We start from the raw sequence: 46,737 nt of genomic DNA on the forward strand, positions 1-46,737 counted from the left end.
GCCTTGTTCAATGGCAATTGATTTTAAAGATATGGTTTTGCCGTAAGTAGGAACATCAGTCTGCATCCAACCAAAATAAGGTTCTTGATTTACTCGGTTTGGATCTTCCCATAAATCCATTCGAAGACAGAAATTACCTTCGCTTATTGTGGTCCAAACATTAAAAGCCAAATCTTCATGGTAATCAATTATCGGAATTGTCAATCTTCCTCGATGAAAAAAATGTTCTTCATCTACATAACACCAACTTCCTCCAAATTCAACTCGTTTTTCTCTCTCTTCTGGCGGAATTGTAAAATAATAAGCAGGAAATTCGTTACCGAAACATAAAGGCATTTCGTCAAAAACTTCTCCGCAGCAAGAACATTTATAAGTATACATTTTTAGCATTTTAAAGAATCTACTTTCTGATTGTACTGAAAAACATTATCCCAAAGCTCATCAATTGTAATAAGCGCTTCGTTTAACGGAATCACGTTCCATTTTCCGTTTGTTTCTATTCCTAGTGCTATGCTTTTTAATTTCAACAAAGCATCGTTTACATCAAAATCCAAATCGGTATTTAGTTTGGTTTCAAACCAAGATTCTATTTGTTGGTCTAGTTCTTCGGCTGTTAAAGAATCTTCACTTTCGTGCAAAAATGTATAAGCAAGAATAGTTTCTTTTAAAGCTTCTTCTTCAGAAGAATTTAGTAAAGAATAAAAAGCACCGCTGTTATTTCCAATATTCTTAAAATACAAACTATCTGAAAGTGTTTTAGAATACCTGATTTTCTTGTTTATAAAATTATTGTATTGACGGAAACAATAAGCTCCCAAGATTCCCAACGCAATTAAACCTTGATTTAAGGAAGTTTTGCTGTTGAGTAAATCGATTGTTTCGCCTGTTTGATACGCTTCATACATATTGATTAAGACTGGAATTACTTTGGCACTTAATAACGAAAGTCCACCAAAAACACCCGGAACCCAAAGCAGCAATTTGTCCTTAAGAGACATTTTCGGAATTGCATTTGGAAAGATGGTTTCAAGATCGTTTTTAGGAACACGCTTAAAGATTTTCAAGGCAATAGAACCTGGATCAATTGGCATTTTTCCTAATTTGACTTTCTTTTCTTTTAGGTAATCTGCATCGCTGTAATTAAGATAAATCAGCACTCGGTCATAATATTCGATTTCGACTTCTTTGGTCCAGAAAAAGTATTTTTTGACCTTCTCTTTTGCTTTATGATGGCCACGCGCATAGAGTTCAAAATCTTTGAAAGCATTAAAATCGATCGCAAGATTTAATCCAATCAAATCAGATTCGTTAAAGGCGTCGTTTAAGGCTTTCTGATTAATTCTATAGTAATTGCCACGTTCGAGAACTTTCAGCAACGTTTCTTTAAAAACAGGAAAATTGCTTTTATTGATAAACTGTTCGCGTTCTTTTTCGCTTAAATCGGGATCGTAGAGCGCATAATGCTGTTTTAGGTTTCGGTTAAGATTAAAAGATTCGTAATGGTAATAGTGTTCGATAATTTCGAATAACTTCTTAAAATCACCAACCTTTTGCGAATCTTCAGCAAAGGCAGCAATTTGCTGTTCCAATAAAAATTCTTTGTTAAACGGAATATAATGTTCTCTAGTCATGCGGACTTAATTTCGTGGCTTTTACAGATTGCAAAAATAAGGCTTTTTTCTTAGGTGCAAAGGAGCAGAGGTGCAAAGGAACAGAGGTTTATAAGAGTGATGTTTTTTTAACGCAAAGTGCGCTAAGAATTTTTAATGCAAGAAGTAATAAAAGCTTAAAAGTTCGCAAAGCTAGACATAAACGAACTTTGCGAACTTTATGTTTGGAAAAAATAATTACCATCTAATATTCAAATATAGCCCGTGGTTTCAACTGCGGGGATGTCCAGAGATGAATTGGGATATAATTGTGTCCCCGTGGTTGAAACCACGGGCTATGTTGAAATAAAATTCGCAAAGCTTTGTGTCCTCACAAAAATCTCAAAAAAAAACTTAGTGAACTTTGCGTAACCCTTTGCGCTCTTTGCGGTTAATGTTTTTTAACGCAAAGAGCGTTAAGAATTTTTAATGCAGACTTAATAAAACCGCAAAGTTCGCAAAGCTTTGTGGTAGCATAGTTTTCCCGCAGATTTTGCAGATTAAGCAGATAAAACAAAATCTCTTAGATCTGCTAAATCTGCGAGAGAAAAACTTAGCGAACTTTGCATAACCCTTTGCGCTCTTTGCGGTTAATTTTTTTTTAACGCAAAGTACGCTAAGAATTTTTAATGCGAGACTTAATAAAACCGCAAAGTTCGCAAAGCTTTGTGGCAACATAGTTTTCCCGCAGATTTTGCAGATTAAGCAGATAAAACAAAATCTCTTAGATCTGCTAAATCTGCGAGAGAAAAACTTAGCGAACTTTGCGTAACCCTTTGCGTTCTTTGCGGTAAAAAAAAACATCACGTTTAAAAACAAAAAAAAGTGAAATTTCTAATCGGTACCAGCGATTTGAAATTCCACTTTCTGTTCCAAAAAAAAAGTGACAAAAAATTAAAAAGCTCTCTATTAGAAAACCTTGCCTAAACTAAAAATTATTCTAAACAATATTAGCACAAATTAATAGTATGACTATGGGTATTTATACCTGTTTTTTTTTGAAAGGTACAAAGGTGCAGAGGTTCAGAGGGGTAAAGTTTAGAGTTGCAAAGGTTATTTTGATGTCGATTTCTTTAATTCGATTACACCTTGAATGTATTTTATTAATTCTTCTTTGGTAACAGCAAAAGGAGCTTTTTCTGCCTCAAATTCCAAATACAAATTAGCAATGCTTTCGGCATCTAGATTTTGAGTGATGTAATGATGCTCTGCATATTGTATAAGATGATCTACAAAAAGTTCGCGTTGTTTTCCTTTTTCGATTGTTTCTAGATCGCCTTCTTTTATTTTTTCTATTACAGATTCTGGTAAATCTATGGTGAGGTACATGCAGTCAACAGAAACTTTAGAAAGCATTTCTTTGGGGACTCTTCCTGTTGCATCGCAATACGCGCATGGCGCGGGAACCCATTTTAATTGGCGGTTTAAACGGCGGATATCATCCCAATCAACAAATCTTTTTCCAAGACATCTCGGACATTTTGTATCTGATCTTCTAAAAAAATTAAAAATGTTCATTGGCTCGTAAGTAGCTTAGTGGTTTGGTTGGCGCGAATTTAAATAATTAAGTAAGAAAAGTTTCTTAGTTTGTCATTTTTTTTAAGAAAATAATTAACAAAATCGCGAATTTGGATAATCATCATAGTTTTAGAAACCCTGTAATTACTCGCGCTACGGGATTTTGGTCTTGTATTAGATTTAGTACAAAAAGAGAAGACCGATGCTTTTTTAGTTGTGCGAAAAACGATACTTTTGTTTGATAGAAAGGTGTTTTAATGAAATAAAAAACTTTAAAGAATTTTAAATATCTTTGAATTATGAGCACAGCAACAAAACCAAAACATATCGGCAGAAATATCAGCCGAATTAGAGAGCTTAGAGGTATGAAACAAGAAGCGCTTGCTATTTCTATTGGAGTAAGCCAGCAATCTGTTTCTAATATTGAGGGAAGTGAAACCATCGATGACGAAAAACTAAATAAAATTGCCGAAGTTTTAGGCGTTTCTGCAGAGACTATTAAGAATTTTAGTGATGAAGGAGTATTCAATTACTTTAATACTTTTAACGAACCTAATTTTGCAAATAGTAATGGTGCATTTGGTCAAAATAATAATTGTTCATTCAATCCAATCGATAAGTTGATTGAAGCTTATGATGAAAATAAGAAACTTTATGAGCGTTTATTAGAATCTGAAAAAGAGAAGATTTCTTATTTGGAAAAGTTGCTTAAAGAGAAATAGGATTTTATAAAATAGTATAAAAATGGAAAAAAGAGACTTTTGTGAGAAAGTCTCTTTTTTTTGTTTGTATTAGTTCGCATTTGTACTGCGAATTATCTATTTCTTAACCATTCAGATATAGGAATTACCTTGTTGTTCCCGTTTATTTCAGGATAAACAACGTAAGTTCCTGATGATCTATATGTCCCTTTAAAGGTTTGTGCATAATCTATTTGATAAATGTAAGGGTATATTTGTAAATATTCGCTACCGGAAAAACTAATGTGATCTTTTTCAATAGGTAAAATGGCTATATGTTCAATATATTTTTCAGCGTCACCTAAGCCCAATTCCCAATTACACCATTTTGAATTAATTGCCTCTTCAGTTGCTAATAGTATAAATTTATGATTTTCTTTAATTTTTTGCTTTATTCTTACTGCAGTTTGTCCAGAAGTTTTTTTAGGCATTCCCTCGTCTAACCAATCTACATATACATCTACACCGAAATTCTTTAATAAAGAAATAGCACCTTCTAATTTTTCTCCTTCGTCATGTTTGTGAGATAAAAATATTTTTGTTTTGTAAGTAGTACTTTCATTTTTGTAAGATTTTAAACTTTCACTTAAGTTTTGAAAAGTTTTTATAGATCGCCTTTGATTTCTAAGTTGTGATTCTGAAATAAAACTCATGTCTATCTTAAATTTTTGGTTATATTATAATTTTCTTTTTTGTCTCTAATCTCTATTGCCTTATCTAAATAGTATTTTATATTGTCAACAAAATCTTCCCATTTTATCGATTGGATATAGCTACTATCGCCATGATAAATTGTGCTTCCATCACTACATTTAGTTGTAATTGGATTTTTTTCATTTAAGATGTTGTTACTCAATATTTTAAAGAGGAAATCGCTATTTAATGAACGACAATTACAAGTAGAATTGTTAGTAATGTAATATTCATAACTACCCCATTCATCTGGTAATACAACAGCTAACATTCCATTGCAACAACTTGTTCTGCCATTTCGTGTTATTTCTTTGAGAGAATAAGAGATTTCCCAAGGCATCCACTGATTTTTTTCTGTTTCAAAAACATTTTTCATTCCCTTAGAAACAAGGACAATAGTAACTGTACTATCATAAATTTTATCTCTAAGCTTTGAAGCAATATGTTCATCTGAAAAGTTTGCTAAGCTCTCGCCATCATCTTCTCCTTTATAAATATTATCCCCCAATTCTAATTTTAGGGATAATTTATCAACATAATGACGAGCTTTAGTCTGAACCTTCATTTTTCTGCCAAAAAAATCTTCTTCATAAATATTTAAGTCTTTTACACTGGTATCAGCATATTTATACGAAACAAAAATTTTTCTTCCCATTATTTTATTATTTTTTTGATGATTGAAACTATGTTAATTGCAGCATTTTCTAAGTTGTCTTTTTCAATTTTAATTTTTTTTATATCATTAAATATCTCTTCAGATAAATGATATTTATCAAATTGATTAGATATTTCTTCAAAAATTTCTTTAGCGATATAGCCAGTATAGTGAATGGGGATAGGTATTAAACCTTTCGACATGGCTATTTCAAATTCTTTTTTAACGCCATCTGCATTTAGAATGTCATTATCAATTTGTTTATTTCCAAAGATTATAAGTATAATACCTGCTTGGGATATCATATTGTGCCGATATTCTTCCCGAAGCTGGTCTAATGTCTTTCCACCTGATTGGAATTGCGGAAAAGGTTTTAATAACAATTGATTTTCTGTATATTTTTTTGGATTTGAATAAATAGCATCGAGTGCACCATTTATTATTGCACTGCCTACGCCAAGACCAAAACCATTCACAACTCTTAAATTTGCTTTAATAATTTCTTTTGAAAGTAGATGTATGAAATTTTGCGCTTCAAGGGGAGTAAAATCTCCATATTCTTGAGCGCTTCCTGAAATAAATATGGAATGTGAATTATATCTTTTTTCAATTTCTTGTAGTATTGAAGTTAATTCATTATAGTTTTCAATAAAAATTGTTTGTACTTTATAGCGAGCAAGTTCTTTGATAAACAAATCTTGTTTTATTTTTTCATATTGAAATTTAACTTCATTATTGTTCCAATCGCTCAAAGATGTTCTCTTCATTATACAATAATGATCTTTGCTTCTATCACTATATCGATGCGTTAATCTACCAAAAACGTAATTTATATTTGGATCTGTAAAGCTAAATCCTATAAATAAAAATGATTTAGTGATTAATTCAGAATTTAGAATTGAAACGAATGGCTCATGAGTGTAATAATATTTTTCGTAATCTTCTTTTAATAAAATTGCTTTAGTTGGTTTATCTTTATCACCATGCATTTTGTATAATATACACGCCCTATTATCTTTATTAATAAATAAATCGTCTACTTCACTTTTTATATCAACTCTTTTTGAAATTTTGTCGTGAGCATCTTCAATTAAATCGTCATAGTTTGTTGTCCAAATTGTGTTAAAAGGTAATCTAGCAATTATGCGATGGTTTTCTGTCTCAATATCAGCATCTATAAATTCATTGACGATTTTTTCATCAATTCGATTTCTGTTATTATTTTTATTTTTATGAAATTGTGCAATAGAAATTAAATCTGGTTCATCGTCAATTTCCAAACCCAATTCTGTTGCTAAATCTCTCAATAAACCTTTCCAGTCAACAAAACCTGCAGATTTAGACATGCCAGCTCCAACAAATATAGTTGCTGTTCCCTGGCGTAATTTGCTAACATAATCATTTATAAAGCCATTTATTTCGGGAGTGTTAAAATTCATCATATTTTATTTTGGTTGTTAGTTAAGTGTTTGTCAAAAGCAAATTTGACTTTTTTTTGAGTTCAAATATTACGGAAATCCATAATTCAACAAATTTATTTTCAAACAATTATATCAATAAATTAAAACTCAACACCAAGTACTTCTACGTATTTTTTAAAACCCATAAAAAACAAAAAAGCCTACTTAAAAAAGTTGAGCTTTTTAAAAATTATCTAAATTGACAAATTATCTAATTGGCAACTTGTTTAGCAGAATCTGATATTTCCTTCCCACAGGAACAATATCTCCATTAGACATGGTAAGATTTTTGGCAGTTACAGCAGAAATTTTAGTTGTATTTACAATATAAGATCGATGCACTTGGAGAAAGTGTGCACAATCAATTTCGGCACTTATGCTCGCAAGCGAACCGTAAATGACGATTGGAGATTTTAGTTTGCAATTGTACAATTTCATGTAATTACCCAAACTTTCAATGTATAAAATATCAGAAAGAGGCGTTTCAATTACTTGTCCGTTAGAGCGGTAAGAAAGCACTTTTTGGTCTGTGGTGTTTTCCTTTTTTAGGTTATTTCCCGAATGATACGTTTTGGCTTTTTCTATTGCTTTTGAGAATTTATCAAACGAAATAGGTTTCATTAAATAATCTATCGCATCGTTTTGATAAGCCGAAAGCGCAAAGTCAGAATAAGCCGTTGTCACAATTGTAATGGGGCGTTTGGGTTGCAGTTCCATCAATTCAACACCCGAAATTACAGGCATATTAATGTCGAGAAAAATAATATCGTATTGGTTTTCGTTGAGCAGTTTTATGGCTTCCATACCATTAAAAGCGCTTCCAGAATGTTCCAGTTCGTCAAATTTTGAGATGTGCGAAATCAAGGCTTTATGCGCCGGCGACTCGTCATCGATTATTAGACAGCGGTAGGTAAGTGCCATATACTCAATTTTACGATAAAGATATCTTTTTCTTTTTTACAGCTCAAATCGTGTTTTAGACGATATACTTCTAGACGTCTTTTTAGGTTTTCAATTCCAATTCCTGTGCTCGAAAGACGTGATCCCGAATCAAGATAGTTGTTTTTTAAAGTAAAAACAACGCTTCGGCAATTTACCTTCAAATCAAGATTGATAAAAGGTTCTGCAGTTTCGGCAGAAAACTTCACTGCATTTTCTACCAAAGGCAGAAAGAACAAAGGCGGAATCTCGATTTGGTCGTGAACACCTTCAATTTTTTGCGTTACAGCAAGTCTTTCGTTTCTAAACGTATAATATTCAATGTATTTTTTGATAAAGGCAATTTCTTCCTGCATTAAAACAAAATCTTTCTTAGAAGCTTCTATCTGATAACGCAGCAAATCTGAGAGATTCAGTATTCGATCTGGAACTTTTTCTGGTTCTAATAAAGCTTCTCCGTAAAGGTTATTCATAGCATTCAATAAAAAATGCGGATTCAATTGCTGTTTTAAAAACGAAAGTTCCGATTTGAAATTCATAATATCTTTATCTGCCTGACTCATTTTTTTGCTAATCACGATATGCAGGAAATAAAAAAAACAGCCGTTTATAATAAGCGATACAATCTGAAGCGTTTTTAGATTTCCTAATTGGACAAGCGGAAGGAACCAATTCATGAAGAAATAAAAACAAGTCCAATAAGCCGCAAGAAGCGTGAAAAAGATTTTAAACCTTTTATGAAATAAAAAAGGTTTGATGATGCAGATATTAAAAATCGTAATCCAGACAATGCACGGAAAATATCCCATGGCAATTTTACTGAGAATATAAGACCAACTATGTCCGTCGAGTCTTACTTCGTCATAAATACAGGCCAAAATAACTAAATAAACAAGCGTATTTACGATTAGGTTTCGTAGAAAAAAGTTCTGGTAGATTTTTGCAATTGTCATAGCGGCAAAAATAATACAATCATATAGTTTGTAGGTATTTATAAAGAAAAATTTATACCAACGCCATTCGTATAAATCATACGCCATTGGTATAAAATTGCTGTTAAAATAAGCACTTCTGCTTTATTTTTGAATTCGAATTTCTATACTCTTTTTAATAAAAATAAAAATGTACCAGTTTAAAGATTTAAAAGATGCCGATATGGTCGTGGAGATTTTTAAAACAAATGTTCAGAAAGAATCTGATCGGGATTATGTCATGACGGTTATGCAAAATCAGTTTCCAGATTATAAAATCAATTTTGATCTGGAAGATTGTGATAAAATTTTAAGGATTGAAGGTGTTGATTTGGAATACGATAATGTTGTAAATCATGTTTCTAGTTTAGGCTATACTTGCATAAGATTGGAATAATGTTTAAAAAAAATATATAAATCAGGTAAAAATACGCAGCTGTATTTTCTTTTTTTGTAAGTATTTTGTGTAATATTTTAATTTAAAATTAAACGCAGAAATGTTCGGTTTTATACTTTCAATTTTCCTTTTTCTTTTAGAACAGTTAACTTAATTACACTGTTTAACTTCTACAATAATTACAGCTTTTTCATTACGAAAAGGTTTGTGCTTTTTTGCATATTATTTTTCTAATTTTGTGCCATGAAAAAAGCGTTCCAACTCTTCGATTTTAGCCAGAAAGTCAATTACAAAAACGAAATTTTAGCAGGTTTGACTGTAGCAATGACTATGATTCCAGAATCGTTGTCGTTTGCTATTTTGGCTGGATTTCCGCCATTAGTTGGTCTGTATGCAGCTTTTATTGCCGGATTGGTTACGGCTATTTTTGGTGGAAGGCCTGGAATGATTTCGGGCGGAGCAGGAGCAACGGTAATTGTTTTGATCGCCTTGATGAAATCGCACGGAATAGAATATGTTTTTGCCGCTGTAGCTCTTGGTGGCATCGTTCAGATCTGTATTGGACTTTTTAAACTTGGGAAATTTATTAGATTAGTTCCGCAACCCGTAATGTTTGGTTTTGTAAACGGTTTGGCAGTTGTCATTTTTATGTCGCAGTTGGAACAGTTTAAAACGGTTATCAATGGACAGGTTTCTTGGCTTCAAGGAACGCCACTTTATATAATGTTGGGTTTGGTAGCTTTGACTATTGCGATTGTTTTGGTTTTTCCTAAAATAACAAAAACAGTTCCTGCATCTTTAGTAGCTATTATGGTTGTTTTTGCTTTGGTAATTATTTTTAATATCGAAACCAAAACAGTAGAAGATATCGCTTCGGTTCAAGGCGGATTTCCTCCGTTTCATATTCCGAATATTCCGTTTTCTTTAGAAACTTTAAAAGTGATATTTCCGTATTCGGTAATTGTTGCGGCTGTTGGTTTGACTGAAGGTTTGCTTACGCTGAATTTAGTTGATGAAATTACAGGAACTCGTGGAAACAGCAATAGAGAATGTATCGCACAAGGAAGCTCGAACATTTTAAACGGTTTTTTCTACGGAATGGGTGGCTGTCCGATGATTGCTCAAACGCTAATAAATCTTGGTGCAGGATCTAGAGCCAGACTTTCGGGAATTATTGCGGCTTTGACCATTTTAATTATCATACTTTTTGGAGCGCCTGTAATTGGTAAATTGCCAATGGCAGCTTTGGTAGGGGTTATGATGATGGTAGCTATTACCACTTTTGAATGGGCAAGTTTCAGAATTATTAATAAAATGCCACGACATGATATTTTTGTTGGAATTCTAGTGGCTTTAATTACAATTGTGTTGCATAATCTGGCTTTGGCAGTTTTAATAGGTGTAATTATTTCGGCTTTGGTTTTTGCTTGGGAAAGTGCCAAAAGAATTCGCGCTAGACATTATATCGATGAAAACGGAGTAAAGCATTACGAAATTTTTGGGCCATTATTTTTTGGTTCAACAACTGTATTTTTAGAAAAATTTGATATTCAGAACGATCCTGAGCATATTATAATTGATTTTAAAGAAAGCCGTGTTTCTGATATGTCGGCAATTGAAGCTTTGAATAATATTACTAAAAAGTACAGTCTGCTTAATAAAACAGTAGAACTACAGCATTTAAGTGCTGATTGCAGACAATTGCTGAAAAATGCTGATGCGGTTATTAAGGTGAATATTATTGAAGATCCGACTTATAAAGTCGTGTCTTAAGAATGAGATAATGTGTCAATTTGATAATTAGATAATGATATTGACAACGTGTATCTGTAGAGACGCACTGCAGTGCGTCTACGCAAAGTATATAAAACACAAACCCGACAGGTTTTTAAAATCTGTCGGGTTTGTTATGTTTATAGGCTTGTCAGACTGAGCGGAGTCGAAGTCCACGTGCCAATTGGAGCGCCCTTCGACTCCGCTCAGGGTGACAATCATCATCAAATTATCTAATTATCAAATTGCCACATTTATCTAATTTTAGCGTAGCGCATCCTCAACATCGCTCAGCTTTCCATCAATTTCCCCCACTTGCAAGCCTAAAATATGAGCAATCAAAGGATAAACGGAAACATTCTGAAACGTTTTTACTTTTTTATTGACTTTAAATGCAGGACCTTTTGCATAAAAAATAGCATGCATATCTTTTTCTTCGTTATCATAACCATGCGTTCCGCCATTTATATGTGTGCTTTCTTTGCTTACTAAACTCCAACCTTTATTGGCTTCAATAACAAAATCATGTACGCGCGGATTCGTTCCATAATGCAATCTTTTTGGAACCTCAGTCGATTTCCAGAATTTAATATGAGGCACTTTTTTCAAAGCATTGGCAATAGAATCTTGATAGCCAGGTTTTGCCTGCAAACTCATAATTGGGTTAATTACGTCTTTATAACCTAACCATTCTGGTTTTAAATAATCTAACACGGCTATTTTTTTGTCGTTGCTGATAGTCGCCATTCCGTGGTCTGAAACGATAATCAAATTGATTTGTTTCCCAATAGGCAGCTGATCTAATTTTCTAGATATTTCTCCCATAATAGAATCCATTTTTATGACCATTTTTTCAGTTTTTGGCGAAAGCGGACCAAAATTATGACCTGTATGATCAGGTTCGTCAAAATATAAAGTCACTAAATGAGGGCGCTGTTTTTCTGGAAGCTGTAGCCATTTCATAACCGTGTCGATTCTCGCTCCGTATGGAACTTTGCCATCATAATTTTTGAAATAGCTCGGATTTCTTTTGTCAATATCAGAACCTGGCCAAAAGAAAGAGGCTGTTTTTACGCCTTGTTCTTCAGCTAAATTCCAAATCGGATTTCCACCATAAAATCTTGAATCATTTTTTGCATTACTTGATAAAGAAAAAGACTGATTCAAAGAGGCATCATAAAAAACATTATTGATAATTCCGTGATGATCCGGATAAAGCCCTGTAACGATCGAATAGTGATTCGGGAAAGTTTTGCTTGGATAAGATGGTTTCATGGATTTGGCATGAACGCCTTCTTTTTCAATTTGTTTCAGATTCGGAAGATCATACATTTTGCCATAATCCCAACGAAATCCATCCATAGAAATTAAAACAACGTAATTGTCTTTGCTATTTTGGGCTTGTAAAAAGAATGAAAGTGAAAGAAAAACTAAAGATAGGAGTGAGGTAAAATGCTTTTTCATTTTTAATGTTATTGTGAAGTTGCAAAGGTATTGATAACAGATTTTTTAAAGAAAAAGAGAATGTTAAATAAAAAAAGGGTTGCCACTAATTGCACGAATTTCCACGAATTGTTTTTCTTTTTAGCCACAGATTACACAGATTAAAAGGATTTCTTTGTTAGGTACACTGAAATTTTTCACGCAGATTTTACAGATTTAAGCAGATTAATTTTTATAATCTAAAATCTGCATAAAATAAAAATCATTTTAATCTGTGTAATCTGTGGCAAATTAAAATATGCGCAAAAGATTGAAAAAACTAATTCGTGAAAATTAGTGCAATTAGTGGCAAACAAAAAAAAGCGCCAGATAAAAATCTAGCGCTTTTAATTTTTAAGAAGAGAACGAATTACATCATTCCTGGCATTCCGCCTCCCATTGGCATTCCGCCTCCGGCATTTTCTTCTTTAATATCAATTAATGCACATTCTGTAGTTAATATCATTCCAGAAACAGATGCAGCGTTTTCAAGAGCTACACGAGTTACTTTTTTAGGATCGATAATTCCAGCAGTTAGCATGTCTACATATTCGTCAGTTTTTGCGTTGTATCCAAAATCACCTTTTCCTTCAGAAACTTTAGCCACAACAACAGAGCCTTCAAGACCAGCGTTTTCAACGATAGTTCTTAATGGAGCTTCAACAGCGCGAGAAACGATTTGGATTCCAGTAGCCTCATCAGCGTTGTCAGCTTTTAAGTCAGCTAAAGCAAGTTTTGCTCTTAATAAAGCTACACCACCACCAGCAACGATTCCTTCTTCAACAGCAGCACGAGTTGCGTGTAAAGCGTCATCAACTCTGTCTTTTTTCTCTTTCATTTCAACTTCAGAAGCAGCACCAACATAAAGAACAGCAACACCTCCAGCTAATTTAGCCAAACGTTCTTGCAATTTTTCTTTATCGTAATCAGATGTAGTAGTTTCCATCTGACCTTTAATTTGGTTCACACGGTTTTTGATGATATCAGCTTCACCAGCACCGCTTACGATAGTTGTATTGTCTTTATCGATAGAAACTCTTTTTGCGTTTCCTAACATTTCGATAGTTGTATTTTCAAGAGTATAACCTCTTTCTTCAGAAATTACAGTTCCACCAGTTAAGATTGCGATATCTTCTAACATTGCTTTTCTTCTGTCTCCAAAACCTGGAGCTTTTACAGCAGCAATTTTAAGAGCACCTCTTAATTTGTTTACTACTAATGTAGAAAGAGCTTCTCCGTCAACATCTTCAGCAATAATCAATAAAGGTTTTCCTGATTGAGCAACTGGCTCCAAAACTGGAAGTAATTCTTTTAAAGAAGATACTTTTTTGTCGTATAATAAAATGTATGGAGAGTCTAGTTCCACTTCCATTTTCTCTGGGTTTGTTACAAAGTAAGGAGAAAGGTATCCTCTGTCAAACTGCATTCCTTCAACAACGTCAACGAAAGTATCAGTTCCTTTAGCTTCTTCAACAGTGATCACACCTTCTTTTCCAACTTTAGCGAAAGCTGTAGCGATTAATTCACCAATAACTTCATCATTGTTTGCAGAGATAGAAGCAATTTGCTGAATTTTATCAGAATCGCTTCCAACCACTTTAGCTTGTTTTGCTAAGTCAGCAACGATAGTTTCAACAGCTTTGTCGATACCACGTTTTAAATCCATTGGATTTGCTCCCGCAGCAACGTTTTTAAGACCTTCTTTTACGATAGCCTGAGCTAAAACTGTAGCAGTTGTAGTTCCGTCTCCAGCTAAATCATTGGTTTTAGAAGCAACTTCTTTCACCATTTGCGCACCCATATTTTCTAGTGCGTCTTTTAATTCGATTTCTTTTGCAACAGAAACACCATCTTTAGTAACAGTTGGTCCACCAAATGATTTTCCGATAATTACGTTACGACCTTTTGGTCCAAGAGTTACTTTTACAGCATTTGCTAATGCATCAACACCACGTTTTAAACCGTCACGTGCTTCAATATCAAATTTTATATCTTTTGCCATTTTAATTTTTTGTTTAAAGTTTGATTTGTTTCAAGTTAAATGAATTTCTTAATACTTCTTACTTAATACAATATTTTTTAGATGATCGCTAAGATGTCATCTTCGCGCATGATTAGATAATCAGTGCCTTCTAGTTTCAACTCGGTTCCTGCATATTTACCATAAAGAACAGTATCTCCAACTTTTACAGTCATTGTGTGATCTTTAGTTCCGTTTCCTACTGCAACTACAGTTCCTTTTTGTGGTTTCTCTTTGGCAGTATCTGGAATAAAAATACCTGAGGCAGTTTTAGTTTCAGCTGCAACAGGCTCAATAAGTACGCGGTCTGAAAGCGGTTTAATGTTTAAAGCCATGATTTTATATTATTATAAGTTATACGATTTTTTTCTGTTCTATAAACTTTCAGAAATTGTGCCATGCTAGAAAAACTGACATTATTTCTTAAAAAAAATGCCAGCTTTGACAGGCTGGCATTAGATTTTATATAGAGCTTCTATTATTTAGCTGGTGCTGGAGTTGCAGGAGCTGGTGTAGTTCCTTGCGCTGGAGCTGCTGGTGCGTTTGCAGGAGCTTCAGTTTTATCAATGATTTTAGATTCTGTATCGCTTAAAGATCCAGAGAAGCTTAAGCTAGAAAGTAAAATTAGCACAATTAAAACAGTAGCCAAAGTCCAAGTACTTTTATCTAAAAAGTCAGTTGTTTTTTGTACTCCACCTAACATTTGAGTTCCGCTGATAGTAGAGGACAATCCGCCTCCTTTAGGGTTTTGTACCATGATAACTACGATCAATAGAAAACAAACTATTGTGATTAAAACTAAAAAAATTGAAAATGTGCTCATTACTTAATTATTGTTATTGTTATTTTGTTGTAAAATCTTTATATCCGATATGCGGTCTGCAAAGAAAGTAATTTTTTCTGGATATTTCAAAATTAATATTTCATATGCTTGAATTGCTTTTGTATATTTCTTTTGTTCCAGATAAACTCTAGCCAAAGTCTCGGTCATTAGGTATGAATTGTCTTCTGGAGGGCTTTCAATTTGAACAATTGGAGCATTGTTTCCAGGTTTTATAGGAGAAATTTTTGGATTGTTTTCTATAAATTTATCGATAATTTCAGCCTTTTTCTGTCTTTCTTCTTCTAATCTTGCTTTCTCTTCAGCTTCTTTTTCCGCTCTTTCTTCTGGAGATAATTCGTTTGAACGGTCAATTGGTTCTGTACGAGATAATTGAAGCCATTCCTGAAATGAATGTTTTTCGCTAAGAGAAAAATCCAAAGGTTTGCCTATTTCTAAATGTTCCGCAGCTGTTTTTGCAGGTTCATTAGGCTCTTCTTCGATTATTTCTTCAATCGGCTCGTCGTTCTCTTCTTGAATTTCCTCCTCGTCTTTATCCTCAGATTGCAAAACTTCTAGAATCTCTTCTTTTGGTTCTTGAAGTGTTTTCGTTTCAGCTTCTTTTATTGATGAAAGAATAGATCGTTCAATAGAATTCATTTTAAATTCCGGAATGATCATTTCTTCGATAACGCTGTCATCTTCATCTTCTTCAACCGAATTTAAAACTGGCTCTTCTGCGATAGGTTCTGCTTTTATTTCTTCAACTTTTACAGATTGTTCAGCATTTACAGCTTCTGCTTCTTTAATTGAACTTAAAATAGAGTTTTCAATACGCTCATTTTTAGGTTCTTCAACCGCAATTATAGATTCAGATTCAGTTACAGAAGGCATTTCAGCAACTTTTATAGAACTTAAAATAGAATTTTCAACACGGTCAATTTTAGGTTCTTCCGTTATTATTGCTTCTTCTTCTGTTTCTTTTACTAAAATTTCAGTTTCTTCTTCTTTTTCAATATTTGAGATTGAATCTGTAGCATCAATTTTATTTTCTGTTTCGATTACCGGTTTTTCAAAACTAACTGAATGCGCTTCTTTAATAGCAAGGAAAATAGACGGATCTATTTCTGGAAGTTTTTTAGGCTCTTCTACTATTATTGGTTTCTCAAAAGTAACAGAATGTGCTTCTTTTATTGCCAAGAAAATAGAAGGGTCAATTTCAGGAACTTTTTTAGGTTCTTCAATAATTACAGGCTCTTCAGCTTTTATTGGTTCCTGCGTTTTTATTGGTTCTTCGATTTTTGTAACCGAGGGAGTTTCAATTGAAGAAATAGGTGCTTCTTTAATCGTTTCCGAGACAAACTGTTCTTCAATATCTGTTTTTATTTCGATAGCTTTCTGGATCTGTTCAGGTGAAATGATTTCACTGTCAAAAACAGTAATTTCAAGAAGATCTCTCAATTTTTGCTCGTAGAAATCATTCTGAATAGAAGTGAAAGCTTCCGAAGTAATAAAATCAAATAAAACAGAACGATCAGCAGTATGTGCCGCTGTTACTTTTAAAGCATAATTATACTTAAAACTGTTTTGATTGTAAAGTCCCTTTAATCGCAATGCGCGTGCACTTTGAAAATACGGAAATTCATTCAAAACACTGCCTAATGCATCCGCTTGCTTTTCTGTAATAGCATCGGGTTTGTTCATTAAGTAGGTATAATCGCTAACGTTCATTTATCTTTTGTTTAATCGTGTAATTGTTTAACCGTTTATTCGTTTTTGTTTGTTTTATCGATTAAACGATTAAACAAACAAGCAAAACTACCATTTTGCCAATGATTCATTAAAAATGTCCTGCGTAATTCTTTCAAAAATCGTCGTGATAGCTGAATTTAAAACTGATCCTGTCGGTAAGTCTCTTCCAGGGAAATCATAATAGAATTCGAAAGATTTCTCAAAATCATCTGTTTCTTTCTTTTTATTCATAAATCGTACATTGACACGAATAGATAAACGGTTTTGCGCTGCCTGCTGGTCTGCTGTTGCAGTCATCGGAGTGATTCGGTAATCTGTAATTTCTCCTTCATAAACCAAATCACCGCCATTACTTACAAGGTTTAAATTGGTTTGATTCATAATCAAATCCTGCAAAGCCAAAGTGAAAGTTCTATCGATTCCAGGTTCAATTAAATCGGCATTATTATGAAAGAAGTTAACTTGAAACGTTTTGGCATCGATTTTTCCTGTTCCCGTAAAATTATAAACAGAACAGCCACTCAACATAAAAAGGCTTAATAATGCGAAAAGAGAATATATTTTTTTCATAATGTGTATTAGTCAAATTCCAATATTTTGAAATTCCAAATTCCAAATTTCGTCAAATATAGTAATTTGGGATTTGGGATTTAAAAATTGAGATTTATTATAGGTCGAATTGCTTGATTTTGCGATATAAAGTTCTTTCAGAAATACCCAGTTCGTCTGCCGCAGCTTTACGTTTTCCTTTATTTTTTTCTAATGATTTTTTGATCATTTCGATTTCTTTTTGTTCCAAACGCAAAATTTCTTCTTCTTCGATCGTTTCGGCAAACAAGTAATTGTCATCCTGCATTTGATAATTATCTTCACGAACAGCAGGTGTTGTCATAACAGCGGTCCTTGGTTCTTCTTCAAAATCAATTTCGCTATCGTTTTGCTGGTTACCGTATATTTTCTGAATCAGATTCGGATTAATATCCTGTACTTTAGAAGTGCCATTTTTCATCAACTCTAAAGTCAGTTTTTTCAAATCGTTCAAATCACTTCTCATATCAAAAAGCACTTTGTACAATATATCTCTTTCGGTGCTAAAGTCACTTTCTTTTTTGCTGTCACTAATAACTGAAGGCAAATTACTTCCTTCAGCTGGCAAGTAAGATTGTAAAGTAGCAAGACTGATATCACGATTGGTTTCTAAAACAGAAATCTGCTCAGCCACATTTCGAAGCTGACGAATATTTCCGCTCCATCTGAATTTTTGCAAAAGCTGAACAGCATCGTCATCTAGTCTTAAAGGCGGCATTTTGTATTTATGAGCAAAATCGGCCACAAACTTTCTGAACAACAAATGAATGTCTTCGTTTCTTTCGCGTAAAGGTGGTAAAGTAATTTCGACTGTACTTAAACGATAGTACAAGTCTTCACGGAATTTTCCTTTTTCGATTGCATTGAATAAATTCACATTTGTCGCAGCAACGATACGAACATTTGTTTTCTGAACCTGAGACGAACCTACTTTTATAAATTCACCATTTTCCAAAACACGAAGCAATCTTACTTGAGTGGTTAGTGGTAATTCTCCAACTTCATCTAAGAAGATTGTTCCGCCATCGGCTACTTCAAAATAACCTTCACGAGTGCTTGTAGCACCGGTAAAAGCTCCTTTTTCGTGACCGAAAAGTTCACTGTCAATTGTTCCTTCCGGAATTGCACCGCAGTTTACGGCAATATATTTACCATGCTTTCTGTGCGAAAGCGAATGTATAATTCTAGGAATATTTTCTTTACCAACACCACTTTCCCCAGTTACCATAACCGAAATATCAGTTGGAGCAACCTGAATGGCTTTTTCGATAGCACGATTTAATTTTGGGTCATTTCCAATAATCTCAAATCGCTGTTTTATTGCTTGAACTGTTTCCATTTGATTTTTGTTTCAAGTTTTTACACTTTGGCTTATATTTTTTCTTTTGCCACAGATTAAAGTGATTAACACAGATTTCCTAAATTATAAAATATATCTTTTATATTGAAGAGATTTTGTTTGAAAATTTACAAGCAAGCCTACTTCTGAATCTGATAGTTTTATGTAATTTAAAATCTGGGCGATATGTTCACTTGAAAATTCTTTAATTGCTTTTACTTCTAAAATTACGTCTTCATTAATTACAAAATCAGAATAAAATTTATGAGCTAAGACTTTTCCTTTGTATTCAATTGAATATTCCTTTTCTCTTTCAAAAGGAATATTATTTTCTTTAAATTCTACTTCTAAAGCATCTTTGTAAACCACTTCTAATAAACCTGGACCTAGATTTCGGTGCACTTCCATGCAAATCCCAATAATCTTGTAAGTTTCTTTTTCTTTATAATGTTGCATCAATATTTTATTTTACCACAAATCTAAAACAAATAAAGTAAGAAAAATAATTCAAAAAAAATCATTTTAATCCTTTTAATCTGTGGCAAAAAAAAATTAATTCATACTACTAAGCCCAACAGCTTCGCCTTTCAAAGTTCCGCTGGTACAGCTTGTGATTTTTACGTTTACGAAATCTCCAATTTTGTAATTTTCTTTTGGGAAAACTACTGTAATGCTTTGAGAATTTCTTCCTGAAAATTCGTCTTTCGATTTTTTAGAAACTTTTTCAACTAAAACTTCTACTGTTTTTCCAACAAACTCTTCGCTTCTAAACCAAGCGTGTTTTTGCTGTAAATCGACAATTTCTTGCAATCTTCTGGCTTTGGTCTCTTCTTCAACATCATCCTTCATTTTTCTTCCAGCCAAAGTTCCAGGACGTTCAGAATACGAATACATATAACCGAAATTATATTTTACATATTCCATTAAACTCAAAGTATCTTGATGGTCTTCTTCAGTTTCTGTTGGGAAACCGGCAATCATATCCTGCGAAATCGAAGCATCTGGAACAATGGCTCTAATTTTATCAATCAACGCCATGTATTCTTCGCGAGAATGCAAACGATTCATTTCTTTTAGAATTCTGTTACTTCCAGACTGAACTGGCAAGTGAATGTGTTTACAGATATTTGGGTATTTTGCAATAACATGCAAAATGCTTTCGTGCATATCCTGCGGATTTGAAGTCGAAAATCGAATACGCATTTTAGGGAAGCCAGCGGCAACCATTTCTAATAATTGATCGAAATCTACTGCAGTTGCTTTTTGCATTTCAGAAGCATTTATAAAATCTTTTTTCAATCCGCCGCCGTACCAAAGATAACTGTCAACGTTTTGTCCTAAAAGTGTAACTTCTTTATAGCCATTATTCCACAGATCCTGAATTTCGTTCATAATACTTTGCGGTTCACGACTTCTTTCGCGACCACGTGTAAAAGGCACAACGCAGAAAGTGCACATATTATCGCAACCGCGAGTAATCGAAACCAAAGCAGTGATTCCGTTGCTCATTAAACGAACAGGCGAAATATCTCCGTAAGTTTCTTCTTTTGATAAAATTACATTAATGGCGTCACGGCCTTCTTCAACTTCAGCCAATAAATTCGGAAGATCTTTGTAAGCATCAGGACCAACAACAAGATCAACTATTTTCTCTTCTTCCAAAAACTGACTTTTCAAACGCTCTGCCATACAGCCCAAAACACCCACTTTCATTTTCGGATTCGTACGTTTTACAGCATTGTATTTTTCTAGACGTTTACGAATAGTCTGTTCGGCTTTGTCGCGAATAGAACAAGTATTCACCAAAACCAAATCGGCTTCTTCAAGAACTGAAGTTGTATTATATCCTCCGTCAGACAAAATGGAAGCTACGACTTCACTGTCCGAAAAATTCATCGCACAGCCGTAACTCTCTATAAAAAGTTTTTTAGTATTCTCAGGTTTATTTTCCAAAACAAGACTTTCGCCCTGTTTGCTTTCTTCAATAATCTTTTCCATTGTAAAAATTCAAAGTGCAAAGATAGCGTAATTGAAACGAATATGACAAGATGTCAGATAAAGAATTAACAATGTTTTGAGAAATGTTCAGAGCCAGTGTTTTTGTGTGCTTTTAATGATAATTTGAAGCTTTTTCCAGCTTTCCACTCCATCCGATAGCTATCGGGACATAAAAAAAACAAAGTTTCTAATGTTATAAAAAGAGCTTCCGTTGGTCGCTTTTTTAAAACAAGAAACGTTTGCTTTTTTTACTCCGGGCTTTTCATTACAATCTGGGCTAGGAAATTCGATTTCAAAAGAAAACTTAACTAAAGTAAGTTGTAAATTGAATTTTAGATTTTAAGAAATGTTTTTTACAATTTAAAATTTTAGCTCTGAAATCTAAAATTAAAAGGGATTTCTTGGTTAAAAATCACTAAAAGTTATACCTATATATATTATCGAGATTATTACAGATAAATCTGCAATTTTAAGTTTCATAATATCAAAATACCTCAAAAATGCATTCGTAAGGTTAATATTTAAAAAAAATAAATACTTTTGTTGCAGAAAAATAGAGCAATGGCAAAGAATTTAGTAATAGTGGAGTCACCTGCAAAGGCGAAAACGATCGAGAAATTTCTCGGAAGCGACTTTCAGGTTGAGTCTAGTTATGGTCACATAGCAGACTTACCATCAAAGGAAATAGGAGTAGATGTAGAAAATGGTTTTAAACCAAAATATGAAGTTTCTCCCGATAAAAAAGCCTTGGTAACGAAACTAAAATCACTTTCTAAGAATGCCGAAACGGTTTGGTTGGCATCCGATGAGGACCGCGAGGGAGAGGCTATTTCATGGCACTTGGCGGAAGAATTAAAACTGGATACAAAAAAAACAAAACGTATTGTTTTTCACGAGATTACAAAATCAGCGATTCTTAAAGCAATCGACAATCCAAGAGAAATTGATTATAATTTAGTAAATGCGCAACAAGCGCGTCGTGTTCTAGATCGTTTAGTAGGTTATGAATTGTCTCCAGTTTTATGGAGAAAAATCAAAGGCGGACTTTCAGCAGGTCGTGTACAGTCGGTTTCTGTACGTCTGATTGTGGAGAGAGAACGTGAAATTCAAAGTTTTAATGCAGTTGCAACTTATTCAATTGTTGCAGAATTTGTAAACGAAGCAGGAAAAGCTTTTAAAGCAAAACTGCCAAAAAACTTTAATACTAAAAAAGAAGCCGAAGATTTCTTAAATCAAAATATCGGTTCTAAATATAAGGTAGCCGATTTAGAAACTAAACCTACCAAAAAATCTCCAACAGCACCTTTTACAACTTCTACGTTACAGCAGGAAGCAGCAAGAAAATTATACTTGCCAGTTGGAATCACCATGCAGTTAGCGCAGCGTCTTTACGAAGCGGGACTTATTACTTATATGAGAACCGACTCGGTGAACCTTTCTAAAGAAGCAATGGACGCAGCACAAGCAGAAATTATTAAATCTTACGGAAAAGAATTCTCTAAGCCGAGGGTTTTTGCTAATAAAAATAAAGGAGCTCAGGAAGCGCACGAAGCAATTCGTCCAACAGATATGTCTCGTCATACAGTAAATATTGACCGTGACCAAGCCCGTTTATACGATTTGATCTGGAAAAGAACTTTGGCTTCGCAAATGAGCGATGCGCAGTTGGAGAGAACAAACGTAAAAATTGAGGCAGATAATCATGATGAAATTTTTACAGCTTCTGGAGAAGTATTGCTTTTTGAAGGTTTCTTAAAAGTGTACTTAGAAGGGCATGATGATGACGAGGAAGAGCAAGAAGGTATGCTTCCAGCTTTAAAGGTGAACGAAAAACTGGCTAATAACTATATTACAGCCACAGAACGATATTCAAGACCACCTGCACGTTACACAGAGGCTTCTTTGGTTAAAAAACTGGAAGAACTTGGAATTGGTCGTCCTTCGACTTACGCGCCAACAATTTCTACAATTATCAATAGAAATTATGTTGAAAAAGGAACTCTTGAAGGTGTAGAACGTAATTATACACAGCTTACTTTGCAAAACAGTAAAGTTGGTGAAAAAGTGTTGAAAGAAAATACAGGTTCTGATAAAGGGAAATTAGTTCCAACCGATATCGGAACTATCGTTACAGATTTCTTAGTAAAGAATTTCGGAAACATTCTAGATTATAATTTCACTGCAAAAGTAGAACAAGATTTTGACGAAATTGCCGAAGGAAATATTGACTGGGCAAAAATGATGCAGGATTTCTACAATCAGTTTCACCCAAATGTAAAAGAAGTTGAAGCAAATGCGGAACGTGAAAGTGGTGAAAGAATCTTAGGAAAAGATGCTGATGGAAGGCAAGTTTCTGTTCGTTTAGGAAAATTTGGGCCAATGGCACAGATTGGAGAAGCAGATGATGAAGATAAAAAGTTTGCCAGCTTAATGGCGGATCAAAATATTGGAAACATTACACTTGAAGAAGCTTTGAATTTATTCTTGCTTCCAAAAAGTTTAGGTGAATATAAAGGAGAAGAAGTTGAAGTGAATAATGGACGTTACGGACCTTACGTACGTCACGGAAGCGTTTTTATTTCATTGCCAAAAGGAGAAGATCCGCTTAATGTTTCTAAAGAAAGAGCTCAAGAATTAATTGACGAAAAAGCACTTGCTGATGCGCCAATTGCAGTTTATAAAGGAGAAGCTGTTCAAAAAGGAGTGGGACGTTTTGGACCATTCATTAAATGGAACGGACTTTTTGTAAACGTAAACAAAAAATACAATTTTGATAATCTTTCTCAAGCTGATGTTGAAGAATTGATTGAAGAAAAACTTCAGAAAAACATCGACAAGGTTATTCATAACTGGGAAGATGAAGGAATTGTAGTAGAAAAAGCTCGTTGGGGACGTTCTGTGATTCTTAAGGGAAAAATCAAAATTGAATTAAGCAAAGATGTTGATGCAACAAAATTAACATTAGCACAAGTTCAAGAAATGATTGCTGCTAAAGCGCCTGCTAAAAAAGCGCCTGCAAAGAAAACTGTAGCTAAAACAACAACGGCTAAAAAAGCTCCAGCTAAAAAAACAGCTGCTAAAAAGAAATAAGTATATAAATGGAATTTGATTTTCTAGAACCAGTTAATGATGGAATTGTAAGATTCGTCGGAGGACTGTCTTCACAAGAGCTTGGAAGTAAAGTTGTTTTTCATACCCAAGATCAGTTTCCTGATATTGCACAAATTAGCATTGCTATAATTGGTGTATTGGAAGACCGTACAAATATCAATATGATTAACGAAGTTAATCTTTCTTCTGTACGTAAAAAGCTTTACAGTATGTTTCCAGGTAATTGGGATGCGTCAATTGCAGATTTAGGAGATATACTTGCAGGCGATTCTGTTGAGGATACTTATTTTGCATTAAAGAAAGTTACCTCTGCATTAATCAAGAATAAAGTCATACCTATAGTCCTAGGAGGTTCTCAGGATTTGACCTATGCTTTGTATCGTGCTTATGATGACTTGGAGCAGATGGTAAACTTGGTTGCAGTTGATAATAAATTCGATTTTGGTAAAGAAAATGAATCAGTTTCAGCTAATTCATACTTAACAAAAATTATTATTGATGAGCCAAATAACCTTTTCAACTATTGTAATATAGGATATCAAACTTATTATAATTCGCAAGAAGAAATCGATTTGATCGAGAAGCTGTTTTTTGACGCTTATCGTTTGGGTGAAATTTCAAATAAAATTACATTGGCTGAGCCAGTTTTTAGAGATGCAGACTTGGTTAGTATAGATTTGAATTCTGTAAAGTCTTCTGCTTCAGCAAACATGGTTACTTTTGAGCCAAACGGATTTAATGGAAAAGAAATTTGTGCTTTGGCTAGATATGCTGGTATCAGTGATAAAGTTTCTGCTTTTGGAGTATTTAATCATAATAGCACATTGGCTGAATCGGTTATTATTGCTCAGATTGTATGGTATTTTATCGAAGGATATCACTACCGTTCAAAAGAATATCCATTTGGAAGCAGAGCAAACTATTTAAAATATATCGTGCCGTTGGATGATGAAGAACTGATCTTCTATAAAAGTGATAAGACAGACCGTTGGTGGATAGAAATTCCATATGAATCAAATGGCAGCAATAAATTGAAAAGAAATACGTTATTACCATGTTCTTACGACGAATATTTGTCGGCTTGCAATCAAGAATTGCCAGAAAGATGGTGGAAAGCGCAACGAAAAAACGCTTTATAGATCAAAAATTTAAGTGAATTCTTAGGTTTTTAAAACGTGTAAAAAAACGTTAAAATTAATTAGTAAGAAAATACATATATAACATAAAAATTAACGTTTTACATCGATTTTTTGTAGCAGTTTATCGATAAAATATTTTTTTTTTATTTTATTTAACATTATTTTTGAACGGTAAAATAAATTCGCAAGTAGTATTGTTTTTTAGATAAATAATAAATACGTTTACGGACTTTTAATAATGAATAGATAATCCCAAATTTATATGAAGAAGTTTATTGCATTTGCAGCAATGTTAACACTAGTAATCGGCTGTGGTAAGTCTGGTGACAAAGGTGAATTAGTCGGTGTTACAGGAGGGAAATGGCATCCCGAGAAGCCTTATGGAATGACATTAGTTCCGGGTGGATCTTTTATTATGGGTAAATCAGATGCTGATTTAGCTAACGTAGAAGATGCTCCAACTAAAACTGTAACTGTTCGTTCATTTTACATGGATGAAACTGAGATTACAAATAGTGAGTATCGTCAATTTGTGGAGTGGGTAAAAGACTCTACAATGAGAGTTCGTTTAGCAATCTTAGCAGACGAAACTGGGCAAAAAGCTACTGATGGAAAAGGTAAAAAAGGCGGAAGCATTGCTGACTACGCTTTTAATGATTCTGATCCAGAAAAAATGACAGCTTATGACAAATACATGTACGACAACTACTACAGTGTTGGTACAAAAGATGATCCATATGCTGGAAGAAAATTAAACAGAAAAGTTAAGTTGATTAAAGATACAAAAGCATATCCAGACGAATATTACGCTGAAGTAATGGATTCTATGTATTTGCCAATTGAAGAATCATATAATGGTTTAAGAACAATTGATGTAAATAAATTGAAATTCCGTTATTCTTGGATGGATATTCAAGCTGCTGCAAAAGCAAAAGTTGGAAAAAGAAGTGACTTCGTAAAAACTGAGCAGGTAAATGTTTATCCTGATACTGCAGTTTGGATTAAAGATTTCGCTTATTCATATAATGAGCCAATGCACAATGATTACTTCTGGCACAAGGCTTATGGAGATTATCCAGTAGTGGGTGTTACTTGGAAGCAAGCTAAAGCATTCTGCGCTTGGAGAACTTTAAACAAAAACAGCTACATTAAATCTAAGAAAAAAGGACGTGACTTAGTAAATGCTTTCAGATTACCAACTGAGGCAGAATGGGAGTATGCTGCTAGAGGTGGTCTGGAGTCTGCAACTTATCCATGGGGAGGTCCTTATACTAAGAGTGATAGAGGTTGTTTCTTAGCAAACTTCAAACCAAGTAGAGGAGATTACGCTGCTGATGAAGCACTTTACACAGTTGAAGCTAAATCATACGATGTAAATGGTTATGGATTATACAACATGGCAGGAAACGTTTCTGAATGGACAGATTCAGCTTATAATCCAAACGCTTACGAATACGTATCAACAATGAATCCAAACGTTATCGATGGTAAAAACCAAAGAAAAGTTGTTCGTGGAGGTTCTTGGAAAGACGTTGCTTATTTCCTACAGGTAAGTACTCGTGACCACGAATATGCTGATTCAGCTAGAAGTTACATCGGATTCAGAACTGTACAAGATTACATGGGTACTCAAGTTACAGGAAACAGAAAAAAGTAAATTTAAATTAATTCAATATCCAACAAATCTATTTTAAACCTAAAAAAAAAGTATTATGGCATTATTAAGTAAAAAAGCAATGAATTTCGCTTATGGTATGGGAGCGGCAGTGGTAATCGTTGGAGCGTTATTCAAAATTACTCACTTTGAGATTGGACCTTTAACAGGTACAGTTATGCTTTCAGTAGGGTTAGTTACTGAGGCGTTAATTTTCGCGCTTTCTGCTTTCGAACCAGTTGAAGAAGAACTAGATTGGACTCTAGTTTACCCAGAATTAGCTAACGGACAAGCTAGAGAGAAAAAAGCTAAAGCTGAAACTCCAACTGATGCTCAAGGATTATTATCTCAAAAATTAGACACATTATTAAAAGAAGCTAAAATTGACGGTGAATTAATGTCAAGTTTAGGAAATAGCATCAAAAACTTCGAATCTGCTGCTAAAGGAATTGCTCCAACTGTAGATTCAATTGCAGGTCAAAAGAAATATTCTGAAGAATTATCTGTTGCTGCTGCTCAAATGGAATCATTAAACAGTTTATATAAAGTACAATTAGAAAGTGCTTCTAGAAACGCTGAAGCTAACAAAGAAATTGCTGAAAATGCTTCTAAATTAAAAGAGCAAATGGCATCTATGACTGCAAATATCGCTTCTTTAAACAGCGTTTACGGTGGTATGCTTTCTGCAATGAGTAACAAAGGATAATTAGTTTTTAACTAAATATTAAATTTATTAATAAGAACTAATTAGAAAAAAATGGCAGGAGGAAAATTAACCCCTAGACAGAAGATGATTAACCTGATGTACCTGGTTTTCATCGCAATGTTAGCAATGAACGTATCAAAAGAAGTTATTTCTGCTTTTGGTTTGATGAATGAAAAATTTGAAGGTGCAAATAAAACATCAACAGAGACAAATGCAGGTTTATTAACTTCTTTGGATCAAAAAGCTGCTGAAGCAAAAGGAGAATTTGCGATTGCTGCAGTAACAGCTCACAAAGTTGAAACTATTACAAAAGATTTTTATGATTATATAGCTACTCTAAAAGCTCAGGCAGTTAAAGGTTTCGAAGTTGATAAAGCAACTGGAAAAATGCCTTATGAGTCTATGGATAGAGGTGATAATATCGACGACTGGTTTACAGGAGATGGTTACACAAAAAAAGGTAACGAAATTATCGCTAAAATCGAAAAATATAAAGCTGATATCAAAGCTGCTTTAGGAACAGATAAAAAATACGCAGCAATTATTGCTGAGGTTGAAAAGAAATTTGATGTTTCTGATGTTAAAAATAAAGAAGGACTTAAAGAAAAATACTTAGCGTATCACTTTAAAGGATTCCCAGCTATTGCTTCTGCGGCTAAACTTTCAGCTTGGCAAAATGATGTTAAAAAGACTGAAACAGACGTTTACAACAGTGCATTAGGTAAAGCTGCAGTTGCTGCTGCTTCTTATAGCAACTATCAAGCAATCGTTGTTTTAGATAAAAATGCTTATTTCCAAGGGGAAAAAGTTACCGGTAAAGTTGTTTTAGGTCGTTATGACGAAAATACTACACCAACTTCTTTCCAAGGTCCTGGTCAAATTGTTAACGGACAAGCTGTTATCTCTTTAACTGCTGGTGGAGTGGGAGAACAAGACATCAACGGACAATTTACTTTCTTAGAAGATGGAAAAAATATTCCATTAAAATTCTCTGGTAAATACGTTGTAGTTCCAAGACCAAATGCTGCTACAATTTCTGCAGACAAAATGAACGTAGTGTATAGAGGAGTTGTTAACCCAATCTCTGTATCTTTTGCCGGTGTTGATGCTAACAAAATTGTTGCAAGTGCTCCAGGTTTAGCTTCTGCTGGAAAACCAGGCAAATATAACATGAGCCCAGGTCAAGGTACTGAAACTACAATTTCTGTAACTGGTACTTTACCAAACGGTGATAAAGTAACTGATAAGAAAACATTCAGAATTAAAGGTATTCCTGGTCCAACAGGAACAATTAGAGGTGAGATGGGAGTTGTTAAAGGTCCTAAATCTAACTTAGAGATTGCTACTATTGGAGCTAAACTTCTTGATTTTGATTTTGAAGTTGGTTTAGATGTTGTTGGATTTAATATGAAAATTGCTGGACAGCCTACAGTTGTTGTTACAGGAAATAAAATGAATGCACAATGTAAACAAGTACTTTCAAGAGCAGGTAAAGGAGACCAAGTTACTATTTCTGAAATTAAAACTAAACTTGTTGGAGCTGGTAGTTATTTATTGCCAAGAACTGCTCCTGTAATTTACGAAATACAATAATAAAGTAGTGTAAACTACATTCAATATCTTATAACGATACCACGATGAAAGTAAGAAATTTATTAATAGCTATTGTTTCTATCGCTGGAGGTTTTGCTTCTAATGCGCAATCAAATTTGCTAAACGCTAAAACTCCTGCTCAGATTGGACTTAAAACTCCTGCTCAATTAATATCTGACAATGATAAGCCATTGGCTTACGGTTATGTAGATGATAGAGATATCTTGATGGGAAAAACAACATGGGAAATCATTGATTTAAATGAAAAAATTAACTTTCCAATGTACTTTCCGGTAGATACAGCTAATATTGGTCCTAACAGACGTTCTCTTTATGACGTTTTAACTAAAGCTATTAAAAGTGGAAAAATAACTGAGGTATACACTGATAGTTATTTCAACACTAAAAAATCTATGAAAGACATCGAAGGATCTTTATCTCGTATTGATACAACGGATGCAGGTAGAGAGTTAATTAACCAATACCCTGATGACTACAAATCACGTGTTGTGAAGAAAAAAGTAGTTTCTGGTAAAGGTAAAAACAAATCGGTTTCTTATGTAGAAGAAACAGTTGGACCAACAAGAACGGTTCCTGCTGAATACATCTTGAAACAAGATCTTACTGCTGCTGATGTTAGTCAGTATAAAATTAAAGGATACTGGTATTTTGATAAGCGTCAAAGTGAATTGAAATATCGTTTACTAGGTATTTGCCCAGTAACTCCAGACGTTTATACAATGAATAGTGATGAAAAGGATTATATTGAATTGTTTTGGGTATTTTTCCCAAATGCCAGAGAAGCACTGCATGAAGCAAAAGCTTTCAATGACAACAATTCAGCTCTTCCAATCTCATTTGATCAGATTTTAAATTCAAGACGTTTTAATGCTGTTGTATACAAAGAGGAAAACCTTTACGGAGACAGAGCAATTAGCGATTACATGAAAGACAACGCACAAAATCAGTTGTTAGAATCTGAAAGAGTGAAAGAAAAAATTCGCAACTTCGAACAAGATATGTGGAACTACTAAGTTGATACATAATACAATAATTGAAAAACTCTTACTACCTTTGTAGTAAGAGTTTTTTTTATGTCAAAAAGTTAGCAAGAATATGGTATAGAGTAATATTTGATTTCTTTTTGATTATGTAAGAAAAATAACAATATTTGTAATAAAATTTCGTTTAATGTTTTGTAAAAATTATCATGATGAAAGTAAGAAATTTATTAATTGCTATTGTTACTGTTCTAGGAAGCTTATCTTCTAATGCTCAGTCTAATTTACTTAATGCCAAAACAGCTGATCAGATTGGAATTAAGACGCCGGCTCAAATGATATCGGATAACGATAAACCTTTAGCGTATGGTTATGTTGATGATCGGGATGTGTTGATGGGAAAAATGGTTTGGGAAATTATCGATTTAAATGAAAAAATCAATTTTCCGTTATATTTTCCAGTAGATACTGCCAATATTGGTCCAGATAGACGTTCACTTTATGATATTTTGACCAAAGCCATAAGAAATGGAAGAATAACAGAAGTTTATGCAGATAGCTATTTTAATACAAAGAAAAGCTTAAAAGATATTCAAGGGGCATTATCTCGCGTTGATACTACAGATGCTGGTCGTGAACTAATTAACCAATATCCTGATGATTATAGGACTCGTGTTGTTAAGAAGAAAGTTGTTACGGGTACAGGTAAAAATAAAAAAGTTACTTATGTAGATCAGACAGTTGGGCCGACTAGAACAGTTCCTGCTGAATATATATTAAAGCAAGATCTTACGGCTGCAGATGTGAGTATGTATAAGATTAAAGGCTTTTGGTATTTTGATAAAAGGCAAAGTGATTTAAAATATCGTCTGTTAGGAATTTGTCCAGTAACTCCAGATGTTTACACAATGAATAGTGATGAAAAGGATTATATCGAGTTGTTTTGGGTTTTCTTCCCTAATGCACGAGAAGTCCTGCACGAAGGAAAAGCTTTTAATGATAAAAATTCAGCCATGCCTATTTCATTCGATCAGATTTTGAACTCTAGACATTTCAATTCTGTTATATATAAAGAAGAAAATGTTTATGGCGATCGCGAAATCAAAGATTATATTAAAGATAACGCACAAAGTCAATTGTTAGAATCTGAAAGGGTAAAAGAGAAGATTCGTAATTTTGAAGAAGATATGTGGAATTACTAAGTTTATAAACTCATAATAAGAAAAACTCTTGCTACCTTTGTAGTAAGAGTTTTTTTATTTTATTTATATACCTCACAATGCTTGATTATTTAATTGTCGGATCTGGATTGGCTGGAATTTCTTTTGCCGAGGTCGCCCTTAAGAACAACAAATCAATTTTACTTTTAGATGATGAATCTCAGAATTCTTCAAAAGTTGCTGGCGGTTTGTACAATCCTGTAATCTTAAAGCGTTTTAGTGAAGTTTGGAATGCAAAAGAGCAACTTGTATTGATGAACGAGTTTTATGATAAAATAGAAGAGAAGCTCAAAGAGAAATTCAACTTTAAAATGCCAGTTTTAAGAAAGTTCTTTTCAATTGAAGAACAGAACAATTGGTTTGCAGCTTCAGATAAAATCAATCTGGCTCCTTTTTTGTCAACTAAACTAATTTCAAAAAAGTATACTAGCATTGACTCTCCATTCGACTACGGGGAGGTTTTGCATACAGGATATGTTGATACTGCTTTATTGTTAGATACCTATAGGCAATACTTGCTTCAGAATGATTTGTTGAGAGAAGAATCTTTTGATTTTGACCACATTGAGTTTTTAGATTCAGGAATTCAATATAAAAATATTAAGGCTCGTCATATCATTTTTGCTGAAGGTTTTGGAATGCATAAAAACCCCTTTTTTAACTATCTTCCATTAGATGGAACAAAAGGCGAATTGTTTATTATAAAAGCGCCAGATTTAAATCTAGATGTAATTGTAAATACAAGTGTTTTTATTTTGCCTTTAGGCGATAATCTGTTCAAAGTTGGAGCCACATATAATTGGCATGATAAAACTGCCGAGCCTACAGAAGAAGGTAAACAGGAGCTTTTAGAACGCATTAAAGAAATCATTACTTGCGACTTCGAAATAGTAAAACACTTTGCTGGAGTTCGTCCAACAGTTGCAGACCGAAGACCTTTGCTTGGAACTCATGAAGTGCATAAGTCTCTGCACATTCTTAACGGATTAGGAACGCGTGGTGTAATGCTTGGTCCTGCAATGGCGGAAGCATTATACGATCATATCGAAAATAATGTTCCGCTAGATAGAGAAGCAGACATTAAGCGATTTCATAAAAGATATTTGAAAGGTCTTATTTTTGGCCAGCCTTAGGATCGTAAGAAACAAACATATTGATGTATAAGTTTCTTGAGAGACGCAAAACGAACGGGAATAAAATAACCAGCGTTATAATAATTGCCAAAAATGACTGCTCTATTGTGGTGTCAAAAAACACAAATGAAACTATAAAGGCAGCAACACCTACGGCTACATTTAAAGCATAACTAACATACATGGCACCATAAAAAAATGAAGGTTCAATCTGGTATTTGAATCCGCAGTGGCTGCAATGATCATTCATTTTGAGAACTTTACTTAAATGAAGCGGATTTGTGTCTTCATACATGCTTTCTTTTTGGCATTTTGGACAACTTCCTGTTATTATGCTGTTTAGTTTGGAGCCTCTTTTGAACATTTTAAGTAAATTTTATAGTCTTTAATTCACCTCAATTGTATTTGGATACTAGTGTGAATGGGAGTAATTATTTATAGCAAATATACAGTATTTTTAGGCTCTAAGCTATTAAATTAGGATAAAAACTTACATCTTATTTTGATTTGATTTGAGTACAATGTTTACCGTTACAATGTTTCTTTCTTTTATAAAATACATTTAAAATATATTTTCAATCCAATGATTTTTTACCTAATTAAAGAAGAAAATTTCAGAATTAAACAAGACTTTTAGTTTTCGAATTTTATAAAAGCGATTGTTTTTCAATATAAAAACTTCAATTAAAAGTTATACTTTTGCACTTTCAAAATTGTAATTGCCAAAGGTTTATTTACAGTTTATTTTTTATTAATGAAATAAAGGTCTTTTTGACAGCCTTTAGTTTTTGCTCAAATTATGCTTAATATACACAATCTTTCCGTTTCTTTTGGAGGAACATATTTATTTGAAGAAGTTACTTTTCGTTTAGGTGCCGGCGACCGCGTAGGTCTGGTTGGTAAAAACGGAGCAGGTAAATCTACAATGCTAAAAATGCTTGCAGGTGATTTTAAACCTGACTCTGGAGTAATTTCTCAAGAGAAAGATATTAAAATGGGATTCTTACGTCAGGATATTGATTTTGAACAGGGAAGAACTGTTTTGGAAGAAGCGTATGAAGCTTTTACAGAAATTAAAGTTGTTGAGAAAAAACTTGAAGAAATCAATCATCAATTGGTAACTAGAACCGATTATGAAAGCGAAGAGTATGCTAAGATTATAGAAGATCTTTCTGATTATACGCATCGTTTTGACCTTCTTGGAGGTTATAATTATGTGGGAGATACAGAGAAAATCCTTTTAGGTCTTGGTTTTAAAAGAGAGGTTTTTAATAACCAAACTGAAACATTTTCTGGCGGATGGAGAATGCGTATCGAATTGGCTAAACTTTTATTGCAATCTAATGATGTATTGCTTCTGGATGAGCCAACCAACCACTTAGATATTGAAAGTATTATTTGGTTGGAGAATTTCCTTCGCAATTATCCTGGAGTTGTGGTAATTGTATCACACGATAAAATGTTTTTGGATAATGTGACGAATAGAACAATCGAAATCTCTTTAGGAAAAGCATACGATTTCAATAAACCATACACTCAGTATTTGGAGCTTCGTCATGAAATTCGTGAGAAGCAATTGGCAACTCAAAAGAATCAGCAGAAGAAGATTGAAGAAACAGAAAAATTAATCGAGAAATTCCGTGCAAAAGCTTCAAAAGCTTCAATGGCGCAATCATTGATTAAAAAATTAGATAAAGTAGAAAGAATCGAAGTTGACGAAGATGACAATTCGGTAATGAATATCTCTTTTCCAGTTTCAAAAGAGCCGGGAAAAGTAGTTATCGAAGCGGAACATGTAACAAAAGCTTACGGAGACAAAACGATTCTAAAAGATATTAGTTTATTGGTTGAAAGAGGAAGTAAAATTGCTTTTGTTGGACAAAACGGACAAGGAAAATCTACTTTTATAAAAGCATTAGTAAACGAATTTGAATACCAAGGAAATATCAAATTAGGGCATAATGTACAACTAGGATATTTTGCTCAAAATCAAGCAGAATATTTAGACGGAGAAATTACTTTGCTTCAAACAATGGAAGATGCTGCAACCGATACAAACCGAATGAAAGTTCGTGACATGTTGGGGTCTTTTTTATTCCGTGGAGATGATGTTGAGAAAAAAGTAAAAGTGCTTTCTGGAGGTGAACGTAACCGTCTGGCACTTTGCAAATTGTTGTTACAGCCAATCAACGTTTTGCTGATGGATGAGCCTACGAACCACTTAGATATTAAATCTAAAAACGTTTTAAAAGCGGCACTTCAAAAATTCGGCGGAACTTTATTATTGGTTTCTCACGACAGGGATTTTCTTCAAGGAATGTCGAATATCGTGTACGAATTTAAAGATCAAAAGATTAAAGAATATCTTGGAGACATTAACTTTTTCTTAGAACAGCGTAATCTAGAAAACATGCGCGAAGTGGAGAAAAAAGATGTGGTAAAAAGCGCACCAGCTCCAAAAGAAAAAGAAGCCAGTAAATTATCTTACGAAGATCAGAAGAAAGGAAAAGCGCTTCAGAACAAATTAAGTAAAATTGAAAGTCAGATTCAGCAATTAGAAAAACAAATTCAGCACGACGATAAGATGTTAGAAACTAATTATGACAAACATATCGAAGACGCTTCATTTTTTACGGCCTACAATAAAAAGAAACAAGATTTAGAGCAATTATTAATTGATTGGGAAGTGGTTTCAGAAGAGATTGAAGGGATGAATGCTTAATGTTTTTTTGTTTCAAGTTTCAGGTTTCAAGTTATCGTCTTGACGAGTAAATTTAACCGCAAAGCACGCTAAGTTTTCCATAAGTTACATTACAATGTACAAAGTTCGCAAAGCCTTATCAGAAGATAGCTTTGCGAACTTTGCGTTTTATAAAACTTTACAGATCAAAAAAACTTAGCGTGCTTTGCGGTTAAATACTTATTCAGTTCAAAACCTGAAACCTGAAACCTGAAACAAACTACTTAATAATCCCAATAGATCTAGAGTGTTCAATCGCTTTGCTGCTTTCTTTAAAATAGCAGACTGAAACATTTATACTTTCCAGGTTTTTTAAAATCTTTTGAACTTCTTTTTTCTGAGATTTACCAGTCTGTCTGATATAAACGGCAACTACAGTTACGGGAAATATTTTGCAGATTCTTTCGTAGAGTTTTGGATCGTGCTGAGAATCATCGCCCATTAGAACATATTTGAGCGTTGGATAGAACTCAACTACATGTTTGATTTTTTCATATTTATGATCGTGATTTCCTCTTCCGCTCATAAAAAAATCGGTGATTCCTCTTTTGATATCTTTTAAGAGAAAAACCGCTTTGGGTAATTTGTTAATTCGCGTGAATTTGGCAATAAATCGGTATAAATTCCATTCACTGCTAGAAATGTAAAAAAAAGCATTTACTTCTTCCATGTTATCTCTTCCTGCAGAACTTAAAGCTTGATAGTGCGGTACAACATCTTTGAAAACTTTTCGGTCATTTACATTTTTAAACAATAAAATATAAAGTTTTCGGAAGAAATTATTGGTGTGCGAAATCAAGAAAGTGTCATCAATATCTGATATGATTCCGAGTTTTCCTTTGTGTGGTCTTATAAAACTGCCTTTGCAAGTAGTGGTTTCATTGCGATATTTTAAACTGACTTCATAAGGCATCCATCCAAAATGGGTTTCTTTTTCTAGCGGAATACAGAAGTTAAAGTAACCGTCGTCAAGTGTTTTGGTATGAATTACTTCGTTGTTGTAGTGAAGGTAGACATCAAAATTTTTAATGGTTTTTATTCTGAACAATCGTAGAATTGAAGTGGCGTTTTTTAATTTCCTTTTTTCAAAATTATATTTGTTTTCCCTTTTTAAAACGTGTCCCATTACAATTAGCTCTTGTTCATTTGCATAACCGCGATATAATTGTAGAATTGGTTTCATTAATTACGTATATTTATGTAACTGTAATTTACTTAATTTAATTGATTTTAAAGATAAAATTTTGAAAAAGAATATTCTATTTGTTGTAAATCCTATTTCTGGAGACTTGGATAAATCTGATCTGATCGATGCTGTCGAAGAGTTTGCGGCAACCAATCATTTTGATTTGGAAGTGTATGAAACTACAGGAAAAAATGATTTAAGAGCAATACAATCTTTATATAATGAATCTGAACCAGAACGTATTATTGTTGCTGGAGGCGACGGAACAATAAAAATGGTGGCCGAAGCTGTAGAAGAACAAGATGTAATAATTGGAATTTTGCCTGCTGGTTCTGCAAACGGACTTTCGGTAGATTTGAATCTTCCTGATGGAATAGAGGAGAACCTTAAAATAGCCTTTTTGCACCATTATATCGAAATGGATATGATCTGCATCAACGGCAAAAAAAGCATTCATCTGAGCGATCTTGGTTTAAACGCAAATTTGGTTAAGAACTACGAACAAAGTGATGTTCGAGGATTTTGGGGTTACGCGCTCCAAGCTTTTACTACGCTTAAAGAATCTGAAGAGCCATTTGTGGCAACAATTTCAGCAAATAATAAAACCGTTGAGCATGTAGCGAGAATGATTGTAATTGCCAATTCGCAGAAATACGGAACAGGAGTTATCATTAATCCGAATGGCGCGATGAATGATGGAAAGTTTGAACTGGTGATTTTAAAAAGTCTTGATCTGCTTTTAATTGGAAAAATAATTACCGGAAATATGCCGATTGACTCTGATGACATTGTAATTATTTCAACCAATAAAGCAACTATAAAAACGGATTATCCTGTTGATTTTCAAATTGATGGAGAATATTGCGGAGCGCAGACTTCGTTAGAAATTGATATTTTGCACAAGCAGATGAAAATTGCAGTTCCGTAGATTTATTTAAACGGATTGCGTTCCTGCCATTCTGTTTTGGGTTCCAAATAATTGAAAAATCTTGAAATGTTATGATTTATCAAAGCGTTGCTGTGCGTAATTAACCCATACATTTTTACAGGTTTTGCACCAACAGAACTTTTGATTTCGAGAGCTGTTCTGGCAAAGACGATTTCGCGGAAACCTTTTTTGATCGAATATGCAATCATGTCGTATAGCATGTTTAAATACAGCATTTTCTCGCGCTGAATGCTTTCGTCATAACCCAAGAAATAAGTATCCATTACATGGCCGTTTTTGATTAAAGTATTGAAACCAATTAGTTTTTCATCCAAGAAATAACCGTACAGAAGAAAGTTGTCTCCCATTATTTCTTTAAAAAAACTAAAATGGTTGCGAGCTAAAAAAAAGGTGTTGAAAGGTGCATTTTTGGCAACATGAAAATAAAGGTCGTAAATAACATCTTCATATTGTTTGATGTCGGAAAGAGACATTTTCTGTTTTACAATTCCTTCCGATTTTTTTCGTGCACGTTTGTATTGATCACGATACTTTTTTGACAAGGCATCGATATAATCCTGTTCGGTTTTCCAGTTTTCTTTGATGTTGAAAATCATGTTCGGCTGGGTCGAAAACGTATAATTGTTTTTAAATTCAGCTTGAAGCGGTTCAATCTCTTTTGCAGTAAAATCTTTTATGCTGGTTATATGGACCTTTTTTCCGCTTTCTTTTAAATCTTTTTTTAATTGATTAATTGCTTTATGAAGAGTTTTTATAGCTTTTGATTCTTTGACGCTTTTGTCAAAAATAAAAGCATTTTGTCCCGTAAGCATATTATTTCCGACAAATAAAACATGCGAAGCAAAATTCTTTAAGGCAAAATTACGCACCGAAGTTTTTAAGCATTTATCGCGTTCTCCAAAAGATTCGAGTTTTTCTGCAAATAAGAACTGCGTTAACACAATTCCAATTAATCTTTCCTCTTCAAGAAGTCCGATGAAATGGCAAGTCATATTTACTGGACAAGAGTTTTCCAGCACTTCGAGATATTCTCGAGTCAAAAAAATGTTATTTGCTGCAAGCGAGTTCCATTCTACAGGCAATAAAGATGCGCTTTTGTAAACCTGGAAAGAATATGTTGTATTCAAAAGAGTGAGCTAATTTCTTCAAAATTAGATAATATTTGTAATAACTAAAGGGCTTTAAGTTATTATTAAGAAAACCCGTTTGAGATTATTTTCCAAACGGGTTTTTATAATTGATATTAAGCAAATCCGCAGATGATTCCGCCCATAAGCGTCAGGGTAAGAGTCCAATATCCAGCATGAATAAAAATATATTTCCAAGATTTTCTTTCAAATAAGCCGTTAATTCCGATTAACGGAAATGCGAAAAATAATCCAGACATAAAACCATGAAGCGCACCATGTTTAAAAGTTCTATAAGCCATTCCGTAATCTGCCATAAAAGCGGCAAAAGAAGGTTTTGCGCTATCCATCAACGGTGGTCCGCCAACCATTCCGATTGCACCAGACTGATGAATGGTTAAAGACATTAAAGTCATAGTGATCATTAGAGAAAATACGTACGTTAATCCGAAGATTTTTAGCATATTTCCTTTTCTTAGCTCTTCTTGAGTAAGATTATTTTCTTTCATCCAGATAGTTCCGAATACTTTTGGGCTGTACCAGATAAAACCGGTTACGAGTGTGACAATGGCCGCAATGAATAAAGCAGCGAAGTTAATTTGCATGATATGAGGTTTTTAGAATTAGTTGATCAAAAGTAATCAAAAAAATGCAGGTTTAAGAAAATAATTAAAAGTAATATAAAACTTACAAGATAAATTTTATCAACAGTTTGCCGATATTTAGTGTATTATAGCTATGAATTGTATATTTTTACGCTAATAACAAATCCCCAAATCTGTTATGAAAATTATATTTACGCTTTCTTTATTATTTGTTTTTTCGCTAAATGTTTTGGCAGATACTGTTTCGGATAAAGAAAAAGAGGCGCTTATAAAATTGTATCATGCAACAAATGGTTTGCAATGGAAAAACAAGTGGGACTTAAGTCTGTCTGTTTCTACATGGTACGGTGTTAAAGCTGAAAACGGAAAAGTTGTGGCGCTGAATTTGGCAGATAATAATCTGCAAGGAGAATTGCCAGAAGCTCTTTATGATCTTACAAATTTGGAATCGCTAAATCTGGAAAAGAATAAAATTGAAGGAAGTTTGTCTTCTGCCATTTTTAACCTGAAAGAATTAGAAACAATTAATATTGCTAATAATAAGCTATCGGGAGCAATTCCTTCTTCGATTTGTCAATTGACAAAATTGAAAGAATTAGAGCTTTTTATGAATAAGATTTCAGGAGAGCTTCCATCAGAAATTGGAAAGCTGAATCAGTTGGAAATTTTAGCTGTTTTTAATAACCAAATTAACGGAAAACTGCCTGTTTCGATTTATAAAATTTCAGGACTAAGAGTATTGCTGCTGAATAATAATAAACTGTCAGGAAGTTTGACAAATGAAATTATTAATTGGAATGCATTAGAAAATTTTAGTGTATTTGATAATGAATTTTCAGGCGCAATTCCGCAAGAAATTGAAAAGCTTAGCAAGTTGCAAGAATTGAATCTTTCGTATAATAAATTTACAGGCGAAGTTTCAAAAAAGACAGCATTATTAGATGCTTTAAATATGACAATGACCGATGAGAACGGAAATCCGTTTTTATTAGAAATAAACCAAGAAAATAAATTACAATAGTTTACCCAAAATTAATCGATGCTTATGAATGAATTTTACACTCGTTAAACAAGTTGATTAAATATATTTAGTTAATTGCCAAAACCGTAACTATGTTACGGTTTTATGGTTTCTAGAGGTTTCGTTATAGAAAAAATATAACATTTAATTTAGAATTGAATTTATTATGTTTGTCTAAAATTTTATAACTTTAATAAAAGTATCCGGAGAACCAAAAACCGATTAATCAGCGGTATTACTAATTACTTAATAAGAAGAAATCATGACACTACAATATCAAGGTGAACAGTACGGAAAACCAACAACTTTTACAATTAGAATTATTGGAAATAACTTGTCAAAAAGCAGTTCAAACTATCAGATTGATCTTTTGGTAGGCGATAAAAAACTGCCAACTTTTACAAGCGAAATTCACCAAAGTCTTTCTAATTGCTTGAGAGAGATTTACTTGTTTAGAAAGCATAATGGAATCACATTCAATGAATCATCAGAGAAAATTGTTTCGCTTTATGTTCCTTATGATAAAGTTTTGTACAACTACAATAAATATGCTTTGTTCAGAGCATAAATTTTTCTCAAAAGAGGATAATAAAAAAAGACCATTTGAAAAAATGGTCTTTTTTTATTTCTAAAAGCGAGAGCTATTATCGAATAATCTTCAAATAAGCGCTATAAGGATCGTCTTTAATTGAAGTGCGCATATAATATACGTTTTCGTCTTTTTCTTTTAAATCAAACTGAATTAAACCAGCGTCACAATAATAGTAAAGTAGGTTTTCGTCAGCAGGAAATTCAATGTTTGAAATTGGCAAAGTGGTTAGTTTTTCTTCAAAAGCTATTTCTCCGTTTGATAAATCCAATTCAAAAAGTTTCTTTTTACGAGTGTAGCCCCAAAGATTATCTACTTCTTTAACGATGTATTCGATATTATCACCTTTAAAATCGGTTTTCCAAAGCTGAGTTCCTGTTTTAGAATCAACAGCATAAATAGATGAAACTTCTGGACCTTGTGCGGCAAAATATAGTTTTTTGTCGTGGCATACTATGCGCTCCTTAACATTGTTCTGGTTTTCTTCTATTTTAAACTGCCATAAAACATCTAAGCTGTTTGGCTTAAGAGCATAAAGCCAGTTCTTGTCGCCAGCAATAAAAACACTTTCGCCATCGGTAACAGGTTTTCCTGTCATGGTTTCGTCAAAACTTTTCTGATTCAATAATTTTCCTGTATTGGCTTCAAACGAATATACATTGGTTCCGCTTTGAATAAAAACCTTATTGTCAAAAACAAGTGGCTCAATATCGTTATTTGGCGTGTCTAATTTGTAGTTCCAAGCCAAGCTTCCATCTTTAAGATCCAAAGCATACAAATTACTGCTCTGATTTTGATTTTGGGCAGTTATAAACAACTTTCCGTTGCTTATTACAGGAGTCTGGTCTTTTAGAACAATCTGGTCTTTAATATTGCCTATTCTTGACTTCCAGAAAATAGTTCCTGTTCCGTTATCCACGGCATAAATTTCACCATTGACAAACGGAATGTATACAACACCGTCCTGAAGCGTTATTTTGTTGGCGCACATCTCAGTATTAGCATCCGAAGCTTTTACAGTCCAAACAATGCTTTCTACTTCTAAATCCCAAGAAAAAAGAGAGCCGTCATAATCGTAAATTAAAAGCGAAGTGTCGTCTAGAGAAATCTTTTTAAGCGGTTTTAAAGACTTGTTCGTAACAGCTTCTTCTGCAGGTAAATTGCTGTTGGAGTAGTTGGTTTTGCTGGCTGGCGCTTGTCCAGACATATTTGCAAAGGCGAATACAAATAAAAGGGCTATTAATTTGTGTTTCATTTTAAGATTTGGGTTGATTTTTTTGATTGTCTTCTTTTAAAACATTTAACGGAGTAAATATAAACAAAAAAAGCTCCAGATTTCTCTGAAGCTTTTGACTTAGTAAGTAGTCCGTGGGGGAATCGAACCCCCCTTACCAGGATGAAAACCTGGCGTCCTAACCGATAGACGAACGGACCTGCTTTGCTATTGCGGGTGCAAAAGTGCAACTATTTTTGAGATGTACAAAGCTTTTTGGAAAAAACTTTTTGATTTTTTTTGATGGGAAATTGTTTTAGATGATGGTTTTTTAAGTTTTAATCGAGTTAATGTATTTGTATTTATTTGAATAATAATTGGTTGTTTTGTTTGTATGCGGAGGAATTGTTTGTTTTTTTAAGTGGGAAATATTTTTTCGAAATATTGAATAATTTTGTTTTTGAAAGAATAATCTTGCTTTGTTTATAGGGAAAATAAGAAGTCAAATAAGAAAACAATTGTTCTGCTATTTTTTACAGACGTATTTGACTGGATAAATACGTTCCTTATTTTCTCTTTAGGTCTTTATAAATTTGTTTGATTCTAAAATAACATTAAGAGTCAATAACAGTAAATACAAAAAAGTAAGAAAAGATTATGAAAGTAGAAAAGGGAAAATCTATGATAGATTTTTTAGAATCGATTGACAGAATGAAATATTTTACAAAATTAAGTCCAGACATTAAGGATAATAATAATTCTATAAATATGATGCTAAAAGTGCATTCGTACACTGAGCTGAATCTAACTATTTCATCTTTATTAAAAGCAAGTATAAATATCATGAAAGATGATTTTGAAAAAAATAAAATAGAGGTAATGCTCTTACTCGAAATGGCTTTGCAGTTACTTCCAACTGACGAAATGGAATTATTAGATCAAATCTTTGGTACTATTTCTGAAATAAGAAAAACTTCAAATGGAGATTGAAAATGCATTCCTGCTTATGGAATGCTTAAAGTGGGAAAAAATAGTATTTTGTAAATCCAAATTATGGGCTTAATTTAGTTCCCCCTTGCTTGCGCCAACAGATGCATTTTTTATCTGTTTTAACGATCAAAGTCTTATGATATATTACTCAAATAATGAATTAATAACGTGGTTTAAAAAATATGAGAGGCAAAGCCTAATCATAACCATACTTTTAATAATTTTTGCATGCTTAGCAGGAGCCGGTTTTTTCTTTGATGTACAAAAAGAAATTGATAACAAATTTATTTTTGGCGCTATAGGATTGGCTTTAATAATTATTTTCTTTTTGTACACCTATTTCAATTCAGGTTCTTTGACAAATAAAACAATTACAGAGATAGAATTCACAGATTCAGAAGTTACTTTTTCGACTTTTTCTTACAGATTATTTGTGTTGTATAAAATTGAGAAAAAGAAGATTGTAATGGACTTGGCACTTTTTAAGTTTGTGCTGAGTGAGTATCCAATAAGTAATAAAAAGGTAAATATTAAGAAAGAATGTTTTAGAATAACACATAATGAAGATGACTTTTTTTTGTTGTTTAAATATTTCGATGATAATCTTGTAGAGAATTTTGAAAAAGGATCTAAAAATTAATTAGGTTGGCAAGTGAGTTTATATTGCTGTCCCGCTCTCCAAAGTGTTCAACTGAAAAGCCTCGCAAATGTCTCCGATTTTGCGCTTTTTTTTATTTTAATTATAGAACTACCTCAAGCTTGTAGTGAAAATTTTGTAATTGCTTCATTTGTAGTTGATTTGTTTCGTGTATTAAGTCTTATTGTGTTGTTTTTTAAGCTTTTACGGGAATTCGGTTGTTTTTTATAATCTGAAATTTGCACCATCAAATAATAGATTAAAAAACAAGGCTTTTGTTTTATGACATTAGCAAAATATGAGGCAAAAATGAAAAAAACATTGCAAACGGGGTTATTATTGGCATTTGTCTTTATTATAAATGCTTGTTCTGCTGATTCGGCAGATGGGATGGAAACGGATTATAAAGATGAAATTGGGACGGGCTATACTTATAGTGCTGTAGAATTGGAAACAATGAAATTAATAAATGATTATAGGATGTCAATAGGATTGGATTCTTTACGAGTAAAAGATTATCTTTCTTTCAAGGCTGAAGAACACAATAATAATATGATCGAAACTAATTTGGTAAGCCATAATGATTTTGTAAGCCGATCTGAAAATATAATAAGAGTATTAGGAGCAAAAAAGGTAGATGAAAATGTTGGATACAATTATCAGTCTCCAGAAGGTGTCTTAAACGGATGGTTGAATAGTCTAGAACATAAAAAAATTATTGAGGGAGATTTTAATTATTTTGGCATTTCGATGAGGGTGAGCTCTGACGGTAAAAAATACTACACTAATATTTTTGCAAAAATTTAGAGGTTCATGCTTTCCAATGCATCCAATTGAAAAGCGGCGCAAATGTCTTCGACTTTGCGCTCTTTTATTTTAAAGCCAAACCCTCTTTATTGAATTGATATATCTTTCTTAAAAGTTTATTTATCAATTGTACATGAGATTATTTTGCAAATCCGAAGAATGGACTTAAATTCGTTGTAAATCATCTTTAATTCAATGTTTTAGCGGTTATGATAAAAATAGAAGTATGGAATTTTTTTTAAGACAAGCAGAATTAAATGATGTTGAATTTATAAGCAAGCTATCCAATCAATTGGGTTATGAATCAACAATTGAGAAAATGCATAATCGACTTTTGGAAATTTTAAACAATACCGATAATTGTATTTATGTATGTATCGATAATGAAAATGTTATTGGTTGGATTCATGGTTTTTATTCGCTTAGAGTTGAATCTGATTCTTTTGTAGAAATTGGAGGTTTAGTGGTAGATGAAAATTACCGAAGAAACGGAATTGGTAAAATTTTAGTTGAAAAAGTAATAGAATGGGCTCGCTTCAAAAAAAGCACTAAAATCAGAGTAAGATGCAATGTCGTTCGCAAAGAAACTCATATTTTTTATAATAGAATTGGTTTTAATGAAACCAAAGAGCAAAAAATATTTGATATGAAATTAGGTTAATATAGGCACTACTGAGAATTAGGGATAACTATACTAATTAAAATTGATTTAAAATGACAAAAACAAAAGAAGAAGTAGTATGGATAACTGGCGCTTCATCTGGCATTGGAAAATCGATGGCCTTTGAATGGGCAAGATTAGGCTATAAAGTAGTTATTTCAGCAAGACGCAAAGAACTGTTAGATGAAGTTGCTGACGAGATTAGGCAATCAGGTGGCGAGGCATTGGTAGTTCCGTGTGACATAATGGAAGAAAACTCTATTGAAAATGCAGTCCAACAAATTATTAAAGAGTGCGGGCGCTTGGATGTGGCTGTAGCCAATGCTGGTTTTGGCATTTTTGGAAGTATCGAAAATCTAACAGCCAAAGATTGGAACAGGCAATTGCAAGGCAATGTTACAGGATTGGTCTTAACGGTAAAATATGCACTACCACATTTAAAGAAAAACAAAGGGCGAATTGGTTTGGTTGGAAGCGTAGGCGCTTATCTTCCTAATCCAAATGTGGGCGCATATGGAGCTTCAAAAGCTGCGGTAAACTCTATTGGTCAAACTTTGCAGGTTGAATTAATGGGAACGGGCGTGAGCTGCACTACGCTGCATCCCGGATTTGTAGTTTCGGAAATTGCAAGAATTGATAATGATGGAATTTGGCATCCCGAACAGACAGATCCGCGGCCATCAAATTTAATTTGGCCAACTGATAAAGCTGCAAAAGTAATGGTAAAAGCTATTTTGAAACGAAAGAAAAATTATATTTTCACTGGTCATGGAAAGCTAGCCGTATGGTTGCAAAGATGGTTTCCTGGGGTGATGAGATCGATCATTTCTAAAGGTTCAAAACCAGATTTGTAAGTAAGTAGCTTGAATTAAATCTATGTTAAAAGAGCAGCTTTGTTTCAATATTAATGTGAAATTTGTGAAATGTCTAATTAACAACAAGATAATATGGAAGGACAAATTGTAGAATTGGAAAAAAAATACTGGCACGGAGTTGAAAATAATGACTATGAAACGGTAAGAAATCTGACACTGTTTCCTTGCATAGTTGCTGGAAAAAACGGTATTCAAAGTATCAGCGAAGCTGATTTCAAAAATATGTTTGATTCTGGGCAGACCAATAAAATAAAAGTGCTGAACATCTATGATGTAAAAGAAAAGTTAATTGCCGAAAATACTGCTGTAATAGGATATCGCCTTGATTTTGAGATAGCAGATCAAAGTCAAAAAGCACCCATAAAATGTGTCTGTACTTCTACTTGGATCAAAGAAAATAACAAGTGGGCGTGTGCGATGCATACTGAAACGGAACTGGAAATAAAATAGGAATCTGATATATTTCTCTGCTAGCGTGAGTATCTAGCTTATGAACGTAGAGAATAAAAGGTTCTAAAAATAAAAAAGCTTCAGAGAAATCTGAAGCTTTTTACTTAGTAGCGGGAACAGGACTCGAACCTGTGTCCGCCGTGGCGGATATGAGCCCGACGAGCTAAATCTTAGAAATAATTTTTTTATGAATTCTCTTCCTATTCCGGTTTTTAAATATTTTTCTCTTTTCATTGCTTCGGTTTTAGAATTAAAAAATTCAACATGAATAACTATCCAGGGTCTGAATTTTAGAGAATAACCTTTTGTCCCAAGAAAATTATGTGATTTGAATCTCTCAATTAAGTTAGAAGTGAAACCAGTGTAGGTTTTCTTAAATTTTTCAGAATAAAGAATGTAAACAACAAATTCATCCATATTACAAAATGCTATAAACAAAAAAACACCACTTGTAGTAAGTGGTGTTTTTCTTAGTAGCCCTAACAGGACAATTCTCGAACCATTTTCACGGTGATTTGAAAATTTTAAATCCGATT

44 protein-coding genes and 1 tRNA gene (1 of these 45 running past the window's edge) are annotated in these 46,737 nt (G+C 33.4%); 21 read left to right on the plus strand and 24 right to left on the minus strand.

Annotation, left to right across the window (positions count from 1 at the left end):
- The 3 genes from DMB71_RS07825 to DMB71_RS07835 form a co-directional block, all read right to left on the minus strand.
- Positions 1-381 carry the 5' portion of a DUF2199 domain-containing protein gene (locus DMB71_RS07825; protein ID WP_162614799.1) on the minus strand. Its footprint begins 135 nt before the window's first position, so 381 of the gene's 516 nt are visible here — the first part of the coding sequence; the start codon lies at positions 379-381; its stop codon lies off the left edge, out of view.
- 2 nt (positions 382-383) lie between these two features.
- Positions 384-1,631, minus strand: coding sequence for a TMEM143 family protein (locus tag DMB71_RS07830; RefSeq protein WP_111365066.1), 1,248 nt, complete (start codon positions 1,629-1,631; stop codon positions 384-386).
- A gap of 1,071 nt (positions 1,632-2,702) precedes the next feature.
- Positions 2,703-3,167, minus strand: a complete 465-nt coding sequence (locus tag DMB71_RS07835) for a hypothetical protein (RefSeq protein WP_111365068.1) — start codon at positions 3,165-3,167, stop codon at positions 2,703-2,705.
- 299 nt (positions 3,168-3,466) lie between these two features.
- Here DMB71_RS07835 and DMB71_RS07840 point away from each other — a divergent pair, with 299 nt between their 5' ends.
- Positions 3,467-3,889, plus strand: coding sequence for a helix-turn-helix domain-containing protein (locus DMB71_RS07840; protein WP_111365069.1), 423 nt, complete (start codon positions 3,467-3,469; stop codon positions 3,887-3,889).
- Positions 3,890-3,981: 92 nt separating this feature from the next.
- On the opposite strand, the gene DMB71_RS07845 is transcribed toward DMB71_RS07840, so the two are convergent.
- The 5 genes from DMB71_RS07845 to DMB71_RS07865 form a co-directional block, all read right to left on the minus strand.
- Positions 3,982-4,560, minus strand: coding sequence for a toll/interleukin-1 receptor domain-containing protein (locus DMB71_RS07845; RefSeq protein ID WP_111365071.1), 579 nt, complete (start codon positions 4,558-4,560; stop codon positions 3,982-3,984).
- Between the two features lie 2 nt (positions 4,561-4,562).
- The gene (locus DMB71_RS07850) at positions 4,563-5,255 is read right to left on the minus strand and encodes a TIR domain-containing protein (RefSeq protein WP_111365072.1); all 693 of its coding nucleotides are present in this window, start codon (positions 5,253-5,255) and stop codon (positions 4,563-4,565) included.
- Positions 5,255-6,697, minus strand: a complete 1,443-nt coding sequence (locus DMB71_RS07855) for an SIR2 family protein (protein ID WP_204251772.1) — start codon at positions 6,695-6,697, stop codon at positions 5,255-5,257. Before DMB71_RS07855 ends, DMB71_RS07850 begins: the two co-directional genes overlap by 1 nt.
- Positions 6,698-6,922: 225 nt before the next feature.
- Positions 6,923-7,636: a LytR/AlgR family response regulator transcription factor gene (locus DMB71_RS07860; RefSeq protein WP_111365076.1), complete on the minus strand. Its 714-nt coding sequence runs from the start codon at positions 7,634-7,636 to the stop codon at positions 6,923-6,925.
- Positions 7,612-8,694, minus strand: a complete 1,083-nt coding sequence (locus DMB71_RS07865) for a sensor histidine kinase (protein WP_111365077.1) — start codon at positions 8,692-8,694, stop codon at positions 7,612-7,614. The genes DMB71_RS07860 and DMB71_RS07865 overlap by 25 nt, the downstream gene beginning before the upstream one ends.
- An 82-nt stretch (positions 8,695-8,776) precedes the next feature.
- Here DMB71_RS07865 and DMB71_RS07870 point away from each other — a divergent pair, with 82 nt between their 5' ends.
- Together DMB71_RS07870 and DMB71_RS07875 are read left to right on the plus strand one after the other, a co-directional pair.
- Complete coding sequence (locus DMB71_RS07870) at positions 8,777-9,022, plus strand: hypothetical protein (protein WP_239452946.1); 246 nt, start codon at positions 8,777-8,779, stop codon at positions 9,020-9,022.
- Between the two features lie 243 nt (positions 9,023-9,265).
- Positions 9,266-10,795, plus strand: a complete 1,530-nt coding sequence (locus DMB71_RS07875) for a SulP family inorganic anion transporter (protein ID WP_111365079.1) — start codon at positions 9,266-9,268, stop codon at positions 10,793-10,795.
- Positions 10,796-11,059: 264 nt separating this feature from the next.
- On the opposite strand, the gene DMB71_RS07880 is transcribed toward DMB71_RS07875, so the two are convergent.
- The 9 genes from DMB71_RS07880 to miaB all read right to left on the minus strand — a co-directional run bounded on the left by DMB71_RS07880 (position 11,060) and on the right by miaB (position 20,794).
- Positions 11,060-12,259: an alkaline phosphatase family protein gene (locus DMB71_RS07880; protein ID WP_111365081.1), complete on the minus strand. Its 1,200-nt coding sequence runs from the start codon at positions 12,257-12,259 to the stop codon at positions 11,060-11,062.
- 388 nt (positions 12,260-12,647) lie between these two features.
- Positions 12,648-14,279: a chaperonin GroEL gene (groL, locus tag DMB71_RS07885; protein ID WP_111365082.1), complete on the minus strand. Its 1,632-nt coding sequence runs from the start codon at positions 14,277-14,279 to the stop codon at positions 12,648-12,650.
- Between the two features lie 77 nt (positions 14,280-14,356).
- Positions 14,357-14,632: a co-chaperone GroES gene (locus DMB71_RS07890; protein WP_008467105.1), complete on the minus strand. Its 276-nt coding sequence runs from the start codon at positions 14,630-14,632 to the stop codon at positions 14,357-14,359.
- Positions 14,633-14,775: 143 nt separating this feature from the next.
- Complete coding sequence (gene secG, locus DMB71_RS07895) at positions 14,776-15,120, minus strand: preprotein translocase subunit SecG (RefSeq protein WP_111365084.1); 345 nt, start codon at positions 15,118-15,120, stop codon at positions 14,776-14,778.
- 3 nt (positions 15,121-15,123) lie between these two features.
- Positions 15,124-16,848 (minus strand): tetratricopeptide repeat protein, encoded by a 1,725-nt coding sequence (locus DMB71_RS07900; protein WP_111365085.1) that lies wholly within the window; start codon positions 16,846-16,848, stop codon positions 15,124-15,126.
- An 87-nt stretch (positions 16,849-16,935) separates the two neighbouring features.
- Complete coding sequence (locus tag DMB71_RS07905; protein WP_111365087.1) at positions 16,936-17,439, minus strand: LptE family protein; 504 nt, start codon at positions 17,437-17,439, stop codon at positions 16,936-16,938.
- A 97-nt stretch (positions 17,440-17,536) separates the two neighbouring features.
- The gene (locus DMB71_RS07910) at positions 17,537-18,796 is read right to left on the minus strand and encodes a sigma-54 interaction domain-containing protein (protein WP_111365088.1); all 1,260 of its coding nucleotides are present in this window, start codon (positions 18,794-18,796) and stop codon (positions 17,537-17,539) included.
- Between the two features lie 84 nt (positions 18,797-18,880).
- Positions 18,881-19,252: a GxxExxY protein gene (locus DMB71_RS07915; RefSeq protein ID WP_111365090.1), complete on the minus strand. Its 372-nt coding sequence runs from the start codon at positions 19,250-19,252 to the stop codon at positions 18,881-18,883.
- A gap of 96 nt (positions 19,253-19,348) precedes the next feature.
- Positions 19,349-20,794: a tRNA (N6-isopentenyl adenosine(37)-C2)-methylthiotransferase MiaB gene (miaB, locus tag DMB71_RS07920; RefSeq protein ID WP_111365091.1), complete on the minus strand. Its 1,446-nt coding sequence runs from the start codon at positions 20,792-20,794 to the stop codon at positions 19,349-19,351.
- Positions 20,795-21,355: 561 nt separating this feature from the next.
- Here miaB and topA point away from each other — a divergent pair.
- The 8 genes from topA (at position 21,356) to DMB71_RS07960 (ending at position 32,351) form a co-directional block, all read left to right on the plus strand.
- Positions 21,356-23,884, plus strand: coding sequence for a type I DNA topoisomerase (topA, locus tag DMB71_RS07925; protein ID WP_111365093.1), 2,529 nt, complete (start codon positions 21,356-21,358; stop codon positions 23,882-23,884).
- An 8-nt stretch (positions 23,885-23,892) separates the two neighbouring features.
- Positions 23,893-25,044, plus strand: a complete 1,152-nt coding sequence (locus DMB71_RS07930; RefSeq protein ID WP_111365094.1) for a formimidoylglutamase — start codon at positions 23,893-23,895, stop codon at positions 25,042-25,044.
- A 262-nt stretch (positions 25,045-25,306) separates the two neighbouring features.
- Positions 25,307-26,701 (plus strand): T9SS ring complex lipoprotein PorK/GldK, encoded by a 1,395-nt coding sequence (porK, locus tag DMB71_RS07935; RefSeq protein ID WP_008467094.1) that lies wholly within the window; start codon positions 25,307-25,309, stop codon positions 26,699-26,701.
- A 55-nt stretch (positions 26,702-26,756) separates the two neighbouring features.
- Positions 26,757-27,404, plus strand: coding sequence for a type IX secretion system motor protein PorL/GldL (gene porL, locus DMB71_RS07940; RefSeq protein ID WP_008467092.1), 648 nt, complete (start codon positions 26,757-26,759; stop codon positions 27,402-27,404).
- Positions 27,405-27,455: 51 nt separating this feature from the next.
- The gene (gene porM, locus DMB71_RS07945) at positions 27,456-28,997 is read left to right on the plus strand and encodes a type IX secretion system motor protein PorM/GldM (protein WP_111365096.1); all 1,542 of its coding nucleotides are present in this window, start codon (positions 27,456-27,458) and stop codon (positions 28,995-28,997) included.
- 44 nt (positions 28,998-29,041) lie between these two features.
- Positions 29,042-30,031: a type IX secretion system ring subunit PorN/GldN gene (gene porN / locus DMB71_RS07950; protein ID WP_111365097.1), complete on the plus strand. Its 990-nt coding sequence runs from the start codon at positions 29,042-29,044 to the stop codon at positions 30,029-30,031.
- Positions 30,032-30,210: 179 nt separating this feature from the next.
- Positions 30,211-31,200 (plus strand): type IX secretion system ring subunit PorN/GldN, encoded by a 990-nt coding sequence (gene porN, locus DMB71_RS07955; protein ID WP_111365138.1) that lies wholly within the window; start codon positions 30,211-30,213, stop codon positions 31,198-31,200.
- A gap of 77 nt (positions 31,201-31,277) precedes the next feature.
- Positions 31,278-32,351: an NAD(P)/FAD-dependent oxidoreductase gene (locus tag DMB71_RS07960; RefSeq protein ID WP_111365099.1), complete on the plus strand. Its 1,074-nt coding sequence runs from the start codon at positions 31,278-31,280 to the stop codon at positions 32,349-32,351.
- Here the strand turns inward: DMB71_RS07960 and DMB71_RS07965 are convergent.
- A complete protein-coding gene (locus DMB71_RS07965; RefSeq protein WP_111365100.1) occupies positions 32,332-32,715 on the minus strand; it encodes a DUF983 domain-containing protein in 384 nt (127 codons plus the stop codon). The genes DMB71_RS07960 and DMB71_RS07965 overlap by 20 nt on opposite strands.
- Positions 32,716-33,150: 435 nt before the next feature.
- On the opposite strand from DMB71_RS07965, the gene DMB71_RS07970 reads away from it, so the two are divergent.
- On the plus strand, positions 33,151-35,073 hold the full coding sequence (locus tag DMB71_RS07970) for an ABC-F family ATP-binding cassette domain-containing protein (RefSeq protein ID WP_111365102.1): 1,923 nt from the start codon (positions 33,151-33,153) through the stop codon (positions 35,071-35,073).
- 238 nt (positions 35,074-35,311) lie between these two features.
- Here the strand turns inward: DMB71_RS07970 and DMB71_RS07975 are convergent, their stop codons facing one another.
- Positions 35,312-36,274 carry an App1 family protein gene (locus DMB71_RS07975; protein ID WP_111365103.1) on the minus strand — a complete coding sequence of 321 codons (963 nt, stop codon included), beginning with the start codon at positions 36,272-36,274 and terminating at the stop codon, positions 35,312-35,314.
- Positions 36,275-36,335: 61 nt separating this feature from the next.
- On the opposite strand from DMB71_RS07975, the gene DMB71_RS07980 reads away from it, so the two are divergent.
- Complete coding sequence (locus DMB71_RS07980) at positions 36,336-37,205, plus strand: diacylglycerol/lipid kinase family protein (protein WP_111365105.1); 870 nt, start codon at positions 36,336-36,338, stop codon at positions 37,203-37,205.
- A gap of 2 nt (positions 37,206-37,207) precedes the next feature.
- Here DMB71_RS07980 and DMB71_RS07985 read toward each other — a convergent pair whose 3' ends face one another.
- Both DMB71_RS07985 and DMB71_RS07990 read right to left on the minus strand, forming a co-directional pair.
- Positions 37,208-38,353: a GNAT family N-acetyltransferase gene (locus DMB71_RS07985; RefSeq protein WP_111365106.1), complete on the minus strand. Its 1,146-nt coding sequence runs from the start codon at positions 38,351-38,353 to the stop codon at positions 37,208-37,210.
- A 116-nt stretch (positions 38,354-38,469) separates the two neighbouring features.
- The gene (locus DMB71_RS07990) at positions 38,470-38,958 is read right to left on the minus strand and encodes a DUF1761 domain-containing protein (protein ID WP_111365108.1); all 489 of its coding nucleotides are present in this window, start codon (positions 38,956-38,958) and stop codon (positions 38,470-38,472) included.
- A 178-nt stretch (positions 38,959-39,136) separates the two neighbouring features.
- Between DMB71_RS07990 and DMB71_RS07995 the strand changes: the two genes are divergently transcribed.
- On the plus strand, positions 39,137-39,979 hold the full coding sequence (locus DMB71_RS07995; RefSeq protein WP_111365109.1) for a leucine-rich repeat domain-containing protein: 843 nt from the start codon (positions 39,137-39,139) through the stop codon (positions 39,977-39,979).
- A 262-nt stretch (positions 39,980-40,241) separates the two neighbouring features.
- A complete protein-coding gene (locus tag DMB71_RS08000; protein WP_111365111.1) occupies positions 40,242-40,547 on the plus strand; it encodes a hypothetical protein in 306 nt (101 codons plus the stop codon).
- A gap of 76 nt (positions 40,548-40,623) precedes the next feature.
- Here the strand turns inward: DMB71_RS08000 and DMB71_RS08005 are convergent, their stop codons facing one another.
- Together DMB71_RS08005 and DMB71_RS08010 are read right to left on the minus strand one after the other, a co-directional pair.
- Positions 40,624-41,823, minus strand: coding sequence for an outer membrane protein assembly factor BamB family protein (locus DMB71_RS08005; RefSeq protein ID WP_111365112.1), 1,200 nt, complete (start codon positions 41,821-41,823; stop codon positions 40,624-40,626).
- A 107-nt stretch (positions 41,824-41,930) separates the two neighbouring features.
- Positions 41,931-42,002: transfer RNA gene (locus DMB71_RS08010), tRNA-Glu, on the minus strand.
- 436 nt (positions 42,003-42,438) lie between these two features.
- Between DMB71_RS08010 and DMB71_RS08015 the strand changes: the two genes are divergently transcribed.
- The 6 genes from DMB71_RS08015 to DMB71_RS08040 all read left to right on the plus strand — a co-directional run bounded on the left by DMB71_RS08015 (position 42,439) and on the right by DMB71_RS08040 (position 46,201).
- Positions 42,439-42,771 carry a hypothetical protein gene (locus tag DMB71_RS08015; RefSeq protein WP_111365114.1) on the plus strand — a complete coding sequence of 111 codons (333 nt, stop codon included), beginning with the start codon at positions 42,439-42,441 and terminating at the stop codon, positions 42,769-42,771.
- A gap of 85 nt (positions 42,772-42,856) precedes the next feature.
- Positions 42,857-43,411, plus strand: a complete 555-nt coding sequence (locus tag DMB71_RS08020; RefSeq protein WP_111365115.1) for a hypothetical protein — start codon at positions 42,857-42,859, stop codon at positions 43,409-43,411.
- A 306-nt stretch (positions 43,412-43,717) separates the two neighbouring features.
- Positions 43,718-44,215 carry a CAP domain-containing protein gene (locus tag DMB71_RS08025; RefSeq protein WP_111365140.1) on the plus strand — a complete coding sequence of 166 codons (498 nt, stop codon included), beginning with the start codon at positions 43,718-43,720 and terminating at the stop codon, positions 44,213-44,215.
- Between the two features lie 226 nt (positions 44,216-44,441).
- Positions 44,442-44,876, plus strand: a complete 435-nt coding sequence (locus DMB71_RS08030; RefSeq protein WP_111365117.1) for a GNAT family N-acetyltransferase — start codon at positions 44,442-44,444, stop codon at positions 44,874-44,876.
- 53 nt (positions 44,877-44,929) lie between these two features.
- A complete protein-coding gene (locus DMB71_RS08035) occupies positions 44,930-45,730 on the plus strand; it encodes an SDR family NAD(P)-dependent oxidoreductase (RefSeq protein ID WP_111365118.1) in 801 nt (266 codons plus the stop codon).
- Between the two features lie 93 nt (positions 45,731-45,823).
- A complete protein-coding gene (locus DMB71_RS08040) occupies positions 45,824-46,201 on the plus strand; it encodes a nuclear transport factor 2 family protein (RefSeq protein WP_111365120.1) in 378 nt (125 codons plus the stop codon).
- 63 nt (positions 46,202-46,264) lie between these two features.
- Here the strand turns inward: DMB71_RS08040 and DMB71_RS08045 are convergent.
- On the minus strand, positions 46,265-46,737 hold a 473-nt coding region (locus tag DMB71_RS08045; protein ID WP_239452947.1), incomplete at its 5' end, for a GIY-YIG nuclease family protein.

Origin of the sequence: Flavobacterium tistrianum, from assembly GCF_003254545.1 — a bacterium.
GTDB lineage: Bacteria > Bacteroidota > Bacteroidia > Flavobacteriales > Flavobacteriaceae > Flavobacterium > Flavobacterium tistrianum.

Coding starts and splice junctions, on each gene's coding strand:
- DMB71_RS08030 (WP_111365117.1), top strand. CDS start 44,442: ATGGAATTTTTTTTAAGACAAGCAGAATTAAATGATGTTGAATTTATA.
- DMB71_RS07835 (WP_111365068.1), bottom strand. CDS start 3,167: ATGAACATTTTTAATTTTTTTAGAAGATCAGATACAAAATGTCCGAGA.
- DMB71_RS08015 (WP_111365114.1), top strand. CDS start 42,439: ATGAAAGTAGAAAAGGGAAAATCTATGATAGATTTTTTAGAATCGATT.
- DMB71_RS07995 (WP_111365109.1), top strand. CDS start 39,137: ATGAAAATTATATTTACGCTTTCTTTATTATTTGTTTTTTCGCTAAAT.
- DMB71_RS07870 (WP_239452946.1), top strand. CDS start 8,777: ATGTACCAGTTTAAAGATTTAAAAGATGCCGATATGGTCGTGGAGATT.
- DMB71_RS07875 (WP_111365079.1), top strand. CDS start 9,266: ATGAAAAAAGCGTTCCAACTCTTCGATTTTAGCCAGAAAGTCAATTAC.
- DMB71_RS07840 (WP_111365069.1), top strand. CDS start 3,467: ATGAGCACAGCAACAAAACCAAAACATATCGGCAGAAATATCAGCCGA.
- DMB71_RS08035 (WP_111365118.1), top strand. CDS start 44,930: ATGACAAAAACAAAAGAAGAAGTAGTATGGATAACTGGCGCTTCATCT.
- porK (WP_008467094.1), top strand. CDS start 25,307: ATGAAGAAGTTTATTGCATTTGCAGCAATGTTAACACTAGTAATCGGC.
- DMB71_RS07930 (WP_111365094.1), top strand. CDS start 23,893: ATGGAATTTGATTTTCTAGAACCAGTTAATGATGGAATTGTAAGATTC.
- DMB71_RS07845 (WP_111365071.1), bottom strand. CDS start 4,560: ATGAGTTTTATTTCAGAATCACAACTTAGAAATCAAAGGCGATCTATA.
- DMB71_RS07830 (WP_111365066.1), bottom strand. CDS start 1,631: ATGACTAGAGAACATTATATTCCGTTTAACAAAGAATTTTTATTGGAA.
- DMB71_RS07865 (WP_111365077.1), bottom strand. CDS start 8,694: ATGGCGTATGATTTATACGAATGGCGTTGGTATAAATTTTTCTTTATA.
- DMB71_RS07890 (WP_008467105.1), bottom strand. CDS start 14,632: ATGGCTTTAAACATTAAACCGCTTTCAGACCGCGTACTTATTGAGCCT.
- DMB71_RS07880 (WP_111365081.1), bottom strand. CDS start 12,259: ATGAAAAAGCATTTTACCTCACTCCTATCTTTAGTTTTTCTTTCACTT.
- DMB71_RS07910 (WP_111365088.1), bottom strand. CDS start 18,796: ATGGAAACAGTTCAAGCAATAAAACAGCGATTTGAGATTATTGGAAAT.
- DMB71_RS07850 (WP_111365072.1), bottom strand. CDS start 5,255: ATGGGAAGAAAAATTTTTGTTTCGTATAAATATGCTGATACCAGTGTA.
- DMB71_RS07970 (WP_111365102.1), top strand. CDS start 33,151: ATGCTTAATATACACAATCTTTCCGTTTCTTTTGGAGGAACATATTTA.
- DMB71_RS07905 (WP_111365087.1), bottom strand. CDS start 17,439: ATGAAAAAAATATATTCTCTTTTCGCATTATTAAGCCTTTTTATGTTG.
- DMB71_RS07860 (WP_111365076.1), bottom strand. CDS start 7,636: ATGGCACTTACCTACCGCTGTCTAATAATCGATGACGAGTCGCCGGCG.
- DMB71_RS07960 (WP_111365099.1), top strand. CDS start 31,278: ATGCTTGATTATTTAATTGTCGGATCTGGATTGGCTGGAATTTCTTTT.
- DMB71_RS07990 (WP_111365108.1), bottom strand. CDS start 38,958: ATGCAAATTAACTTCGCTGCTTTATTCATTGCGGCCATTGTCACACTC.
- DMB71_RS08025 (WP_111365140.1), top strand. CDS start 43,718: ATGAAAAAAACATTGCAAACGGGGTTATTATTGGCATTTGTCTTTATT.
- DMB71_RS08005 (WP_111365112.1), bottom strand. CDS start 41,823: ATGAAACACAAATTAATAGCCCTTTTATTTGTATTCGCCTTTGCAAAT.
- secG (WP_111365084.1), bottom strand. CDS start 15,120: ATGAGCACATTTTCAATTTTTTTAGTTTTAATCACAATAGTTTGTTTT.
- DMB71_RS08000 (WP_111365111.1), top strand. CDS start 40,242: ATGACACTACAATATCAAGGTGAACAGTACGGAAAACCAACAACTTTT.
- DMB71_RS07900 (WP_111365085.1), bottom strand. CDS start 16,848: ATGAACGTTAGCGATTATACCTACTTAATGAACAAACCCGATGCTATT.
- porN (WP_111365138.1), top strand. CDS start 30,211: ATGAAAGTAAGAAATTTATTAATTGCTATTGTTACTGTTCTAGGAAGC.
- DMB71_RS07965 (WP_111365100.1), bottom strand. CDS start 32,715: ATGTTCAAAAGAGGCTCCAAACTAAACAGCATAATAACAGGAAGTTGT.
- groL (WP_111365082.1), bottom strand. CDS start 14,279: ATGGCAAAAGATATAAAATTTGATATTGAAGCACGTGACGGTTTAAAA.
- DMB71_RS07855 (WP_204251772.1), bottom strand. CDS start 6,697: ATGATGAATTTTAACACTCCCGAAATAAATGGCTTTATAAATGATTAT.
- DMB71_RS07975 (WP_111365103.1), bottom strand. CDS start 36,274: ATGAAACCAATTCTACAATTATATCGCGGTTATGCAAATGAACAAGAG.
- DMB71_RS07915 (WP_111365090.1), bottom strand. CDS start 19,252: ATGCAACATTATAAAGAAAAAGAAACTTACAAGATTATTGGGATTTGC.
- porL (WP_008467092.1), top strand. CDS start 26,757: ATGGCATTATTAAGTAAAAAAGCAATGAATTTCGCTTATGGTATGGGA.
- topA (WP_111365093.1), top strand. CDS start 21,356: ATGGCAAAGAATTTAGTAATAGTGGAGTCACCTGCAAAGGCGAAAACG.
- miaB (WP_111365091.1), bottom strand. CDS start 20,794: ATGGAAAAGATTATTGAAGAAAGCAAACAGGGCGAAAGTCTTGTTTTG.
- porN (WP_111365097.1), top strand. CDS start 29,042: ATGAAAGTAAGAAATTTATTAATAGCTATTGTTTCTATCGCTGGAGGT.
- DMB71_RS08040 (WP_111365120.1), top strand. CDS start 45,824: ATGGAAGGACAAATTGTAGAATTGGAAAAAAAATACTGGCACGGAGTT.
- porM (WP_111365096.1), top strand. CDS start 27,456: ATGGCAGGAGGAAAATTAACCCCTAGACAGAAGATGATTAACCTGATG.